The sequence below is a fragment of the Gammaproteobacteria bacterium genome, assembly GCA_016199745.1.
Lineage (GTDB): Bacteria > Pseudomonadota > Gammaproteobacteria > Acidiferrobacterales > Sulfurifustaceae > JACQFZ01.
Genome location: JACQFZ010000047.1, coordinates 1 through 52,093, shown reverse-complemented (window position 1 = coordinate 52,093; position 52,093 = coordinate 1). Strand labels below are relative to the sequence as shown.

Below are 52,093 nucleotides of genomic sequence, written 5' to 3'. Positions count from 1 at the left end.
AACAAGAACGCGTTGCGACGACGGCGGCGCCCCTGTCGGATCCACCGTTCTAGGAAAATACCTCGTGCCGGTTTCTGTTTCCGACGAATTCGCTCAGGCGCTTGCCAGCATTTAGGCGCGGATTTGGACCGCCACTAACAGTAACTTCACCGAGACCAACCGCCTGCTTCTCGGCTTTTTGGAACATGCCTTCCAAATGAAAGTAATAAAGCAGATCGTTTTGGATGTCAGCTCGCTCGTCGGGATCCAGAAAGCCCTGTTCCTGATTGTCCCTTGTAATATCCACCTGCATGCTCTGAATCTGGCACTCGATCGCCGATCGAATGCCGGTGAGCTGTGAGGAAGTGAGCATTCTTAAATCGGTCATGTGGTGACGGTGCTAATAGAGCAAGCGGGTAATCGAAGACGAGCCCAGCATCGCCGATATAATTCGCTACGCGCCGGCGACCGACGATCTGCCAGGCACGCTAACCCGTAGTTCGTGAACACCCGCAGCACCGGCTCGAATGGGTTGGGACTTGCTCGTTTTTTTGCGGGGGAGGGCACAGGACTGCGTGAATCGTCTTTCAACCCAACTGAAGCAATCATCTCAGCCGGCAAGCAATCTGTGGTAACTCTCTGCGTTCATGAGCAACAATGTCGGCATAGTTAAAAATGGTATATAGATCTTGATAAAGATTTAAGTCCTGTTCCAACTGTTTCCTGGCGTCGGTAGTTAAATCATCCTCTTTCAGACTTCGCTCGATGTATCTTGCTTTATGAGCCAGTGCCGATTCGATAAATGAAACGTCCTTGTATTGCAGTACGTGAATATCGTCTGCGTTGGGTTGAATCTTTGATTTGATTCCGGCCGCGGTGACTTCTCCCAACCCAAACGCTTGTTTTTCTGCCTGTTGAAAGAAATGTTGCAGATAGTCGTAGTACATAAGGTCACCTTCCATTTCGCCCCGTTCATGGACATCCAAGAAACCGTCTTCTCGATCGTCCCTTTCGATTGCGGTTTCCATGGCCCAAATCTGGAATTCGATCGCTGATCGAATTCCAGTGATTTGCGCGGACGTTAATATTCTTAGATCTGACATACCGGTGCCAAATACGGAATCAAGCCACGTAGTAAACCTACAAACTCTTCATATTTCATATCGTAGGCAGGTTGAAAAGCATAGTGATAAAGCCTACCACCAGGATACGGTTTCGCATTCTTTGCAATGATAATGCCGTCGGGAATTGGAACATTTTTATCAAGGATGTACCAACAGCCCTTCTTTCCTAGTTTGCGCCTGTCATTAAATTCGTTGAATAACGAAATTCCGCCCGACATCCCAAGTACGTAAAGCTCACCTTCTTGTTTATAGGTAATTACATCTATTGCCTTTGGAACCATCAAGCCAGTGACTTTATTTAGCTGCTTCCTTGGACGACTGTCTTCGCGAATCCTTAGAAGGTCAATAGTAGTATCACCATCTGTGTACCCCTGGCGAAGCAGCAAATCGACGTCGAGGTGCCTTAGATAAGTTACTGTGGGATCGGTAGCGCGCCTTAGTCCCAGCAACTTGACGGCTTCCTCTCTGGTCATGGTGTCCGGCAAAATGTTCATTCCTCAAATCCTCCTATGATGTCCTTGTCGTTAGCTCTTAGTATTCGTCGCCGTATTAAACCCCACCGCAATCGGCGACAAAATTTTCCCGTCTTCGTCGTACGGGGTGTAACGCATCTCGATCGCGGTGAAGCTGACCCCGAAGTGCTCGATCGGTCGGCGGCGGTCGGTGGTATAGCCGCCAAGTTTGTACTTGTTGATCAGCGCGTGTTTCAGTACGAATTCCCCGAAGACATCGGCGCCGGCGCCGGTTCCGGTCTTGGTGAGTCGGAGGATGAAATCCTTCCCGGTGCCGCAACACGCTTCCAAAAATAACTGGGGCGTTGCGCTGTCCATGGTTTTGCTGAACTCGAGGTCGGTGGTGATAGTGTTGGTGCTCTCACGATCTCCCCGGGTCGACGTCGCCGAGGTGATCTTGCGCGATGTACCCCAATTCCATTGAATAACATCGATCCATCCGGAATGCCCTTTATCGGATGTTTCGCCTTTTACGCCGGGTACGAAGATGAACACAGACATGAATGGACTCCCTTCCAAAGGTGTGTCGTTATATATAAATAACTAAGCGGCAGAAGATTTCGTGATGAAAACTTCCGGCGGCGCCGAATAGGCGTCAGGATGAGCGGCATATGCGCGTTCCTCCGTTTCCTTGTTATCCGTGATCCAACAAACTGCTTTTTTTATCGACACGCTGATTGCGGGATGAGCAGCGGCCGTAACGCCGCGATGCTAGCGCGGCGTTTTCACGAAGTAAACGCCGATTCAGCTCAGTGGCATACCACTCACATCGATTCTCGGCGCCATCATGCAAAATTATAAAAACGCCTTATCCCGTCTCGAATCGACCGGTATCAATGCCGTCCACGAGATCGGTGAGTTGCTGCGTTCGCGGTTGTTAGATCGGTTGTTGTAGCTTCCCCTGAGCGTCCGGCACAGGGTCGTGCGCCGGAACGTCCCGCCATTGGTGCGCCGTAAATGGGTTGGGGTGTCGGTTTCCCGTCACCTACACTTGCAGAGTAGTCATACATCCCACGTAACCGCATATATAAGGTGCGAACCTATTCGTGTGGTATGGATATTGCTCAACTGTATGGTAATTGATGCAAACAATGGAATGGGGGTGCCGTCGTGGTTCCAATGCTGTTCAAGAAGAACGTAGGCTATCGCTCCGTTCTTAAATATCTACGCGCCAGCGACGAGACGTTAACCCATGTATCGGTGCAAGGGCCGCTGCTCCCGTCGTTACGATTATCGCGTGTGATCTAACGGTACGGTGGAGCACAATGATAGGGATCGTCGACCGTATATCCAATCTGACCTCATGGTTGACCCGACTTAGGCGGTACGCCAGTGGTCTTGGACGCCGTTCGGCGTCCTATCAAAACGGGTTTCTTGATACCACGCGAGTGCCAGTACTCGATCAGACCCCGGTACATGCGAGCTTAACCGAGCCGTGCGTGGATGCTCATCGGATGGACCTCTCGCCGGCGGCGCCCGATCCGGAAGCGGAGCGTGTTAGCTTGCTATATCGGCAGGCAACGCCGACCTTAGTGATGAGTTTCGGAATCGCCGCCCTCTTGGGGGCGGTGTTGTGGTACGAAACCCATCCGACCTGGCTCATGGCCTGGATCAGTGCGGTGGTGGTGGTCACGTTACTGCGTATCGTTGTGACGCTCGCGTTCCGGCGTTCGCATTCGCCCGAGCCTAAGCGTTGGGAGAGGATATATACGTTAGGGGCGGTCATCGGCGGTAGTACCTGGGGTTTGGCCGGGTGGCTACCCGAGTACACGCCGTCGCTCGTGCATCAATTGTTTATCGTACTGACGCTGGCCGGTATCACTGCTGCCACTATTGTCTCTACCGGGGCATCCTACCGGGCCTATCTCTCTTTTCTGATCCCCGCGCTGATGCCACTGACGGTGTGGGAAATTCAAAGCGATCAGTACGCCAGTATCAGTGTTGCGGTGTTGGTGGCGTTATTCGGATCGACGCTGGCACTGACAGCGTTTAGCTACCATCGCAATCTACTGCAATCGCTGCGCATGCGCCGCGAGAACATTTTGTTGGACGCCGAGATACGGCTAACCGCGCGTGTGTTCGACGACACGCTGCAGGGCACGTTGATCACCGACGTCGACGGGCGCATCACCAAGATAAATCCGGCAGCGACAGCAATCACTGGTTATAGCGTCGCCGAGGCCACAGGAACTCCGTTGCGCCGCTGGCTTTCCGACCAAAATGCGGCTGCCTTTCACGACGCGGTTATGGCTACCGTGCGCACGACCGAGAAATGGGAAGGCGAGGCCTGGTACCGCCGTAAGAATGGCGAGGCGTTTCCGGTGTGGCAGACCATCACGACAGTACACGATCGGCACGGTACAGCGGTTGGGCGCATCGTTGTCTTCGGCGACATCAGCGAGCGCAAGCGCGAAGAGGACCAGATCCGTCGCATCGCCTACCAGGATCCGCTAACGAAGTTGCCGAATCGGCGCGTGTTCGAGGATCGTCTCGACCACGCTGTGAAACGCACCAAGCGTCGCGGTGCCCGCTTTGCGATTTTGTTCGTCGATCTCTACCATTTCCGCGCCATCAACGACTCGCTCGGCTATCACGCCGGCGATCAGTTGTTGCGCACCGTGGCACAACGTTTACAAAATCGCGTGCGCACTGAAGATACGGTGGCGCGACTGGAGGGCGATAAGTTCGGCCTGATCCTCGAGGACATCGCCGCGCCTGGCGACGCGGAAACGGTAGCGCAAGATGTGATCGCTCTGCTCAATGCCCCGCTGGCGCTCGCGGACGAAACACTGATCCCGGCCAGCTGTATCGGTATCGGTGTTTATCCGGAAGATGGTTTGGATGTCGAGACACTGATCGAGAATGTGGACACGGCACTCAATCTGGCGACCAAGCAGAGCGAGAACAGCTACAAGCGTTACTCGACGACGATGACACGCGCCGCCTCCGAGCGGCTGTCGATGGAGTGGGCGTTGCGCCGTGCGATCGAACACGACGAGTTGGTACTGCACTATCAACCGTTCTATTCGCTGAAACGCGGCGCCGTCGTCGGTATGGAGGCATTGGTGCGTTGGCAGCATCCCGAGCGCGGACTGGTCCCGCCCAATCTCTTCATTCCGCTCGCCGAGGAGACCCGATTGATTCTGCCGCTCTCGCGCTGGGTCATGCACCGCGCTGCGTGCGATTGGCACGAGCTGAACAACGGTCATGTGCCGCCGCTGCAATTGAGCGTCAACATCTCGGCGCAGCAACTGGCGCAGCCCGACTTCGTTTCCACGATTGCCGAAGTTCTACAAAGCAGCGGTATGCCGCCTGCTCAGCTGAAGGTGGAAATCACCGAATCGGTTTTGGTGGCGGATCCCGATTCGGCAGCAACGGTTCTGCAAAATCTGAAGGCGCTTGGCGTGCATATCGCGATCGACGACTTCGGTACCGGCTATTCCTCGCTCAGCTACTTAGCGAACCTGCCGATCGACACTATCAAGATCGACCGTGCGTTCATCCGCAATCTCGATACCAACACCGCCAACGCCGCTATGGTCCAGGCGATTCTGCAAATGTCTCAGGCACTTAAGCTGGACGTCGTGGCGGAAGGTATCGAGACCGAGGCCGAGGCTTCGATGTTGCGCAGCCTCGGCGGCGATATTTTCCAGGGATACCTCTTCTGCCGGCCGGTTCCGAAGGAATCGTTTGCGGAAAAAACCGGTGGCGGTTCATCCTATTATGGTGACGTGCCTAAAGTCGTACGTCGCAGCTAGCTAACCCCGAAACATTACTATACTGAACTAAAAATACTCGCCACTTACTTCCGAACATGGAGGTTCTAAAATGATAACGCGTGTTATTGTCCTCATTGCGGCTCTGCTGTTGGCCGCGGTCGCGCAGGCCGAGCTGCGGATCGCCGCTGTCGGCCCCATGAGCGGGAACGACGCCTCCTTCGGAGAGCGTATACGTCGTGGAACGGAAGCAGCGGTAGCCGATATCAACGCCAGTGGCGGCCTACTCGGTCAAAAGCTGGTCGTCGAAGTTGGGGACGATTTCTGTGACGCTCAGAAGGCCGTCACTGTCGCGCGACAAATGGCGGACAAGAAGGTAATACTCGTCGTCGGCCACGATTGTTCCGATGCCTCAATCGCTGCCTCCGATGTGTATCACTCGCATGGCATCGTGCAAATTTCCCCAAGCTCAACTAATCCGACGTTCACCGAACGTGGGCTCGACAATGTCTTCCGCGCGTGTGGCCGTGATGACGAACAAGGTACGATTAGTGGGCGCTACATTGCCCGTTATTACCGCGACGTGAATGTTGCGATCCTGCACGACAATGCCACGTATGGAAAAGGTTTGGCGGAGGCGACCCGCAAAGCTATGAACAAGCTCGGCAAGCCCGAGTCACTCTACGAAGCGATCATTCCCGGAGAGAAAGATTATTCCGCGATTGTAGAAAAAATGAAGCAGAAGAATATCGGCCTGATTTACTACGGTGGTTACCATCCGGAGGCTGGATTGATCGTGCGCCAAGCGCGTGCGCTCGGACTCAAGGCAACGCTCATGGGCGCCGATGCGCTGATTACTCGCGATTATTGGACCATCGTCGGTGACGCAGGCGAAGGGACTCTCATGACTTACAGTCTCGAGCCCTGGCGTAATCCACAGAATAAATCGATTGTGGACAAATTCCTTAAACAAGGTTTCAAACCGGACGGCTATGCACTTCACGCCTACGCGGCGGTGCAGGCGTGGGCGCAGGCGGTGAAACGTAGCGGCACTATGCAGACCTCGGAAGTTGCTAAGGCGCTAAAGAGTGGTAATCGTTTCAATACCGTGCTTGGCCGGATTGCCTTCGACTCCAAGGGTGATGTCACGGAGCCGGGATTCGTCGTGTACCGATGGAGCAGGGGGGACTACGACTATGCCAAGAACTGAACCTAAATACGGCGGGTCGCTCCCCTTGAAGGGAAGGGACCCGCAGTTGCAGTAACGATTCAGTTCTTCGTTGGACCAACCCATCCTTTTTTGTAGAGCAGTTGCGCCGACGGAGTGGTTGCCCTAGGAATGTAATCCTTAACGGTATAAGCGAAGTTAAGTCCGGTCCGTTTGGCACTAGCCGCCTTCAGCGGAGCGACCCGATGGGCCGTGGTGTCGCTCTTCAATAGATACGCATCCCCGGGCACCAAAGAAACGCGAGTTACGTTGGGACCGTGCAGATCGGCAAGTGAGTTCGAATTAGCCACGAGCTCCACTTCGCCGCCGTGTTCGGGAGGTGGTGCCTCGAAAATGAGCGCCAGCGAAATGGGATAGTCGTCATAGTGGGCGCCGAAAGTATCTCCCATCTTATGAAGATCGTTCAGCACGAAGCGATCAAGATCCGACAATGGTAGCACTTCCTGGTTGGTGAGAAAGCTCAAAAACCGCAATAGTTCTTCGTTCGCATAAAGCAACGGGATGATCGTCGATAGTTCTTGAATGGAATCGCCCGACAGCGTTCGCATATTGCGCGGACTGTCGTTCATGCACTCCATTTCGAAATCTCGACGGATCGCTAGGTCTCGAAGTCGTTGTATTTCTTTTTGCAACAACTCAAAACCGATCGATTTCATGAATCCGGGAAGCTTGACGTAGTGATGCTTCAGGTAATGTTCCCGGTAGGTCAAGGCTGACACACCATCGAATAGATATCGATTGGTATCAAAAAAAAGTTGTGTTACCGCCCCTAGGCCCAATGATGCGCGCGTGTGTTTGTTTAGGACTTCAACAGCTTTTTCATTTGTCAGCATAATTCTGCTCCTTCAGTTTTGCGGCCTGGCCTTGACGAACGTTACTTATGCGTCAGGGCCGAGTTCTTCGCGTTTAAAATACGCTGATCACTTGTTTTCGAATTCATGCCCTCGATTTGTATCACGACTGTTCCCACCAGCATCAAAATACATCCCGCTATTTCCTGCTTCGTCATGGTTTCGTTTAACAGCAAACTACCGAATAGGATGGCAAATACCGCCTCTAGTCCTAATATCAGAGCGACATGAACCGACGGCGCTGTCTTTTGGGCACGCATTTGTACAAGAAATGCGAATCCCGTCGCGCCGACTCCCGTATACAAAAGCGTCGCCCACGTGGAGAGTGTTAATTTGGAAAATATAATTGAATGATTGCTGAAGATGACGGACGCTACGAAGCAACTAACGGCTACCGTCGCGACTTGAATCACGGTGAGGCAAATCGGACTGTGTCTCTTCGAGTAATAACCAGTAAAAGTAATTTGCAGTGCAAACGCCACCGCGCAACCGAACACCCAAAGATCGCCCGTATTAATCGTCCGTTGATTGTTCAGCGACAAGAGTGCGAGACCGATAACACTTAGCGCGATTGATACGATCTGCTTGCTGGTGACTTTTTCACGAAACAATGTGATGGCGAAAATTGGTACGAAGACAACGCTCACGCCGGTGATGAATCCGACCTTTCCGGTGGTCGTATGCAGAAGTCCGATGGTTTGAAGGACAAAACCGGCACTGAGCGTTATACCGATAACAACACCCCCGAGTAATGTCGGGTAGTCAATTTTTTTTAGTTCTTTTCCGTAAATAATCGACAATATCGCCGCGCCGATGGTAAATCGAAGTGCGAGGAATCCCAACGGCGATACGTCATCCAACGCCAGTTGGGTCGGTACAAACGTCGACCCCCATATCAGCGCGACGACAAACAGCGAGAAATACGCTTTACAGTGGTTCAGTGAGTTCTGCATAGATGTCGTGACGACGTTCCGTGTTTCCAGCATTCAGCCAAGTACTAAAGGTACTGTCTCGTGTTACATCGCAAGTCGCGCAGTGAAACGATCCACCAAAAGTATTGAAATGTCTAAAGGGCACCAAGATGGGTTTCAAACCGAGTCTCTTGATAAGAGCGATCATCGGTTTGTCTTGCGCTTCAACTAATACCCGCTCTTCATCCAAACTCAAGACGTTCATGTTGATCCACTTGCTGGTCATGTAGAGGGGATGGGCATCTGGAATTACCGGTTGCGGTGCGTGCACCAAGTCCCACCCCTGGAAAAGCGTCTTGCTGAGTTCGCTGGTGAGACGAGCCGGAACACGCTCTGGATTGATAAGCATCAATCCGGGACGAAGCGGCATCATAGTGGCGTCGATGTGCATCGGATGTGCATCGGAAAATTTCAAAACGTGCATCCGAAAACCGTCGCCAATCGCGGCTTGTAACCAGCGGATTCCGCTGAGATTGGTTACGTGACTTCGCTGACAAATGATGTCCTTCCCAAAACGCATAAAGTCGGCGGCGTCGAACGTTGGCTCGACCTCGGTAATGACACTGCGAAACTCGGAATCGGAAGCTTGCCAATTTTTTGTGTAAAAGTCCTCTGCCAGCGTTGGTGTGGGCGGACGTATCCAGCGTGCGCCTTTTGCCGCGTATTCGCTAAGAAGACGGCGATAGGGTTCGCTTTCGCGTTGACGCGAGCGCCACGACATCGGAGCTTCAATGATTCGGTCGCCAACCGTTAAAAGTTTGTCTCGGGGCATCGCTGCATACATTCCTCCTTTTGTTTGCCACGCTGGCGTCGTAATCGGGTTTAAGAACAAATCAACGGGATTGTCCGGCCGTCGAACGACGACTCCTTCTTGTTCCAAAACATGTACGAGCCCGTCCAGCTCCTTTTCCGCAGCTTCCACTTGAACTCGAGGAAATGGTCTTCCGGCGTTTTTTCGAAAGAATTGCCACTGTGTTTCGGGCATAGTCGCCTGGATCATGACTTCAGGCTCATCAGGTACGACAGCGCCTTCAATTCTGCCAACGATAACTTCTTTCAGTTGGCTCCATTCATCAAAAGAACAGACAGATAAAGCGTTGGTTAACCTTGGTTTGGACTCTAAGAAAGGATCGGTAAAGTGAAGCGGGTTAAAAAGTGTTTGGCCCTGAACATCCCGTATTATTGAGGCAGAGGGTTTAATTCTTGCCATTTCATTCTCCTCCTTGGACCGATTGTTCTGTTAACCCCTGGTGGCGAAGTGACAATAGATCATGGCACATTCACTAAAACGCAGCGAGTCGGTGTTATGCAGAGTCCTTGGTAGATGCCTATTTTTGCCCCAGGGTAGGTATCGCCAGCACACGTGTTTTTTCGCTACTGTGAAGTCAAACGAAAGAGCAATGAGGTTGAGCGGCGATTTATCCCCCGGATTATCTCGTCCGTCCGCCATTCCCGCCCGAGCGGGTTATTACGACAAAACTGGCGTCAACTTGACTAACCCCGGTGGACTGCCGAAATTAACGCTTGGCAGCGGTACTCCGCCCAGGAAGTGTTTCCGGATGCTGATGCAATAAAACCAAAAGTCCGGCAGATTTGCTGCATCCTCACTAATGATTACAACTGAGCGGAGACCGTCCGCAATCATCTTTCGAACAGGGAGGTTCCATGTGACCACGCGCATCGCTGTTTTTATTGCCGCTCTGTTGTTTGCCACCAGTGTAAAGGCCGATTTGCGCGTCGCGGCGGTCGGTCCCATGACCGGAGAAGGTGCTTCCGCGGGCGAGCAAATACGGCGAGGTGTGGAAGTCGCGGTGGCGGATATCAATGCCAGCGGTGGCTTGCTCGGCCACAAGCTGGTTGTAGAGATTGGCGACGATACATGCGATCCCGAGAAAGCGGTCGCGATCGCGCAACAGATGGTCGATAAATCGGTGGCCCTCGTCGTTGGTCACGATTGTTCCGAAACCTCAATTGCTGCCTCCGACGTATACCACAGGTATGGCGTTGTGCAGATTTCCCCGAGTTCCACCAATCCTAGATACACCGAACGCGGACTCGACAACGTGTTTCGCGTGTGCGGTCGTGACGACCAGCAAGGTGCGACCAGCGGACGTTACATCGCTCACTACTTTAGAAACGAGAACGTTGCGATCCTGCACGACAACACTACCTACGGTAAAGATCTAGCGAACGAGACCCGCAAAGCTATGAACCGGCTCGGTAAGGTAGAGGCGCTGTACGAAGCGATCGTGCCCGGAGAAAAAGATTATTCGGCGATTGCTCAAAAGTTGAAGCAGGCGAATATCGGTTTTGTCTACTTTGGCGGCTACTATGACGAGGCCGGACTTATCCTGCGCGCGATGCGCGCGCTCGGGATCACCGCCATATTTATGTCCGGCGATGGGTTGAACACCAAGGATTTCTGGTCCGTCGCCGGTACAGCAGGTGAAGGCGTCCTGATGACTTTTGGCCCCGAACCGGCGCGTAATCCAGACAATAAACCGATCGTCGATAAATTCCTTAAACAAGGCTACAAACCAATTGGTTATACGCTCCATGCCTATGCCGTAATACAGGCCTGGGCCCAGGCGGTCGAACGTCGCGGGACCACGCAAGTCTCGGACGTGGTCAAGGTCCTCAAGAGCGGCGAGCATTTCGACACCGTGCTAGGCCGGATTGCCTTTGATACCAAGGGCGATATCTCCGCACCGGGTTTCGTCGTTTACCAATGGAGCAATGGCAAATTCGACTACGCGAAAGAAACGCATGTAATGACGATTTACAGCTTGCCCATCATTGTGGGGCTCATTATTTTTAAGCTGGTGTTGTTTATCTATGCCGTTCGATCGCGGGTCAAAAACGCCAGAACTTGGTTGTTTCTCTGCTCGCTGGCTGCATTGGCTCTGTTCAATATCTCCGAGATTTTTCTTCTAAATTACTTTTCCTCATTAGGTATCGATCGCGCGTTGGAGGTATCTGGTTATGCCTACCTCGGAACGACCATTGTCGCTGTCGCTTTTCTGCTGCACTTGTCCTTGCAATTTGCACTGGAACGGCAAACGACATCGCCAATTCTTTGCGCGATTGTTTACTCGCCGGCCTTGTTGCTGGAATGTCTTTTGTTGTTCACCGATAGGGTAGTTGCCGGTTTCCAGCCGTTTCAGTTCGCCATCATTCACGTTCCCGGGCCGTGGTACTTCCTTTTTGAAACGTATCTCACGGTTTATTTGGCGGCCGCGCTGGTCAATTTGCTGATCGCGGCGACCAACACGAAACTTCTGCCGATTGCGCGGATTCGAAATCGACTATGGTTGACGGCGCTGACACCGATGGCGCTGCTGATGATTTACGTTATCGTATCGCGATACTTTCATTGGCCGCAGATTTCGGAGCACGCGTATATCCCCGTTGCCGAGTCATTTTTCCTGTTGGTCGCCACTTACGCTACCTACCAATATCGGCTTTTCGATATCGAGTTTTATATCCCGGGGTCGAAAGTACGCGAACGCAAGACCCACTTCTACCGACGCATTCAAACGACGATCGCGGAACTTAGTACGATGCCGTCGATGGAAGCGGTGCTGTTTCGCGTCTCGAAACTTCTGCATTGCCCGGTGGCGCTGCTAGGCAATGGGCGGCCGACCTACGCCGTTGCCGACGGCGATGATACGGATGTGTTAACACTATTTCCGGCTGACACGCTCAACCGGATCGACCGCATCATCGTCGCCGATGAGATTCAATACACCCTGCCGGTGCTCCATCGGTGTATGCGACAGTATCAGGTGGCAGCGATCGTGCCGTTCTATCCGAATGCGAAAGCGGCCGCGAGCTGGATGCTGTTCGGTAACGCCTTCAGTGCAACCGTTCATACACCACTCGACTTCCGCCAGGTGGAACGGCTGTTCGACAGCCTCGGTGAATTCTTCGTCGACCGGCTTGCCTTGTTAAGGACGGAGTTGAGCAAAGCGCAGCAAACGGTCGCTGAGCACGCCGGCGTGCAACATCGAATTCAGGCGCTGGAGAGGGCGCTGGATAGAGAGCACGATACTGCCAAAACCTTGCGTAAATATAATCTTAATTTAATGATGGAATGCCATCGGCTCCGCGAGGAGATGGTGGCCCGAGACGGCAATAAGACCGCCCGCGTGATCCAGCTGCTGCCAAAAATCATATCGCTGGAAGTCAGCAAGACACTCGCGCAGCTCACCGTGGAGTTTGAAAAGCGCAAGATCTTGGATGCACTGGCGCGTGCCGGCGGTAATCGATCCGAGGCCGCGAGACGGCTGGGATTGAGGCCGAATACGCTTCATTACAAGATGAAGCGTTACGGGCTTATCGACGATGGTCAAAGCGAATAAAGCACTTGCTCACTATGGTTCGTGTGTGTTCCCTATAACGGTACTCGGCGATATCGAGGCGACCGGATTGTTTTCTGTTAGCGTGACTGGTCTTTAAGCTCGCGTTTCATTCACTCAACAAACACGCGTGTGTTGTTCAGCGCCGAGTGGACTTGTCTATCAAAATTCGTGAGCCTCGCTCGCGACCGAAGGATAAGCGACCGTGTCGTAACCGATGATATTGACTGCCTCAGTTGGGCCATGCGCGGTTTGGTGCCGGATTATCATTATCGTTCTTTAGGTAGCATGCTCTTCAGTTCTTTTTTTATCCACTCCACGAACACGCGCGTGCGCGACGGCAGTAGCCGCGCATGCGGGTAAATGACGCTAAGTGGTATCGGCGGTGTCTCGAATTCCTCCAGCACGATACGTAAGCGTTTTTGCGCGACGTACGGTGCGACCTGATACGACAGAAACATACCGAAGCCGGCGCCTTCGGCGCAGGCGGCGATCGCCGGCGTCGATTGGTTGAAATCGAGATTACCGCTGACCGGCACCGTGAGCTTACGCGGACCGTCTTGAAACGCCCATGATTGGCCGGCGACACCGGCAAAGCAGACGCAGTTGGCGCGCGCCAGTTCCTTTGGATGTTTCGGTGTGCCGTGCTTGCGCAAGTACGACGGGCTGGCAACGACGACGCGCCGAATCTCGCTGATCTGCTGGGCGACCAACGACGAATCGACTAGGGGGCCGATGCGGATGCCGACGTCGATTTGTTGTTCCAATAGATTTACCACGTGATCGAGCAAGATCAGGCTGCAGCGCAGCTTGTCGTAACGCTGCACGAAGCGCGTTACCGCCGGCGCAACATATATCTGCCCGAACAACACCGGCGCCGTAATCCGCAGCATGCCGCTCGGTTCGGTTCGATCGCTCGTTAGCGCCTCCTCGGTTTCGGTCACTTCCGCCAGGATGCTGCGGCAGCGCCCGAGGTAGGTTTTGCCTTCGGCGGTCAGCGACAAGCGCCGGGTAGTGCGGTTGAGTAGGCGTACGCACAGGTGCTCCTCCAGCGCCGCCAGCGTTCGCACCACCGCCGGTAACGACGAATTCAACGACCGTGCCGCCGCCGTCAGGCTGCCGTCATCGACGATGCGCACGAAGGTTTGCATGGCGCGGAGCTTGTCCATGCGCCTATGATTGCTCCGAAAAATGGAGCAGTCAAATTCAATGTGCCGTCTTTATCATTGGCGGCGAGGCGCCCAAAATTCATCCGGCCAACTAACCGCAATGACTACCGAGGCCATGATGACAAATACCGCTATCGTCCGACCCGCACGTCCTATAAAGCTCTACCGCTTCCGTCTATCTGGGCACGCCCATCGCGCCGAGCTGATGCTGTCGTTGCTCGGCTTGCCGTTTGAGTCGATCGACGTTGATCTCGTTACCAAGGCACAAAAGAGCGATGCATTTCTCAAGCTCAATGTCTTCGGCCAAGTGCCGGTGATCGATGACAGCGGTGTCGTCGTTGCCGACTCAAACGCGATCTTGGTCTACCTCGCCGGCAAGTATGACGATGGCCGTTGGTTACCGCGTGACCCGCTGGGCGCTGCCAACGTGCAGCGCTGGTTATCGGTGGCCGCTGGTTTGGTCGCGTTTGGGCCGGCGGCGGCCCGTGCCATGATTTTGTTCGGTCGTAAGTACAACGCCGACGAAGTTATCGGCCGCGCGCAGGCGTTGTTCGAGGTGATGGAGCAGGTGCTCGGTGAATCGCGCTTTCTCGTCGGCCGCGCACCCACTATCGCAGACATCGCCAACTACACATACATCGCCCATGCGTCCGAAGGCAACGTGTCGCTTGCGCCGTATGCGCACCTGCGCGCATGGCTTGCGCGGATCGAAGCATTGCCGGGCTTTGTGCCGATGATCGCCTCGAAGGCGGGATTGGTGGCTTGAAACGCTAACTCGCGGAATTGCGCCCATGTCGATGCCCGGATGGCCGCACGATGATTCGCCGTTTCATCGTGGCGAGCAGGAAGTGCAGGCGCGCGTTGGCGTGCGCGCCAAGGTCGAGTCAGCCGGTCGCCGAGTGGTGCGCGCCTTTATGCCTGAGCAACATCGCGAATTTTTTTCGCAATTACCGTTTGTTGTCGTTGGCGCAGTCGCTGCCGACGGCCGTCCGTGGGCGTCGATGTTGGTGGGTGAGCCCGGATTCATGAACTCACCGGATCCCGCTTTACTGCGTATTGACGCGCCGCCGTTTGCGGAAGATCCGATTATGCCGGGGTTAAAACTGGCGGCCGACGTCGGTGTGCTCGGTATCGAGCTGCATACACGCCGGCGCAATCGCATGAACGGTCGCATCGTCGGTCGCGATGCGTATGGTATGACGATTCAGGTAGCGCAAAGTTTCGGCAACTGTCCGAAGTACATCCAGCAACGGGCGTACCGCCGACTCGTAAGTGAATCGACAACGACGCCGCAGTCGTTGCAGGTGTTGCCTCGGCTGGACAGTGCGGCGGCGTCGCTCATTCGTGCGGCCGATACTTTTTTTATCGCAACGCATTATGCCGCGGCTGATGCGCGACCCTCGTACGGCGCTGATGTTTCGCATCGTGGCGGCAAGCCGGGTTTCGTGCGCGTCGATGATGCGGCGACGCTGACGTGGCCGGAGTTCGTCGGCAACTTCCTGTTCAACACGCTTGGCAATTTAACGGTCAATCCACGCGCGGGGCTGCTGTTTCCGGATTTCACCAACGGCGATCTGCTGTTGTTATCGGGCCGCGGTGAAATTATTTGGGACGGCGACGAGCTCCAGGCATTTGCCGGTGCCGAGCGATTGCTGCGCTATCGCATTGAACGGATTGTGCGGTTGCCGGCGGCGTTGCCGTTACGTTGGCAGTTGCAAGAGTACTCGCCGTTTCTGGCGAATACGGGTGCGTGGTGATGGGTTACCGCGCGGTTTCGGCGCGATGCCTTTCGGCAGCTCTAACGAACGGACTGCGGGCGGCGGCGTTGGCGAGTCCGCTATTGATGTCCTTCAGTGGGCTCGTTGGATCGGCGGTCACCAGCTCGACGACGAATTGATTGCCGCCGAGACTTTTGGCGCGAAGCAGCGCGCGGTCAGCGCGACCGACCAACATGCTGCTCATATCGCCGCGCGAATACGGCGTGACGCCGGCGGAGAACGACGGTACCGGTAACGATTTGACGCCGACCAGGCAATGGGTCTGGCCGGCTCGGCGGATGGCGTTGTGTAGTACCGTGGTAGCGCCGTCGACGTTAGTGTTGGGCAATAGCACGGCAAACTTTTCGCCGCCGAAGCGTGCCACATGGTCATGCCGCCGCAAGGCGGTGAAGACATGGGTAACGTAAGCGCGCAGTATCTCGTCGCCGGTAACCTGACCATACGTCGCGTTCACCGTTTTAACGCCATCGACGTCGAGCATCACCAGCGTCAGCGGCGTACCGTAACGTTCGGCGCGGCCGATCTCGTCGATCAATCGGCGGAGGAAGGCGCGGCGGTTGGGTAGACCGGTGAGCGCATCGACAAGGACCGGCGCTCGCGCGTCGATTTTTTCCGGTGTCGATGCTGTCCGTACTTTCAGAAGTCGCGTGTCGCTGGTCGCGCGTTCGATTTTGCTGTGTAACGAGCGTTGACCTTTGAGCACCTCGTCGATTCCGTCGAGCAGAATCCGCCGCAGCGTTTCCACTTCCTGCGAGGAGTCGGCCTGCTTGAGCGCATCCAACTGAATTTGCAGCAGTGCACCGAACTCGCGATTTTGTATCAGCGCATCGCTCAAGTTGCGCAGGATGGTTTCCTGGAGCTTAAGTGCATCGTCGCGACCTTGATCGACGCTGACCGGTGGTGGGATCGAATTCTCGTTCTTCCGTGCCGCAAGGGTGGGGATGTCTTTTATGGGCTCGGGTCTGGTGGACGGCGGAACCCCAGCGCGCGGCGTTTTTTGGTTCACGTTAAAGCGGCGACCTTTGTTGTTATATAAGGTATGAGTGACGGGTGATGAACGTTACTCCGCACAACTCTCATCCAATCCAATCCTTGGAGCGGGGACTCTAACCTGCGATCTTTTAAATGACAACCGATTGGGAGGGCAAGTAGGTTATTGCCAGGTAAGGGAAGTGAGGACGGAAGAACGGTTACTGACTTTGCCCGCCCACTCCGCGGCGGGAGGGGCGGGATGCCGCCGATATTCGTCAGCTAATCTTCGAGCGTAAAGCCGACCTTTAAGGTGACCTGCCAGTGCGCCACTTTTCCTTTGGCGACTTCACCGCGAGTGTCGATAACTTCGAACCAACGGATATTACGCACTGTTTCCGAGGCTTTGCTGATCGCTCGACTGACCGCGTCCTCGACGCTGGTGGCTGAAGTACCGGTCAGTTCAATATGCTTGTAAATGTGGTCGGTCATCTGCGTTCTCCTGGGTTGCCTAAAATCCTTCGTGCGTTCAACTGTGTCGAACCATACCGACCAGGACATACCGGAGCAAGCAAGCTAATCGGCGGTGTACATGGCGGCATACACGCGGTCGAAAGACTCACCGTTTTTGACCCGCGCCAGCAATTTAAAAACCCCTTTATGACCCACCTTGTTTATCCACTGCCGTACTTCCTGCTTGGCGCCGGCGTAGTGCTGCGTGAGCTGGTCATCATCGCCGTCGAAGAACTGCCAGCCGTAACGCAATTGGGTGATGGCGGTTAACCGGCGGGTATCGAGAAAATCGTAGCGGCTTCGGTAATCCACTTGCATCGCTGCGCCTTCGTCGAACCATACGGGTATCTCGAAGGTCCGCGCCCAATAACCGACGTGCGCGAAAACCTCGGCGTGAACGAATTCATGAGCGATGACATCCACGTTGTGTCCGTGTGGGCCGATGACGATGTAGGATCGACCCGGCGGAAGATGGGTAGTGGCATATTCATTCGCCGTGAACTTGGTGAGTGTCAGCATGTGGTGGCCGGCAATGACCACCGGCGTTGCCGATTGCGGGCCGTAGGCGGCGACGACGCGCGCCTGGGCCTGCTTGATGAGCGACAGCAATTCGTTGCGTTCAGCGCGCGTGGTCTCGGGCGCGACGTAAACGTTCGCGTCGATCGGGACGAAGTCGGTGTAAGCGACGAGTGCGCACGCCAGCACGTCGTGTTTGTACGCCGCTAACGCCGTTGTCGATACGAGCAAGAAAAGCGCAACGATGCCGATTAATTTTTTACGTGTGTTGCTGGCCATGGCTCCGACGGGCTCGGCGTTAACGCCGGTAATTTCGCTAGCCGCATGATACCAACGACCGCCAGTGAAATAAGAACGGCACCGAACCATTGCATCGCCAGCAGATGCTCGTCGAGAAAGAGGTAAGCCGCACCCACACCGAAGATAGGAATCAGATTGAGAAATAAACCGGCGACACTCGCGGAGGTTCTCCGTAGGCCGACGATATAAAACCAAAATGCCAGCGCATAATAGAAGATACCGGCGAGGCCGGCCCAGGCCCAGGCGGCCAGACTAACCGTCGCCAACGGTGCGCTTCCGTCGCCGATCAACTCCAACGGCCAGATGACGAGTGCCCAGATCCAGGCAAACGTTTGTTGCAAAGCCACGATCGCCAGCGGATCGATCGACGTCTCCGTGCGGCGCGTGAGCACGGTATAAAGTGAACAACAGAGAACGCCGGCGAGCACCAGCAAGTTGCCCACCATCGAGCTACCGGTGCTGACGGCAGAACCGACGCCCGACACTAAGCACACACCGGCAATAGCAACGGCGGCCAGTACCAGGAGCGAAGCGGATATACGCTCGCGCAGTATCAACCACGCCATGCCGAGAATCAGAATTGGCTCCGCGGCCCACAACAGTGTCGACAGACTTGCGCTCGTCAGTTTCAGGCCGAACAAACCGAAGGTATAAGCGATGCCAGGATTGAGCAGCCCGATTAAACCGAGTTGCCATACCTCTTTGCCGTGCGGCAAGCGTAAGCGCCGGATTCTTACCATGGTCCACAGAAAAACGACGCTGACGGTGAGTTGTACGACTAACAGTGTCAACGCCGGCACGTGCGTTAATGCACCTTTGGTCATCACGGTGGCTAAGCCCCAGCAAGCGGCGGCAGCCGTCAGCGGCAGCGCGTGCTGCCAGTAGGAAGGCAATTTCTGCATTTTTTTGGCTCCGGACTCGGCAAAGATTTTCTTTAGGGCTACCATTCAAGGGCAGCGTTCCGAGTTGATATTAAGCAGTGCCGGCACGGAGCCCCTAACCATATTTTCTGTGTCTGCGCATTAGAAAATCTTAACGGAGTCAGCATGCGTCGACCCTTGCCATCCCTAAATGCGTTGCGTGCGTTCGAAGCTGTGGCGCGTCATCTGAGCATGCAGCGCGCGGCTAAAGAGTTGCACGTGACGGCGGCCGCCGTGAGTCAACAAATTAAATCGTTGGAGTCATATCTCGGCCGCAAATTATTGCGCCGACAGAACGGTACCTACGCCTTGACGGAAAACGCGCTCGCCGGGTTTCGCGATTTGCAGGAGGCGTTCGATCGGCTGGCGACGGCGGTCGATGCCATGAAGCGCGGCGCGCGTACGTTGCTCACTGTCAGCGTCGAGCCGTCGCTGGCGGCGACTTGGTTAGTGCCGCGATTGCATCGGCTGAAGGCACAGCATCCCGGTCTCGATGTGTTGTTGCAGGCGTCCAGCGAGTTGGCCGATTTCGCGCGCGATCCGGTCGATGTCGCGCTGCGCTACGGTATCGGCAAGTACCCGGGCTTAGCGTCCGAGCGTTTTTTCGGCGAGGAGGTGTTCCCGGTCTGTAGCCCGCAACTGTTGCGCGGTAAGCATGCGTTGAAGAAGCCGGCCGATCTGCGTCATCATCGGTTGTTACATTTGCAGTGGACTCCGCAGTGCGGTCAGTGGCCGGATTGGGCGGCCTGGTTGAAGGCGGCGGCCGTGAACGGCGTCGATGTCGAAAAGGGCTTACGCTTTACTGAACACGCAATGGCATTGCAAGCAGCAGCCGAGGGGCAGGGCGTTGCGTTGGGGAGTACCGCGCTGGTGGCGGATTATCTGGCAACCAAGCGTCTGGTTAAACCCTTCGCCATCAGCATGGCCACGCGTTTCGGCTACCATTTCGTTTGTACCGAAGAACGGGCGCAGGAACCGAATATCGTGGTTTTCCGCGATTGGGTCATGCAAGAAGCGCGACAATGAGCCGTCGCTCACGATTTGCCCGGCTTGCAGAACAGCAGAGGTAGCTTTTCGTGAGTTTCTGCCGCATGTCGTGACCAACGTTTAATTTCCATATGAAAGGTTTAAACCACCGGCTTTAGCTGCTAAATCGATGAACGTCACCGTTGCTACCGCTGGCACGCATGGCTCCCTCCCCCTCAGGGGGAGGGTTGGGGTGGGGGTGGGTTTTCGTTCTGTCCGACAACGGTGCCCGAAACCCATCCCCCTCCCAACCTCCCCCTTGAAGGGGGAGGAGCAAAATGAAACGGGTCGTTTTAGTCGACGCGTATCCGGACTTTCAGTCCGTCACATGAACCCACCGGCTTTAGCCGGTGGTTGTTGAGTGGCGGGCATGTCGTTTCGGAGTAAGGCCGGTGGCTGGTCGCTGGTGCGTCCCGTTCTAAAAAGGCGCTTAATGTCTCTTTTGGGCACTAAAACGCCGCTGCGGCTGACCTCATTCTTGCCGTTTTTTCCGAGAATTTTAGGGAGACTGGTTGCGACTCCGTTCCCTGGCAAACCCATGTCGCATACGGACAAATCACCGGGATTGATTAGGACGATGCTCTGTCAGCAACGAATAGGTCGTCGGGTTTATATCGGTTAACGGTCACCCTACAGACGGATAAGCTCCGTCTCCATTCCGTGGAGGAAGTTAGTACAGCTCGCAGGCAGCTCGTCAGCGCCTGAGGACATTGCTGCTCTAACGCCGAGCGACGAATTCCTATCCTTAAAAAGTATTCCGCAGACTTTAACTTTTACCAGTAGCACTCTTGATTAACGGGGCACGTGAAATGACGACACTAGACGAATTGAAAGCGCAACGAGCAGCATCTTTGAAGGCAACGGAAAGCGGCCCGCCGGCACGGACGTCGAACCAATTCTTTGGTGTCGGCCCCATTACCAACATGACGCGCGACGAAGTCGAACGTCGTGCCATGCGCTTTCAGTTCGAGGCTTGGTTAGAAAAGAACTACCGCAAGGTCGACGACCGCGGCCAGCCGATGGGCCCGATCACGCCGGGCGAGATGGAGCGCAGCATGCATCGCGGCTATCCAGCCGACAAAGTCGTTGTCGACATGATGCGCGAGATCCATCGCTACTTCGGTTTCCCGAAGAAGAACAACATGGCGGTCGGCTTGGGCGGCGGTCACAACGGTTTCACCGTTGCCGTCATGCACTTGATGAACCCGAACGACCCGTCGCAGCACATCTTCGTCGATACGCCGAAGGTCGAGACTAGCGCCGCCGACGCCGGCGGTTTCTTCCGTCAGTCGTGGGGCACACAGATCCTCGAGCTGCAAAAGTTCGCGCCGAAGGGCGACGTCGAGCGCGTGCACTTCACCGGCACCGAAGGCAACGTCCCGACCGCCGATGAATTAGTAAAGATGGGCATCAAGCTGTTCGTCGGTGTCGGTCACGAGACCACGGGTGCGACCACCTACAGCGAAGCCGACGTGCGCAATCTGCTCGCCTGGCTCGACAAGAATCCGAAGGACCATCACGCGTTGATCGACGGCACCTCGCTGCTCGGTGCGATGCCGTGGCCGGAAGACTTGGTGCAGCAGGTCCTGAGCAAGGCCTGCTTCTTCATGCCGTTCCAAAAAGCGGTCGGCGGTATCGCCGGTTATTTCACCGCCACGTTCACGCCGGAAGCATTGGCGATGATCGAGAACAACGTGCAGACCCCGGGTTGGGCGATCCCGCGCCATCTGAAGTTGTCGGCGCCGAAGAACGCGAAGCTGCCGTTGACCGGCGACCGTTCGACTTCGCTCGGACCGATTTACGACGCGCAGAACGACAAGATGCTCGGCGGCATCATCAATACCTTTAGTAATACCGCCTTCGCCGAGACCACGTTCGGCCTGCTGAGCATGGAACAACGCGTCGGTAGCGCCAAAGAAATGAACAAGCAGTCGGTGATCAATCGCCAGACCGTGGCCGATTGGGTCAGCAAGCATCCGCTGTTCGAGCTCGGCGTCAAAGACGAGACCCGTCGCGGCACCGCCGTCACCTTGCTCAAGGTGGTCGACGCCAGCGTTAAGGATCCGGCGGTGCACGCCAAGATCATCGCCAAGTCGAAGCAGTTCCTGAGCTACGAAGGCCTGACCCATCCGAACGGCGACTACGAGCCGGGCCTCGACACCGCGCGTTACATCAACGCGTTCCCGAACACCCCGGGCGACTACCGCGCCTGGATCGGCGGCGCGCGTCCGCAGAGCGACATCGTCGCGCTGCTCGACAATCTCGAGTACGCCTACCACCGCGCCAAGATCGTCGTGCTCGAAGAAGCGCTCGCCGCCCAAGGCGTGAAGTTCGAGGCCGGCAAGAAGAGTGGCGAGAAGACCCGCAAGGACGATCCGAGCAAGGCCTATAAAGTCCTGATCGCCGACCTCGTCGCTATGAAATTCGGCCGCGACGGCAAGCCCGACGCGAGCGAAGTGCGTGCGCACATCGAATCGCTCGGCGGCGTATTCCACAACGGCCCGGCGTCGACCGCCGGCAAGCTGGAAGCGGGCACGATTCACTTCTTTTATCAGCCGGACTTGAGCCGCGAAGACGAAATCCTGGCGCAGACCGACAAAGGCCAGTACGACGCGCTGATCGCTGCCGCGACCTTCATTCCGAAGGTGGCGGTGTTCAACGAAGGCGGTGTCCGTATCGGTGCCGGCACCGGCAACATGGGTAGCGATTCGTGGGGTGGCGGCAACGGCAAGGTCGGCAAAGCGCCGCTCATGAACACGCCGAGCTTCAACAGCCGTGCGACCGCGCAGATGGCATTCAAGGCGTTGCTGCGGGTGATGCCGGATCTGAACGTCGACGAGTTGCATCGTCGTGTCGTCGAAGGCAACTTCGATACCGGCAAGAACCTCAAGGAGTACCCGACCGAGAAGCTCGAAGGCAAGCGTATGGCAGTGCTCGGCTACGGCAACATCGGCCGCGAAATGGCGCGCATCGCCAAGGCGTTCGGTATGCACGTGGTCGTGCACGCGCGGCCGAAGTACAAAGACTGGATCGAGTCGGAAGGCAATGAATTCGCCGCCACCGCCGAAGACGCCGCTAAGGGTGCGGATGTCATCAGCCCGCACGTCGGTCTCGGTGCACTCGATGCCGCCAGCGGCCGTTACGCTAACCAAGGGTTGCTGAACGATAAACTCTTAAGCGCACTCAACGATGGCGCCATCATCGTCAACTACGACCGCGGTGAGTTGGTCGACGGTGAAGCGTTGGCAAAGGCGTTGGCCAGCGGCAAAGTTCGTTACGTCTGCGTCGACGCCGACATGTTCGTCGATGGCAGCGGCAAGGTTACCGGCCCGATCGTGCCGTATCGCGAGCTCGAAAAGCGTTTTCCCGGCAAGCTCGAGCTGTTGCCGCATGCCGCCGCCGACACCGAGCACGTCTCGCGCGTGCAAGGTGCGAAGCAAGCGGTCGATCAGATCGTGCGCGCGATTCGCTTCAGAGAAGTCGTAAATCTGAAAGGTGATGTGCCGGCGGGTTACACCGATGTCGGCAGCCATACCGTGCCGGGTGTCGGCAAGGTCAGCGCTAATCGCATGAGCAGCGTTGCCGGCGATAAGGAACTGGCGAAGAAACTGCGCGCGTTGAGCGAAAACCTGACCGCCTTCTGGAGCGCGATCGATTCGACCGAAGACCCGGCGCGTCGTGCCGAGCTCATCGAGCGGCACGCGGCGAAGTTCGTGTCCGAATCCAACCGTTACATCACGTTGATCGGCCAGCTTGGCTTGAAGGGACCGTATAATTAACAAGAAGACGTAGCTTTACTCCTCCTCGCGGAGGAGGCATGCCTGAAGGGCCGGAGGGTAACAACTCTCCGGCCCTTTTTTATGTGGCAGCAAGTAACGGACGATGAGTTGATGTGGAGGACGAGGCGATTAGCTGCACTAAGATTTACTCACCGCCCACTGCGTGCTGCCGAACTACTGGCACTTAAAATTTTTATCGTCTTTTACGTATTAGCCCGCCACTTCCAAAGTTCATACGCTGATGGGATTGCAGAAGATGTATTGCCCGCCTGGCTCTATTTTCGTTAGGAAATTTATTTACTGCGACGGCTTTCGCTGTCGTTTTTAATCGTGAATGAAATCTTCATTTTTGAAGATGCATAAATTTACACATTTACACAAAAGTACAACGCGACATATATACCAGAAAGATGTCGTGGTGCATCAAGCAAGTTTCCACCACTTTAGTGAAGTAGCGCGTGTGATCGGCGTCGCACGGATACGAATTAGAAACATCGTGACGACCCACCTTAGTTGCACGGAAGTATCTCCGCAGGGCAGGAAAATCCATACACGGACGGTAGCGAGTCGTGCCATCACGACTCGGAAGCTGTTCGCATTCACGATCGGATAACGCAATTTACGCGAGGAACGCGAGTGTTTTGCGCGACTTGATTCCGCATGTCGGTCAGTCGCGCGCTAACTGATAACAGCGAGCCTCGGCGTACCACTCCATGACCCATGGAGCGAGCCTCGATAATAATTGAAACGATCAGGGGAGTACCGATGACGAGCATTATCAATAGCAGCACGCTGGGGCTGTTCAATACTTCACTCGAGCTCGGATCGTCGGCCGCGGGTCGAACAGGCCAATCTGATCGCGTCACCGTCAACGAGAACACCGGCAACCTGATCGTTCAGCAGCAAGATGAGTATCTCGCCTCGGTCGGGCTCGATACGGCATTGGTCCGAACTTACAACTCCCAAGGGCTGGTCGACGGCGACAACAACGACAACTGGCGGCTCAACGTCGCGTCGCTGAGTTACGTTCCGCCGACCGCCAACGCCAGCGGTTCCAAAGTCACGAAACGTTTCGGCGATGGCGCCGAGATCGACTACCTCTATAACGGCACGGCCTACGTCAGCACGGCGGGCGGCGGCGCGAGCGACACGCTGACGTACAGCACGACAACGACGCAGTGGACCTGGACCGACGGCAGCAGCCGCGTCAGCGAAATCTACAACAGCGCCGGCAAGCTGCAGTCGATGAAGGACACCGACGGCAACACCACGGCCTATTCGTACAACGTCTCTTCCGGTTACGTCACCCAAATCGACGACGCCGCGGCCAACCAGACGTTATTCATCGATTACGATACCAACACCGGTAAGCTGGCCAACATCACCAAACTGCGCGTCGTCGTCAGCGGCGTCACGCAGACGCTCACGAGCTATCGTTACGACACCGCCAACCGTCTCGACCAAGTGACAGTCGACCTGACGCCGGACAATACTGCCGACGCCAAGACCTACGTCACGGGTTATACCTACGACGGCACCAGCACTCGCATCGCGACGATCACCGCCGGCGACAGCAGCACCGTCAGCTTCAAGTACGCGCTCATCAACGGCCAATACCGGGTGACGTCGACCACCGACGGCGAAGGCAAAACGACGAAGCTGACGTACACGCAGATGACGACCGGGACCGGGGCGACCACGAGCGCCACCGCCAACAGTACCGCGCTCTCGGCCGCCGGTTCCAGCTTTAACCTAATCAATTCGGCGCTGACCACGCCGACGGCGGGCTGGGCCACTGCCGCCTTACGCGAGTCCCTCGCCACCGCCCCCGACAATGTGCAAGTCACCTTCGACCAAAACGGCAACGGCATGGCCGTGTGGGCCCAAGGCAGCGATCTCTACGTCAGCCTCTACAACAAGAACAGCGACGCCTGGAGCACGACACCCACGACGCCGCTGAGAGGCACGCTCGTCGGCCAAGCCTGGTTCCCGCATCTCAGCATGAGCGCCAACGGTAATGCGCTCGTTACCTGGATGCAGGACTACAACCTCTACGCCTGCCGCTACATCAACGGCGCGTGGGACGCGAGCCCGAGTCTCATCGAGAACACCACCGGCCAGGCCTTCTACCCGGTCGGCGCCATTAACGACAACGGCCGTGCGTTGGTCGTCTTCAGCCAGAACGATGGTGTGCGCTACAACCTGGTCGCCAACGTCTTCAACGGCAGCGCCTGGCAGAGTGCGGTAGTCAATCTCGATGACCGTGGGCTGGCCAATGACAACGGCATCGCGATCGGCAGTTCCTCCAACTGGACCGTCGCGATCGACGCGCAAGGCAATGCGACCGTGTCGTGGTTGCAAAAAACCGGCAGCGAGACGGTCAACAGTCTCTATACCGCACGCTATACCGCCGTCGGTACGAGTTGGTCGAATGCGAGTGGCACCACGTTCGAAACCAGCACCACATCCGCTGTTAACGGCGCCACTATCGGTGTCGACGGCAGCGGCAACATGCTGGTGGTATGGAAGCAGGGCACTGCGATTTATTCCAAGGCCTACACCAAGAACACCGATACCTGGAGTACGACGGCCACCACCGTGGTCGCGGCCAACGTCTATACCAGTCCACAGTTGAGCATGAGCAGCAACGGCAACGCGTTGCTCACCTGGACCAACGACGGCGACGCCAGTCTGTTCGCGCGCCGCTATGCCGGCGGCGTCTGGCAGGGCAGCACCAACGAAGCACTCGAAAGCTTGTCCGGTGCGGTATGGCGTCGGCAGGCGAGTATCAATGACAACGGTCAAGCGGCAGTCGCGTTCGTCCAGACCGACGCCACCGGCGTTAACAGCGTTTACGTCAATCGTTACAGCGGTGGCGCCTGGCAGGGCGCGACCGCGATCGAAACGAATGCCAACTCGGCGGTTGATGCTGTCGGTACGGTCAGCGTAGCGATCGATGCGCTCGGCGACGTCAACGCCCTATGGTTGCAAAAGCAAAACAGTACCGACACCAGCCTCAGTGTCTACAGCAACCGCTACAACAACGACGCGGTACCGTACTACACCATCGTCAGCGGCGACACCTGGTCGACGATTGCCACCAAGCTCTACGGCGACAGCCGCGTGGCCAGCGCGTTGCAGACCGCCATGGGTAACCCGCCGCTGACCGCCGGCAATCGGTTGACGAATTTACCGGCGACGCTGAACACCGGCACGACCGCGGCGTACTACACCGTGCAAGCCGGCGACACCTGGGCGTCGATCGCGCAGACCGTGTACGGCGATGCCCGTGCTGCCAGCGCGCTGCAAACCGCCATGGGCGGGACCCTGACGGTCAGCCGGCAATTGACCGTGCCGACGAGCTTGAGTTACACCCAAACCGTCAGTGCGCAGGCGCAAACCGATGTCACCGATCCGCTCGGGTTGATGACGAGCTACGTGACCGACACCCAGGGCCGACTCAAGCAGCTCTTGAGTCCGGCCGCGAGCGACGGCACGCGCCTCAGCACCAGCTATCAATACACCAACGACGATCTCACACAGATCACCCACGCGCGCGGCAACATCACGACCCTGCAGTACGACGCCAACGGCAACTGCACGCTCACGCGTGATGCCGAAGGCAATACCGTTGTCCGCACGTACGACACGACCACGAACGCGCTGCTGACCGAAACCTTCTATCTGACGCCCGATCCTGATGGCGCCGGTGCGGGTACGCCCGGCAGTCCGCTGACGACGCACTACGTCTACGATTTCGAAAACCATCTGCGTTTCGCCATCTCCGCCGACGGTCGCGTCGCCGAAACGCGTTACAACACCAATGGCACCCGTGCCCGCCAGATCGCCTACACCGCCGGACGCTACAGCGGCGGCACCTTTGCCGAAGCCGATCTGACGACTTGGGCCGGTCTGCAAACCAAGACCGCGGTCGAATTGATGGTGTACGCCTACAGCGTCGGTCAATTGGCGAGCGTCACCACCTACGGCCAGATCGACGGCACGACCGGCGACGGCGTCGCCAGCAGCGCGTCGATCACGCGCTATGTTTACGACCAGCGCGGCCGCCTGTTGAAGAGCATCGATGCGCGCGGCGAGGCGACGGCCACCGACGCCAACGACTACGTGACCGCCTTTATTTACGATGGTCTCGGCCGCATCACCAGCAGCACCCAATGGATCGCGAAGAACGGCGCCGCCGACGTTACGCGCACAACGCTCACGACGTATGACGACGCCAATCGCAAGACGACGGTGACGCTCGACAACGGCACCGGGCTCGCGACCGTGAGTGCCTACGACCGCGCCGGCCGCCTGCTCAGCACGACGCAATCGCAAGGTACGACTCCCGTCCAACCGTTCGGTGTGACGAGCTATCAGTACGACACCGCCGGTCGTCTGCGCATCACGACCGATCCGCTCGGCAATAAGACGCACCTGCTTTACGACGAAGCCGGCAGGCTGGTCGGCACCGTCGATGCCACCGGCAGCTTGATCGAGACGGTCTACGACGCCAACGGCAACGCCGTCAAGACCATCGCCTACGCCAATCGTCCGACGGCGGCGCTCACCGACGTCGGCGGCAACCCGCTGACGATCACGATGACGTCGCTGCGGCCGACGCTCGACACCACCAAAGATCGCGTCACCCGTTACCTCTACGACAACGCCAACCGCTTGGTCTACACGATCACGCCGGAAGACACCGACGCCACCAAAGGCTACGTCGCCAAGACGTTGTACGACGGTGCCTCGCGCGTCACCGGCACGATCCGTTACGCCAACACTCTCACGATCCCAACGACGCCGACACTGACCAACGTCACGCCCACCGGCGACGCCACCAACGATCGCACCACGCGGTTCTTTTACGACAACGACGGCAAGTCGATCGGCACCCTCGACGCCGAAGGCTACCTGACCGAATCCAAGTACGACGCCGCCGGCCAGCTGATCGACAGCGTGCGTTATGCCAACGTCGCCGGCGCCAGCCTGCGTGCTGCCGGCACCTTCGCCCAGATCAAGACCGACGTCACCACGACCGTCAATACTAACGATCAACACGCGTACACCTTCTACAACGCCCGCGGCCAAGTCATCGCCACCCTCGACGCCGAGAATTATTTAACCGAGTACGCCTACGACGTCGCCGGCAACCAAACCCAAACGACGCGTTACTACGCCAAGGCCAAGACCTATACGGGCATCGAAGCCATCGTCGACCTGCGCCCGACAGCGGACGCCAACGACCAAGTCACCGTCACCGAGTACAACGGCGCCAACCAAGTCACCAAGGTCACCGTCAAGCACGGCACCGACACCGTCGGCACCAGCATGGCCTACACCTACGACAGCGCCGGCAACCTCATCAAGACCGAACGCGCCTGGAACACCACCGAAGTCCGCACGACCCAAGCGCGTTACGACGCCAAAGGCCGTGTCCTCCAAGAACTCACTGCGGAAGGCAGCGTCAAATTGGCGGCGTTGCCGGCAGCGGCAACGCAGGTCGACAAAGATGCGGTCTGGAGCAGTTACAGCCTCACCTACACCTATGACCTCGACGGCCGCCGCACCTCGGTGGTCGATCAAAACGGCAACAAGACGCTCTTTTACTACGACGAAGTGGGGCACCTGCGCTACACCGTCAATGCCTTGGGCGAAGTCAGCCAAAGCATTTACAACGCCTTCGGCCAAGTCATCGACACGATCCGCTACACCAAGCGGCTAGCGAGCCTGACCGGTCTCACCGGTGGTGTGCTCAACAGCACCGTCATTACCGCTATCACTCCGGTGCTGCAAACCACCGGCGACAACGCCGACAGCCATCAACAAACCAACTACACGTTGCGCGGCGCTATCCGCCAGGCGCTCAACGCCCCTGACAACAGCAGCTTCACCGACACCACGACCTACAGCTACAACGCGTTTGGTGAGTTAAAAAATACGCAAGCCCAACTGACGTCGACGATCACGCGCAGCGATACCTATCTTTACGATCGCCGCGGTCTGCTCAAACAGACCAACGAAGATGACGTCGGTGCCGCGAAACTAAATCGCCAGACCTCGTCGACGTATGACGCCTTCGGCCGTGTGGCCACGACCACCGACGCCCGCGGCGTCGTGCGCAACTATGCGTACGATCGTCTCGGCCGCGAGATCACCACCACCGTCGACTCGGCCGTACTCAATCTCATCACCAGCACCACGTATGACGTCTTCAGCCGCGTCCTGACCCAGACCGACGCCCTCAACAACAAGACCACCTACAGCTACGACGACCTGAACCGGTCGTTCACGATCACCACGCAAGAAGGCGTTAAGACCATCACCCGGCAGGACCGTCACGGCGAGACCGTGCAGCTGGAACTCCAAGAAGCCAACGGCAGCCGCGTCACCCTCACGAGTTACCAGTACGACGTCAACGGCAAGTTGTTAAGCGAGACGATCGATCCCAAGACGATCGTCAATGCCAACGACAACCCGAACGGGTTGGCGCTGGCGACCAACTACACCTACGACGCCGCCGGCCGCAACCTCACGATCCGCGACGCGGCCAACGTCACCACCAAGTTCAGCTACGACAACGCCAATCGTGTGTTGACGTGCATCGTCGACCCAAAAACGATCGTCACCACCAACGACAACGCCAACGGCCTCAACCTCACCACGAGTTACAGCTACGACGGCCAAAGTCGAACCGTCAACGTCACCGGCGCCAACGGCATCGTGACGCAGACCACCTACGATGCCAAAGGCCAGGTCAAGTCGGTCACGGTGGATCCGAAGACGATCCTGACGACGAACGACAATACGAACGGCCTCAACCTCCGCGCCGACTACACCTACGACCTCGCCGGTCGCACCCTGACCGTGGTCGAAGGCGCCGGTAGCACAACGACGCGCACCACCCAATACAGCTACGACAACCTCGGCCGCCGCACCCAGCAGATTGTCGACCCTGGCACCAGCAAACTCGCGATCACCACCGACTACGTCTACGATACCAACGACAACCTCGCCGCCACGATCGAGGCCTCCGGCAAGACCGAGGCCCGCACCACACGCTACGTCTACGACAAGGCCAACCGCCTGACCTACACCGTCGACGCCACCGGCGCGGTGACCAAGACCGACTACGATAAGAACGGCAACGTCATCGCCACCACCCGGTACGCGACCGCGATCAGTCTCTCGGGTCTCGGCAACGTCCTCGCCGCCGTCACCGTCACGACCAACGCCAAAGACGAAACCACGCGCACGGTCTACGACACCGACAACCGCGCGGTCTACCAGATCGATGCGTTGAACCAAGTCACGCGCAACTTCTACGATGCCGCCGGCCGCGTCATCCGTCAGACCACGTATGCCGCGCCGATCACCGTACCGGCGACCCTAAACCCGGCGACTCTAGTCACAGCCGTTGCCGCCATCGCCAACAGCGCCAACGATCAAACGGCGCGCACGGTGTACGACACCGCCGGCCGCGCCCGCTACGCGATCGATGCGCTCGGCGGCGTGACCGAGAACCGTTACGACGCCGCGGGCCGCGTGATCGACACCTACCGCTATCCCAACACAATCAACGCCGACAGCATCGCGACGTTGCGCGACGTCGACGTCGCGCTGCATGCGACCTGGAGTTCGAATTTTAACTCGACGGCGATTAGCACTGGCCTAGTGATCGATACAACGGTGACCAATGTCGCGACGGTTGCCGGCCAACGCTTAGTTGCGCAGTCGCAAGTGGCAGCGACGACGTCATCCACCGGCTTCCGTCAACAAACCACGCAAGCGTTCCAAGCGGGACAGATCTACCGCTTTGAGCTCACTACCGATGTCACGCTGACCACCCGCAGTGTCACGGTTGGTCTCTCGAGCACCAACACGGGTGCTGCCTACCGCCGCCACGCGATCCAGATCAAAGGCGACAAGATCAACACGAATAACCAGAACGCCGCCGGCGCCAACTTTACGGACCTCGGCACCATTAAGGCCAACACCACCTACGTCGCTGAAATCGAAACCAGCGCCACTGGCACGACGTTGTACTTCTACGAGAAGGGCACCGATCGCGATCTCGGTATCAAGAACCTCCAAACTGGCTCCGATTGGGGACAAGTACGGATTGAAGGTTGGGTCTATTCCGGCAGCGATGTCGTCGCCGGCAATTCGCCGATTTATATCGACAACCTCAGCACCTCGACGATGACGACCGACGCCACCGTCGGCGCGCAACGCAACCGTGCCGTCTACGACAGCGCCGGCCGCCAGACCTTTGCCATCGACGCCGAAAAATACGTCACGCAAAACTTCTACGACGCCTTGGGCCACGCCGTTAAGACCACGAGTTATGCGAAGGCGATGCAAGGCACGCTCACGGCCGGCACCGCGCCGACCATCGGCGGGACCACCGGCGCCTACGTCACCACCGACAGTAGCAACGATCGCACCACGCGCGCGGTCTACGATAGTGCTGGCCGTGCGGTGTACAGCGTCGATGGCGACGGCTACGTCACGCAAAACCAATACAACAGTCTCAACCAGCTGACGAAGACGATCGACTACGCCGCGTCGATCAGCCTGACCGATGCCGAAGCGACGGCCACCGGCGTCGCCGGCAAACTACCGTCACCGATCCCGACCACCGCGATCCAAACCAATTACACCTACGACGCCGCCGGTCGTGTGACCGACGTGCAAGATGGGGAGGGCAGTACCACCCACACCGTTTATAACGCGCTCGGTCAAGCGACCGACGTGACGCGCGGCTACGGCAGCGCGCCGAGCACCACGCACTATGTTTATGACGCGGTCGGGCGCGTGATTGACGAGATCGAAGGTTATGGATCGAACGAGTTCGCCGACACGGCCGGGCAGCTCGAGATGGAATCGGGCGCTGCCGCCACGGCCATCTATCCCTACATCACGAGCAACGCGACATACACTTATGCTGCTGGTATCACGCTGCGCGCCGAAGTGAATCTTGGTGCCGTCAGCAACGGCCGCGCCCTGGGTATCGGCCTCGACAATGGCGATTGGGATACATTGGCCGCCGGGTACCGGCGAATGGGTGCTTACTTCCTAGGCACCAGCCTCTATGCCAATCACTACGACAACGGTGGTTTGACCGATGGGCATAACGACCTACTCAACGGCAGCACCCCCGTTGCCGCCAACACGACCTATATCGTCGAAGTCGTTTTAAACAGTGGTAGCACTACGCTCTACGTTTATCAGAAGGGCCTGACCCGCAACGACGCCTGGTCGCAAACGGTCAACACGACCGGTTGGAACAAGGTTCGCCTCCTCGGATTTGATTATGTCGGCCCGGGTGTCGGCGCCTCGCGCGATGCGTTCGACAATATAAGCATCACTAATGCTGGCGCTTCACTTTTCGTCGAGGACTTCAGCAAACCGACGACCCAGCTCGCGTTTACCAACAATGCGAGCGGTGCTGTGTGGCAATCCGTCCGTGCCGTTGGTTCGGACACGCGTTACACCTACGACAGCTTCGGCAATCGCGCGAGCACCATCGACCCGCGCGGCATTGAACTTGCCGAGAGCGACAGCGCCTGGGCCTTGGCCGAACGTCAGCGTTTGGGTTATACCGACACGGGCACTGCCGCCGGCAACGCCCTGCGCGCCAGCGTATTGAACACGACGCAAAAGAACACCCTGCGCGGTCTTTATACGACGAGCTATCAGTACGACAAGCTCAATCGCCAGACCCAAGAAACCGACGCCTTGAGCAACATCACGTCGACCAAGTACGACGCGTTCGACAACAAAGTTAAAGTCACCGATCCGCGTAGCAACAACGGTTACTTCTATTACGATCAGAACAACCGCCTGACCCGCCAAGTCGATCCATTGGGCTATGTCACCGACACTGCCTACAACGCCTTCGGCGATAAGCTCAGCCTCACGCAATACGCCACCGCCACCAGCAGCACCAGCTGGAGCGAGACCAGCATGCCGGCGACGCCGACCGCCGACAGCAACCGTGACATGACCACGCAGTTCCAATACGACCTGCGCGGCCAAGTGAAGCAGACGACGGATGCGGAAGGATTCGCCGAGAGTTACACCTACAACGCCTTCAGCGAGCGCGCCAGTCTGGTGGCCAAATCGTCGACCAGCAGCAAAGTCGCCGGCGGTACCACCAATTATCTGTACAACAAGCGCGGCCTGCTGAAAGAAGAGCAGCTGCCCATTAACTCGGTCGATGCCACCGGTGCCGCGAAGCAAGTCAAGAATACGTATGACTACGACGCCTTCGGCAACCGTACGACCACGACCGAGGCCGTCGGCCTGCCGGAAGTGCGAACCACGACGTATACCTATAATAAGCGCGGTCAGCTCAAGACCAAGGCGCTCGCCAGTGTCAGCGTTTACAAGAGCGACTGGACCACGGCCACCGTCACGCCGACTGAGACCTACGACTACGATGACCGTGGCAACCGTATCGCCGTTACCGACGCCGTCGGTGGCAAAACCGTCACTTATTACGACGCCCTCGATCGCAAGATCGCCGCGGTTAATGCCGCCGGTACTTTGATGACCTGGACACTCGACGCCGCCGGCAACAGCGTCGCCATTCGCACCTATGGCGATCAACTGACGCTGCCGGTTGGCACCAGCACGGTACCGACGCCGATCAACACCACGAACTACCGCGAAACGCGCTATCGGTTCGACGCCAACAACCATCAGATCGAAAGCCGGATGCGCAGCGCCACCGTTGGCAGCCGCAACCCGGCCACCGGCAACTACGAGATCGGCGTCGCCGACATCGTGACGACCCAAGTCTATGACGGCAACGGTAACGTCATCCGCAGCGTCGACGCCAACGGCAACACCAGTTATTTCTACTACGACAAGCTCAGCCAGAAGACTCTCACGGTCGACCCGGCGAACTACGTCACGCGCTTCGAGTACGACGCTGCCGGCAATCTGATGCGGCAGACGCAATACGCCGCCAAGCTCAGCCTCATGCTCACCCCGGCCAGTCCGAGCGATCCGACGACCATCATCAATAACGTCAATCCGCCGGCGACGCCGAATCCGGACAATCGCGTCACCGAGTACGACCGCAACAAGATGGGGCGCGTGACGCAGCAACGCACGCTCAGCGTGGGTTACGTGGACGTCGACAGCGGCACCGGCGCGACCACGACGCGCAACGCCAGCGCCGCCACGAGTTATATCTACAACGGCCTCGGTCAGGCGATTCAGCAAACCAACGCCAACAGCAACGTCTCGAATGTCACGTACGACAGCGCGGGTCGCAAGACCCAGGAGCAGGGCGCGAGCTTCAGCGATCACACCGGCACCAGCGTCCGCGCCAGCACGCTCTACACCTACGACGGCCTCGGCAACGTCGTCTTGAAGCGCGCGCAAGGAAATACCAGTACCGGCGGCGATGAGGTCACGCGTTATTTCTACAACGCCAACGGCTGGTTCACGAGCCAGATCGTCGATCCGAAGACGATCGCTACGGCCAATGACAATCCGAACGGCCTCGACATCACGACGACGTACAAGCGGGATGCCAACGGCAATATCACGTCGCAGGGCATCGTGCGTAAAGACGCCGATGGCACCAGCATCACCGACACGACGCAGTTCGCCTATGACAAGCTGAATCGTCAGATCAATCAGTCGGTGCAGGCGTCGAACGAAATCAGCGCCACGACCCAGCAAACGCATTACAACACCTACGGCGAGATCGACAAGAAAGGCACGAACGGTACGTGGACCACGTTCTCGGAGTACAACGATCAAGGCAAAGTCTGGCGTACCAATACCGACAACGGCATCACCACGGTGCACCTCTACGACAAGAACGGCAACGCCACGTTGAAGATCTTGTCGTCCAGCGTTGATCTTGCGACGTACTCGCTCAATGGCATCCTGAACACGCTCACGCCGGATCAGAAATCACAGACCATCAGCGTCTACGACGCGCGCAATCAAGTGGTCGATACGTACGAAGAGGCGATGGTCAACGCGCGCGACAAGGTCGCATCGCAGCAGCTCATCACCAAGTCCACGGTCGACGGCAGCGGCGGCGTGGTCAATGTCGGGCCGATGTCGGCGCCGAGCACCAAGACGTCGAGCGATCCGATTACGAATGGCGCTGCGATGATTGCGGCCGGCGGTATTGGCTCAGCGAGTTGGACGTTTTCCGCCTCGCGGTACGTCACTGTTACTAAAGGCTGGGCCTTTCCAGGTTATGTTAATCCGCTGCTCACAGTAAACATGCCGAGCAATCTGAGCGAGTACGGTGGCGGCAACGTACAGGTGCGCATCATTACCAGCTATCCGCGCGTCAATTCCCTGGGCGGCTATCGCGTTTCTGATCCGCACTTCTTCACGCGTGATGTCGTCATGACGTTACCGAGCGGCAGCAGTACCCTTACGTTCTCGCCGACGGATTTCGTCGACAGCTCGTATTACATAACGACGGTGACGGGAGGTGCGCAGAATTTTCTCGCCGTCGACATGGATGGGAGCAGCCCGACAAACTGCTACCTGCCCAACATTTCCATCAGCATTGAAAAGGTTACGCCCGCCGGAAATGTTTTGGTTGGCAATGCGTCGGTTAACAATACCTTGGTGAGTGTTGGTCTGGGAGCCATGGCTCCGTTGTCGGTGGCGCTACCCGCGGGCAACGCGTATACCAAACGCATTAATTTCGAGGGCCAATCTCAGAGTGCTACGCATTTAACGTTGTTTTACCGCACTGCTGGCAGCAACAGCGGCTGGTTGAGCTATCAAGTACCGCAGATGACGATAAATGGTCAGCCCCAACCTGGTTGGTTTGTCTACGACTGGAGTGGTCTGGCCGGCGGCAATTACGAAATGCGCTATGTCACGTACGACGATGGCGGCACTGTGTATAACAGTCAGACATTGTCGAACAACGTTTCAGGTACTGTTGATTTCACCAGCTCTACGCCCGCGGCACTGACGCAGACCGCGCGTAAAATCGGTGGCGGTGGTCTCGCCTTCCTCGACATCGGGGGCTTTTTAAATGTTACCGAGCAAGGTAACAATGCTACGCAAGCGACGATTCGTTTCCGCCCCGTGGGAAGTTCCTACGGTGCTACGTACACGATGACAAAGGTCGTGAATGGTTGGTTCATGATCAATCCCACGAGCAGTGGTTTGACCGCGGGCGTGAGCTACGACTACACCATCGTCGCTAAAGATGGCGCTGGCAATACAATCAACACCGCTCAAGGCAGCTTCACTGCCGGTAGCCCGAATTCCGTCGGCGTGCTCACACCACTCTCACAGCAGGCGGAAATCGTCCACATTGCCAACCAGTCTGCGAGTGCGACGAGCGCACGCTTGCTGTACAAGGCGAATGGCACCAGCACGTGGAGCAGTCCGGTGACCTTGACGCCGGAAGGGGCGGGCTCGTTCTATTGGGATGCGACCAGCCTCGTGCCCGATTCGCTGCAGAGCTACGTGTTCGACTACGAATACCAGATCTTCGATAACAGCGGACGGATGATCAACCGCGCCAGCGGCCAAGTGCGTCTCGGCGCCAACGGAGCGATGTTGAGCCACACAAACCTGCACTTGCCGACCAAGGTGACGTTCAATCCGCCACAGACCAACGCCACCAGCATGCGGTTGTACTACCGCAGCACCGGCACGACGGCCTACAACCCGTATGTCGCGCTGACCAAAGACACGAACGGTTTCTACACCTTCGACGCCACCGGCATCACGCCGGCGAGCGGCACGGCCGACTTCGACTACTACTACGAGCTCTACGACAGTACCGGCGCGCAGCTCAAAACGCCGATCGGCGACGCGTTGCAGGTGAGCGGCAAGATCACGATCGGCAGCCCGAGCGATAGCACGCAGGTCAAGATGGTGATCCTCGGCAGCAACAACCTCAACAACGTCGTGCAGCATCACCTCGACTACAACGCCTTCGGCGAGATCAAGAACGACGTCGACGGCCGTGGTGCGGCGCTCATGGGTAGCGATGGTACCTGGGCGACGGCCGAGCGTAAGCGCCTGGGCTACGTCGATGGAACCGGCAACGCGTTGACGGTCGTGGCGCTGACCACGGCGCAGAAGCAAACGCTGGCGGCGATTTACACCACGAGCTTCACCTACAACACCATGGGCAAGCTCGTCAGCAAGGTCGATCCGCAAACCAGCATCACGCTCGCCAACGGCTTCGTCCAACGTCTGCGCCCGACCACCAACTACTACTACGATCGCGTCGGCAATGTGATTCGCGTCGACGATCCCAACCTGGTCTCGGGCGTCGTCTCTGGTCGCAATACCCAGACCTGGGTCACGAGCGGCAGCGACGGTAGCTATCAAGTGGCCAAAGAGTTTCACGCCGACGGCGGCACGAAACGGTATACCTACGACGTCTTTGGCAATTTGCGTATCAGCACCGACGAAGACAATCGTGCGACCACGAACTTCTACGACAAAGCCAATCGCCTGATCGAAGTCGACCATGCGCTCAAGGACGGCACCGGCAAGTCGATCAATATCGACAAATACGAGTACGACGCCGAAGGCCATCGCATCGCCAGCACCAACGGCATGGGCAGCGCGTATCGTACGAAGACGTATTACGACAGCTTCGGGCGCGTGCGCAAATACATCAGCGCCGAAGGCCGCACCACGACCTACGACTATGTTTGGGACAACACCATCAAGAGCCCGAGCGGCGCGACCGTCGGCGGCTACGTCGCAACGACCACCGATAACGTCGGCCGGACCTTGATCGACAAGACCGATACCTTCGGCAACTTGGTGTACCACAAAGACCTCGGCGGCCATACGTTCAACTACACCTACAACAAAGCCGGCTGGCTCACCAGCCAGACCGGCGATACCGATCTCACCAAGACTGGCACCGAGCAAAGCATCACGTACAGCTACTACGCCAACGGTCGCTTGAAAGGGACCACCGACAACACGTTCGGCACGTACTCCATTTACGAATACGACGTGGCCGGCAATCGCACGTTCGAAGGCTATGCCACGATGCAAGGCGGGGTGCCGGTGTATCGCCAGCTGTTCGATATCAAATACGACGAGCGCAACCGGATGGTCGACGTCAAAGACTCGCTGACGCACATCCTGTACGAGTACGACGCCAACGGTAATCGCCGGCGAGTGCAAAGTCATTACCAAGACGGCGTCGCCCAGACCGTCGGGTATCAGGACTACTGGTACACCTATGACACGATGAACCGTTTCACCACGACCATGGGCACGCTCGTCGGCGGACGCGGTAGCAACGCGGCCGACACCGCGAGCCACTACATCAGCCGTGGTACCGACGGCACCCTCATTAGCTACGACAACGCCGGCCAGCGCCTGCACGTGACCGATGCTAGCGGCCAGATAGAAGACTACGTCTACAACGACGACGGCTTTCTGACGGACGTGACGATCAACACCGTGCTGGCCTCGCGCCGGGTCAACGACGCCATTGGCCGCGTCAAGCAGTACGTTGAGTACAACGATGACGGCACCGTGTCTAAGTCGACCACCAACACCTACAACAAAGACAACGACCTCACTCAGGTCAACGACGATCTCACGAGCAAAGGAACCAACTACTCCTATCTCGACAGCGGCAACAAACTGAACGCCGAGCAGCAGTCGTCGACCACCTATGGCGGTAGCGACACGCAGACGACCAACACTTATACCTACGAGTATTGGGACTCGGCCAAGCAAAGCACCATCAAGAGCCAGGCCTCCAACTCGGCGGTGCAGTCGTGGGCACCGGGGTATTCGCATTTCGTGTACGACGTCAACGGCCACATTACCCAAGTGCGCGACGAGGAGAACGTCCTCACGAAGCGTTACCTGCAATACCTCAACGACGCCGACGGACGCGTGCTGATCCGCAACGAAATCGACAACACCGTGGGCGGCTCGCCCGCGGCCACGGGCGGCAACATTCACCGCTATCGCAATTACTACTACGCCAACGGCCGCGGCATCGGCGACATCGGCAACGATCCGAAAGATCCGACGGCGCGCTCGCGCATGGACTATGCCCAGTCGCTGGCGTACGTCGATTCCGGCAAGCCGAAGGATTTCCGTCCGGTCAACTCGGCCGACTTCGACCAGAACTACCAGCCGATCAATCCGAGCTACCCGGCGAGCGCGCCCGATACGTATGTCGTTCGTCAGAACGACACGCTGCAGTCGATCGCGCTCGCGCTTTGGGGCGACGCCAGCATGTGGTACATGATCGCCGACGCCAACGGCATCAAGGACACCACCGTCCCGCTATCGCTGAATGCGCGCTTGGTGATTCCGAACAAGGTCACCAACATTCACAACACCAGCCAGACGTATAAGGTCTATCGTCCGGGCGAGGTACTGGGCGATACCAGCCCGACGTTGCCGAAACCGATCATGCCGCCGCCACCGCCGCGGCCGGAGCGGCAGAGCAGTGATGGCGGTTGCGGTGGGTTCGGTTCGTTCCTGGTGGCCGTCGTTATCATCGTCGTGGCCGCAACCACGCAGCAATGGTGGATCACGCAGGCGGAAGGTGTCCTTGGCTCCGGTGTCGCTGCCGAAGTAGTAGGCGCCGCCGCCGCCGGGGCCACCGCCAACCTGGCTGGCCAAGCCACCGGCGTGGCGCTTGGCGTGCAAAACAATATTTCGTGGGAACAGGTTGGTATCAGCGCGTTGAGCGCCGGCGCTACCGCGGGGATTGGTTCATCAACCGGACTCAACAACGCCCTCGGCGAACTGGGCGACTTCGGCGCCAAACTTGCCAAAGGCGTCATTCAGTCCACTGTGACCCAAGGTCTTGCGGTCGCCACCGGATTGCAAAAGGAATTCAACTGGCGCGACGTCGCCGCCTCCGCCGTTAGCGCGGGTGTCGGGTACAGCATGCGCAATAATCCGCTCGGCAATTTCGGATCTTCGCTGGCGAGTAGTGCGGCGCAGCAATGGGTGAAGAACGGCAAGGTCGATTGGGCCAGTGCGACAATGGATGCGGCCGGGCAGACGCTGGGTAGCTCGTTGGCGCAGCAGCTAATGAGTGAGTCGAACGGCAGTGTCGCCAGATCGAGGTCGGCCGGGCTTACTCCAAGAGCGGCACAGAACTTGTTCGACGCGCAAGCGAACAACGAGAAGATCGTATGGAGTTGGCCTTACGACAACTGTCTTGACCGTGCCGTGGTCGGGGAGAACTTCTCGAAGGAAACCTACGGCATCTCACCCTATGCCGTGCACGTGATGGCGCCTAAAGGCGAACATCTTTCGACGACCAATCGCTTCCATGACAACGATCCCGTCGAGTTCGATTGGCACGTCGCGCAGGCGGTGCTGGTGCAAGATGCCGACGTCGGCCCACCGGCGCCTTACGTGATCGATCCGTCCACGCAGCGGGGATTGGCACCGTTGTCGCAGTTCGTCAACGGACTGAACAACGACAACGCGTTCGTGACGATTGGTCCGATGGATCAGTATCCCAGCGTGCCTGCGGAATACGTGCAGCCAACGCCGTTGCCTTCCCTTGAAAAAGCGCGGGAGAAAATGTGGCGATATGAGTTGTCCGCGGGCCAGAATGAAGAACAAGGCAACGCTTTAATGCGCATAACCGATTATCCACCGACACCGGGTCCACAATCGAACGTCGATGACGCCATCTTCAGGCAGGTGGTTGCGTCGCTGCAAAGTACCTCAGCGCCCGCGACACCGAGTGCGTTGCAGAACATCTTGGCGGGTGACGACGCGACGGTCGCCGCATCGGCCATTCGCGCCTCTCGTGGCCCGGGCTATTTAGAACGGTTCAATACTATTTCGGGTAACGACAGTTTGCCCGGCGCCGAGAAACTCTATCGCTTCGGTTACGCACTGCTCGGAAATGATTCTCCTCGCCTCATCGAGCAAAACTACGGCCCGACCCTGGACGACATTTTTGAAAATCCCGCCCTTGATGGGCTCCAACGACCGGCGTTCGATCCGCTCGATCCGTTTAACTACGGTCCGCTCAAGTTTGGTCTGACGTCGCGCTGGGAATCTGTTGTTGCCGGTAGGGTACCTGAGCTCGTCGAAGGTGCCTATTCGCTTAATAGGGCAAATCGCGCGGTGATTTATCCGAGAAAACTGGCCGAGTATGCCTTGAATCCAGAGCATCCTGTTGGCGGTAATAAGGCTAAAGTTTTTGAATCGACCCTCGGATTCACCCGAAATAACGCGGACGATTTAATGGATCAGCTTCGGCAAGGTGTAGTGAACAACACGCCAATTCCTGGGAAGGTAGACCGATTTGGCTCACGCTTTACGGTTGACATTCCGGTCGTCGGACCGGCAGGTAACGGTACTGTTCGAAGCGGGTGGATCTATAAACCTGGCTCCAATGTGCCAGAGCTCACTACGATCTACGTCAAGTGAGGATTGCGATGAACTTTAAGATAAACGATACGGTCCGGTTGCTCACCGATATTCCTGGTGAAGGTCTTGCCAAGGGCGCATTAGGAGTTGTGGTCGCGGAATTCTCGGAGCCTGAGGAGGCTTATGAGATCGAGTTTTCCGACGCGGACGGAGAGACAGTTGCGCAAATCGCTCTGCTGCCAACGCAAATTGGGCTAGTGCGCTAATGTTGCGAACAATGCCTGCGATGAATTGAGGGTGTGGCTTGATGACTGAGCGATTTTCCCATCCGACCGCGGAGCAGCAATATCCCTGGCTCGGGACGTTGCTCGATACCTATCACGCGATCAACGAGGTGATCACTGCTCATATTGCCAAGCTTCAACGAAGCGGCATGACGCTCGCCTGTCATCGCGGTTGTCATGCCTGCTGTCTCAACAATCCGGACGTGCCTTTCACGGAATTAGAATTGAAGGGCATCCTGTGGTACGTGTCGGAGGTGCTTGACGGCGAATTGAAACAGCGTCTCAAGCAGCAACTCCGCGATTACCGATCCACGACCGCTTGCCCCTTTCTTGTCGACCGCGCCTGTTCCATCTACCCGGTGCGTCCGTTTATTTGCCGGCAGTTTCACGTGCAAACCAGGCCCTGCGATATCGGCGAAGATATATTTGGCGGTCGACTGCAGGATATCGTGCCTCCGCCGACGGATGTCGAACCGATCGCGATGCGTCTGATCGAATACAGTCGGCGCAATCAGAGGATAGAAAAGACCCAAGCACCTGAGACGACGTCAATCTTCGACGCTGTCTCGCAGATTCAAGCGCCTTGTTCTGTGCGAGAGTACGATTGGATACGTGTCGCGGACGATATGGACCGATTCGATGGACAGGGGGCTATGGGCTCGAGCTCAGCAAGGTAAGAATTTTGCCGGCGACGTGTACCCTGTTTAATTAGATTGGAACTGGATTCGTGCAGCTAGTTTAGCGAAACCAAGGGCGCGGAGAAGTAACCGAGGGGCCGGAGATATTTTCTCCGACCCTTTTTTTTGTTCCAGATTTTTCAAACGATTTAAATTGAACCTAAAGCGCTGCAGCGGGAGACGTACGTATACGCAGAAGACAATGGAGGTGAGCCAGATCCCGCTGATTATTACTTTCGCTTTTTTCTAATTTTTTTCGACACGATGCACCACTGAACGAATAAATCGAAATTAATCGTTTATGCCTTAATCTAGGAGTAGTTAATGAACAATATAACGAACAAAGCGGTAAAAAAGAGATCGCCAGGGAGTATGTTGCACGTCACCACATTTACCACTGCGTTACTCATGACATATGGAGTGTTGGCGAACGCCCAAGCAGAAACGGAAGCTCCGGTTGCGACCGTCGCCGATCATGTCGGCGGTTCGGTTGAGATGCAGTCGGAAATCGATGCGATCATGATCCAAAATCAGGGAGCACGACAACTCAGTGAGGATACTGTCGAGCTTAAGCCCGGTGTAAGCGTTACGGTGGTCCCGAAAGAAAAGTTGGAAAAGCAGAACCAAGGGGCGGGGCAGCTAACCACGCAAGCACAAACAGCGGCGACGCCGTCATGTGGCTATGGCGTGTTATGTTTATTTCAACATACGTCAGGGGATAATTTTGGTTACCGAATGAATCTGTATAAATGTGGCGAATTTGTCTATCTGTGGGATCACAAAATGGGAAACGGTACGCAATGGAATAATCAGGTTTCCGCAATCATCAACAATCAAACAACCGGAACGACGTCGCACTTCTGGGATTGGGAGAACAACGGTTGGTCTGATGTCCAACAGAATACCGCCTACACTTACTGGCCCGACCTAACCAAAATTTCACGGCGTGAATTAGCACCTACCCGTGATATGAACGATGTCATCGACGCTATCTGGGTGTGCGGTTGATAGTCGATCCAGTACGGACAGGAGCGTGAGTTGAAAGGATAGGGTGCGCATTGCGCACCCTATCTGTCTAAATAACTCTGTCATTACCACCATCCACCGGCAACTGCGCGCCGGTGGTCTTCGCGAACAACGGGCCGCACAGCTCGGCGACGTCGCGGCTGGTCACTTCAACCCCGAGCACGTTGTTTTTCTTATAAGCCTCGACGCTTAGCCCGTAACGATGGCGCAGGTTATGGCCACATGATGTTTTACGCGTTATCGGTGGAGCGTCAACACGGCGTCGACGTTGACTTACCCGGTGGAGCACCGGCCGATGGTGGCGGTTCGAATGGTTAGCTGACGACGCGTGCCAGCCCCGGGCGCGCGTTTAGCGGCTAAAAACTAGCGGTAAATCGCCATTGCGAGAGAACGCTTGCGCGAGAACCGATCACTGGTATTATTACCAGTATCCCGTTTTGAGTGAGCGTCATGGATTCGCTGACCCATCGCCAGACAGAAATTTACGACTTTATTCGCCGCCACATGGCCGAGCACGGTCGACCGCCGACACGGCCGGAGATCTGTCTCGCTTTTGGTTTCGGCTCGCAGAACGCCGCCGACGACCACCTGAAGGCGCTAGCGCGCAAGGGCGTCATCGAGCTGATACCCGGGGCGGCGCGCGGCATTCGTCTGAAGCAAGCCGGCCTCGCCATCATCGGCCGCGTCGCCGCCGGTCAGCCGATTCTGGCGGAGGAGAACATCGAAGCGCGCGTCAACGTCGATATGACGTTGTTCAAACCGGCGGCCGACTATCTGCTGCGTGTCCGCGGCCAAAGCATGCGCGACGCCGGCATCCTCGATGGCGATCTACTGGCGGTGTACCGCACACCCGAGGCGCGCAATGGCCAGATCGTGATCGCCCGCGTCGACAACGACGTCACCGTCAAACGTTTCCAACGCCGGGGTCATCTGGTGCAGCTGTTGCCGGAGAACCCGGAATTCCAACCCATCGAAGTCGATCTGCGGCGCACGCCGTTTGCCATCGAAGGCATCGGTGTCGGCCTCATTCGCAACGGGAAACTGTCATGAACCTGCAAAACGTATTGCAACGTACGGATGTTTGGCGTGGAGGTGTGGCATCGTCGGCGCGCGGTTTGTCGACTGGGTTTCCGGCGCTCGATGCGCTGATCCCTTCGGGGTGGCCGGAGGCGGCGTTGACCGAAATTATTTATTCGCGGCCGGGCATCGGTGAGTTGCAATTGTTAACGCCGTTACTCGCCCGTTTGTCGCAGCAAGAGCGTTGGCTCGCCTTCATTGCACCGCCGTATATCCCGTATGCGCCGGCATTGCGCGCAGCCGGTATCAATCTCGAGCGCGTGCTGTTGGTGCATCCGCGCACGCGTAAAGATCAACTATGGTCGCTCGAAGTGGCGCTGCGCGAAGGCACGTGCAGCGCCGTGCTCGCCTGGCCTGGGACCCTCGAGTTCTCGCTGTTGCGGCGCCTGCAGCTGGCGGCGGAAGCGGGCGAATCGCTCGGTATTTTATTTCGGCCGCCGACGGCAGAGGTGGAGACATCGCCGGCGGCATTGCGCCTCAAGCTGGCGCCGGCGACGACCGGATTGGATGTCACGGTATTGAAACGCCGCGGCGGTTGGCCGGTCGGGCCTGCACGAATCGAGGTGAGCAATGCTTTGGCTCGGTCTTTATCTGCCACGGTTGGCGCTCGAAATTTTCGCGCGGGCCGATGACCGCGCGCCCTTCGCCATCGTCGACGGGGAGGGACGCAACCGCCGCGTCGTAATGGTCAATGACGCCGGGCGTCGCGCCGGCATCGACAACGGCATGAGTGTCGCCGCGGCGCATACCTTGGCACACGACCTGCAGCTGCAAACGCGCGATATTGTCGCCGAGCGTGCGTTGCTGGAACGGTTGGCGGCGTGGGCATTGCAATTCACATCGATCGTGAGCTTGGTGCCACCGCAGGCGTTGGTGCTCGAGGTCGAGGGCAGTTGCCGGTTGTTTATCAGCATCGAGCGGCTTCTTTATAAAGTGCGGTGCGGTCTGGACGAATTGGGTTTTGCCGCGCAACTGGCGCTGGCGCCGACGCCGTTGGCGGCGACCTGGCTCGCCAGTGCCGGCGCCGGCAGCCGCGTCATTCATGAAGCGGAGCTCGCCAGCGCGCTCGCGCGGCTGCCGTTGAAAGTGCTCGATCTCGCTGCCGAGGAGCGAGCGTTGCTGGCGCGCGTCGGTGTGCTCACGCTCGGCCACGTGCAACGTCTACCGCGTGCCGGATTGCGGCGTCGGCTTGGGCCTATGTTGGTCGATGTGCTCGATCGAGCCCTCGGCCGCACGCCCGATCCGCGGGTCGCGTTTGTGCCGCCGGCGCACTATCACGGTGTGTTGTCGTTACCGGCGCCGGTGTTGGAGGCCGAGCGGCTGCTGTTTGCGTTGCACCGATTGTTGCGCGAGCTCGAAGGTTTCATGTTGGCGCGCAATGCCGGCACGACCGAGCTCAAGCTGATGCTGCGGCACGCACATCGGCCAGCCACTGTCGTCGATCTCAATCTCACGCAACCGACACGCCGCGCGACGCATTTGCAATCGTTGTTTCGAGAATTGCTCGGGCGCACGCCGTTGCCCGAAGCGGTGGAAGAGATCGTGCTCGATAGCGGCGCACTGATGCCGATGGTGTTGCGCAACGACGATTTATTCCGCTCGGCTAAGTCCTCGACCGAGTCGACCGCGGCGTTGATCGATCGACTAAGTGCTCGCCTCGGACGCGAGGCAGTGCGCGGTATCGACGCCGTGGCCGATCATCGGCCCGAGCGCGCTTGGCGTACCGTATCGCCGGGTGCCGCCGACAGTAGCGGCGAATACGGTCAGCGGCCGTTGTGGTTATTGCCGGAACCGCTGGCATTGACGACCAAAGAAGCTAAGCCGTGGCTCGACGGGCCGTTAACGTTGGCGCCCGATCGCGAGCGCATCGAATCGGGTTGGTGGGACGGTGATGACATCACCCGCGATTATTATGTGGCGCATCATCCGGGCGGTGGCCGGTTCTGGGTTTATCGGCAACTCGGCGACGGTGCGTGGTTCTTGCATGGGATATTCGGGTAAGAATGAATCGCGCCCTTTGGGCACGATGATCATCGATGTAATAAATGTAATTGCGGGGTGCTCCGCCAGAACTGCAACCTCTCCTCTAAAACGCCACGTCCCCCTCCCCCCTTGCGGGGGAGGGGACAGGGGAGAGGGGGCTTCGTATCGGCAGCAGTTTTTTATGACTCCCCCTCTCCCCCTGCCCCTCCCCCGCAAGGGGGGAGGGGAGAGCGAAGGCCGGTGTGCGGGGTGGATGTAAAACATGTACGCCGAACTTCACGCCATCTCCAATTTCAGTTTTCTGCGCGGCGCCTCGCGTCCCGAAGAATTAGTGGCGACGGCGCATGTGCTCGGTTATCGCGCGCTCGCGCTTACCGACGAATGCTCGCTCGCCGGCGTCGTACGCGCCCACATCCCTGCGCGCGACCTTGGGTTCCAGTTAATCATCGGCAGCGAATTAAAACTGATCGATGGATTGCGATTAATTTTGCTCGCGCCCGATCGCGTCGCCTACGGCGATTTGTCGGAGCTCATCACGCAGGGTCGTCGCGGCGCTGATAAGGGCGAGTACCGTTTAAGTTGCAACGATGTGATGGCGTTGGCGGCGCGTTGTCTGGCGCTATGGTTAGCGGACGATTCCAGCGAGGTGACGCATGGCGCCTGGCTGCGCGACGTCTTCGCCGATCGCGCTTGGGTGGTTTTCGAGTCGCGACTCGACGGTCGCGATCGCGAACGATTGGAGCAGTTGCGCCGCCTCGGCCGATCGTTGCAGCTGCCGCTGGTAGCCGCCGGCAACGTACAGATGCATCGGCGTGAACGCCGTCCATTGCATGACACGCTTGCCGCCATTCGTCTCGGTGTGCCGTTGGCTAACGTCGGCCACCAGCTCGCGGCCAATGCCGAGCACAGTTTGCGCCGCCAACAACGGCTGGCCGCGCTTTATCCGCCCGAGCTGTTGGCAGAAACGCTGGTTGTCGCCGATCGTTGCCGCTTTTCGCTCACCGAGTTGCGCTACGAATATCCCGAAGAACTAGTGCCGGCCGGCGAAACGCCGACCAGTTGGTTGCGAACGCTCACCGAGCGCGGCATCCGCTGGCGTTGGCCGGCCGGCGAGTCAGTGAAGGTGCGTGGTCTGATCGAGAACGAGCTCAGCATCATCCGCGATCTCAGGTACGAGCCGTTTTTCCTCACCGTCTATGACGTCGTGCACTTCGCTCGTCGTCGCCAGATCCTCTGCCAGGGACGCGGATCGTCGGCCAACTCGGCGGTGTGTTACGTCCTCGGCATTACCGAAGTCGATCCGGCGAAAATGGAAGTATTGTTCGAGCGCTTCCTTTCGCGCGAGCGCAACGAGCCGCCCGATATCGACGTCGACTTCGAGCACGAGCGGCGCGAAGAGGTGATCCAATATGTCTACGAAAAATACGGCCGCGACCGCGCCGCCTTGGCGGCGACGGTAATTTCTTATCGGACACGCAGCGCCATCCGCGACGTCGGCAAGGCACTGGGGTTCGACCTCGAGCAGGTTGATCGACTGGCGAAGAATCTGCAATGGTGGGACGGCCGCAAGCTGGAGCCGGAACGGTTGCTGGAGGCGGGATTCGATCCGAGCAATCCGAAGCTGCAATTGCTCGGCGGCTTGGTGCGCACGCTAGTCGGTTTTCCACGGCATCTATCGCAACACGTCGGCGGCTTTGTGATCGCGCGCGACAAGCTGTCGCGCCTAGTGCCGATCGAAAACGCATCGATGCCGGGGCGCACGGTGATTCAGTGGGACAAGGACGACCTCGACGCGCTCGGTCTGCTCAAGGTCGATTGCCTCGCGCTCGGCATGTTGACGGCGATTCGCAAGAGCTTCGATTTGATCGCGCAGTACAGCGGTCGACGCTGGACCATCGATTCCTTGCCACCAGAAGATCCTAAGGTTTACAAGATGATCAGCAACGCCGATACCGTCGGCGTTTTCCAAATCGAATCGCGCGCGCAAATGTCGATGCTGCCGCGCTTGAGGCCGCAAAAGTTTTACGATTTGGTCGTCGAGGTAGCGATCGTTCGTCCCGGTCCGATCCAGGGCAAGATGGTGCATCCTTATCTGCGCCGGCGGCAGAAGCTCGAGCCGGTCGATTATCCGTCACCGGAAGTCGAAGACGTATTGGGGCGTACGCTGGGTGTACCGATCTTTCAGGAGCAAGTCATCAAGCTCGCGACCGTCGCCGCCGGTTTCACGCCGGGCGAGGCCGATCAGCTGCGTCGGTCGATGGCGACCTTCCGCCACCGCGGCGGCGTCGAAACGTTCGAGCGTAAATTGATCGACGGCATGCGCCAGCGCGGCTACCCAGAAGAGTATGCGCGTCGGATCTTCGACCAAATCTTGGGCTTCGGCGATTACGGTTTTCCGGAATCGCACGCCGCCTCGTTCGCTTTGCTCGTGTATGTCTCGTCTTGGATCAAGCGCTATGAGCCGGCGGCATTTCTGGCGGCGCTGTTGAACAGCCAGCCGATGGGTTTTTATGCGCCGCCGCAGTTGGTGCAAGATGCACGCCGTCACGATGTCGAGGTGCGGCCGGTGGATGTGCGCATCAGCGATTGGGATTGCACCCTCGAACAAACCGACCGTGGCCCGGCGGTACGTTTGGGATTGCGCATGGTGAGCGGCCTATCGCCGGTAGCGGCCGCACGTGTCGTGCAGCGACGGTGCGAGGCCGTGTTTACTCAGGTCGAAGATTTAGCGCGTCGCGCCGATCTCAATCGTCGCGAGCTGAACGCGTTGGCAAATGCCGACGCATTGCGCGGATTGGCGGCGCATCGCCATCACGCTCACTGGGCCGTTGCCGGCGTCGAGGCGTCGTCGCCATTGCTCGAGAAAACGCCGATCACCGAAGCGTTACCGCTGTTACCCGTACCGACCGAAGGCGACAACATCGTTGCCGACTACGACAGTATCGGGCTTACGTTGCGACGCCACCCGCTGGCATTGTTGCGGCCGCGTCTCGCCGCCGACGGTTGGCGCACTGCCGCTGAGTCGCGAGCGGTCGCGCACGGCGATCCTATCCGCATCGCCGGTATCGTCGTCTCGCGCCAACACCCAAGCTCGGCGAAAGGCGTGATCTTCGTCACGATCGAAGACGAAACCGGCCACAGCAATTTGGTCATTTGGAAAAGCGTATCGACGCGCCAACGCCGCGAACTATTGCAGTCGCGCCTGTTCGGTGTTATCGGCACGCTGCAGCGAGAAGGCGAAGTGCAACATGTGGTCGCGCGCCGACTGGTCGACTTGACGTTGCTCTTGGGTAAACTCAAGACGGAGTCGCGGGATTTTCACTAGAGACCATTTCCAATCCCGTTGTATCTAGCTAAAAGGGGATGAAGCGCTGTTGCCTCGGTTTCTCATAGGGATACGACAGGAATTGCGAAAGAAAAAAGCGCGGGGCGCGTGATGTATTCGCAACGCGCCCGCTATGAGGTCGACTAACCGGCCGCGCTCTTTGGCAACGGGCCGGCCTCTACGGTCTCAGCCGGGAGGAAATTTAGGCCGGTAAGCTTGTGAGCGGCTACCAGTTCTTTCAGAAATTCGCCCTTGGCTATCGGTCTGTTGTAGGTATTTGGATACACAAATACCCGATCGTTCGGAATATTCCGCTCAATAAAAACAGGGCGCTGTAGAATGCGGCTTCCATCCACAAGATCCATATAGTGGCTTTTCTCGTAATCCACTACATTGTCTAACCGATGGATCACATTAATTAGATACCACCGATCCGACTGTTCATCCTTAATTTCAATCGGCAGATACTCCGCGTCACCATCCAAAGCCGGCTCAAGAACGGTTTTGGCTTTCTCGTTTAATGCGATGTAGTTACCTGCACCAAAGACCAGCACGAAGTCATTGATAGTCAAGTTCTGGCGTTTTTGATTTGGTTTTAAGCGCCAAGAAAATTGCAAAGGTTTCCAGTTGTCTTTCTTTGATTGGCCCTTGAACTGATGCGAGTCGTCGTCCGGCTTAATTTCATGAGCAAACACTAACTTGCCCAACTTGGTATCGTTGGTAACGGTATCTAGTAGGTAAACTGTCATTGCTCAAGCCCTCTCAGCCTTGCCCATCGAGTCTTGTATGAATCGGAAACGTTCCTTCCGTCAGTTGCTTTGCGATCGTCTGCAATAGGGCAACCATATTCGCTTTCGTTGTTTCCGACCTTTTAGCCATTTCTTCAAGCAGAAATGTAAGGTTTACGTAATAAACATCAGTGTGTATTTTTGAATGAGCATAAGCCGCTGGCATGTCCGGATGCGGGACAAAATTGGTGTTCCGCGGCATGTACACCCCGTTGCATGCATCATCAGTATCAATTCCGTATTGTCGGAGAATTTCTCGCGCCTGTTCGGCCTCTATATCATGCCATGACGCGATATGATGTGCTGCGGTATTCGGCGGTCGACGCATTCCTGCTTTTTTCATGTTTGAGTTGAGTTTTCGCAGGTGTCGCCGCCGTTCGCGAACTCCCACCCGTTCCAAGACAAGCTGCGCGGGGGGTTTTCCTTCTTTTTCTGCGTTTGCAGTACGAATCACTTCTTCGATGTAGGCTTCCTTGAATTCCTCGAAAAGTTCCTCGGCTTTTTTGATGTCCTCGCCGGCCAAACGAAACAACCCCCTTTTGAATGCTTCAACTGATACTTCCCGGTACGTTACACCGTCTACAGTTTTGTCGATGGTCATGAACTCATTCCCTGTTGTTCGGTTTTTTGATTAAGCGACGGAATTTCTATCAGCGTCTAGTGTTGGTCGCAGTGTCAAAAGCAACTGCGATAGGCGCTTGAGCGAGACCTTTATCGTCATACGGTGTATTGTTAGTGGCGGTCCAAATCCGCGCCTAAATGCTGGCAAGCGCCTGAGCGAATTCGTCGGAAACAGAAACCGGCACGAGGTATTTTCCTAGAACGGTGGATCCGACAGGGGCGCCGCCGTCGTCGCAACGCGTTCTTGTT

The 52,093-nt window shown here is 57.5% G+C and carries 29 protein-coding genes; 15 read left to right on the top strand and 14 right to left on the bottom strand.

Annotated elements, in window-relative coordinates:
* Window positions 1-49 precede the first annotated feature (49 nt).
* The 4 genes from HY308_11225 to HY308_11210 form a co-directional block, all read right to left on the bottom strand.
* Window positions 50-367: a hypothetical protein gene (locus tag HY308_11225; protein ID MBI3898855.1), complete on the bottom strand. Its 318-nt coding sequence runs from the start codon at window positions 365-367 to the stop codon at window positions 50-52.
* 217 nt (window positions 368-584) lie between these two features.
* Window positions 585-1,007, bottom strand: a complete 423-nt coding sequence (locus tag HY308_11220; GenBank protein MBI3898854.1) for a hypothetical protein — start codon at window positions 1,005-1,007, stop codon at window positions 585-587.
* Window positions 1,008-1,069: 62 nt separating this feature from the next.
* Window positions 1,070-1,597 (bottom strand): hypothetical protein, encoded by a 528-nt coding sequence (locus tag HY308_11215; GenBank protein MBI3898853.1) that lies wholly within the window; start codon window positions 1,595-1,597, stop codon window positions 1,070-1,072.
* A 30-nt stretch (window positions 1,598-1,627) separates the two neighbouring features.
* Entirely contained in the window at window positions 1,628-2,116 is a 489-nt protein-coding gene (locus HY308_11210; GenBank protein MBI3898852.1) for a type VI secretion system tube protein Hcp, read from the bottom strand.
* A gap of 938 nt (window positions 2,117-3,054) precedes the next feature.
* On the opposite strand from HY308_11210, the gene HY308_11205 reads away from it, so the two are divergent.
* Window positions 3,055-5,373 carry an EAL domain-containing protein gene (locus HY308_11205; GenBank protein MBI3898851.1) on the top strand — a complete coding sequence of 773 codons (2,319 nt, stop codon included), beginning with the start codon at window positions 3,055-3,057 and terminating at the stop codon, window positions 5,371-5,373.
* Window positions 5,374-5,443: 70 nt separating this feature from the next.
* Entirely contained in the window at window positions 5,444-6,541 is a 1,098-nt protein-coding gene (locus HY308_11200; GenBank protein ID MBI3898850.1) for a branched-chain amino acid ABC transporter substrate-binding protein, read from the top strand.
* Between the two features lie 59 nt (window positions 6,542-6,600).
* Here HY308_11200 and HY308_11195 read toward each other — a convergent pair whose 3' ends face one another.
* Genes HY308_11195 through HY308_11185 form a run of 3 tightly spaced genes read right to left on the bottom strand, consistent with a single transcriptional unit; the run spans window position 6,601 to window position 9,381 of the window.
* Window positions 6,601-7,392, bottom strand: coding sequence for a hypothetical protein (locus tag HY308_11195; protein ID MBI3898849.1), 792 nt, complete (start codon window positions 7,390-7,392; stop codon window positions 6,601-6,603).
* 41 nt (window positions 7,393-7,433) lie between these two features.
* Window positions 7,434-8,363 carry a DMT family transporter gene (locus HY308_11190; protein ID MBI3898848.1) on the bottom strand — a complete coding sequence of 310 codons (930 nt, stop codon included), beginning with the start codon at window positions 8,361-8,363 and terminating at the stop codon, window positions 7,434-7,436.
* Window positions 8,338-9,381, bottom strand: coding sequence for an amidinotransferase (locus tag HY308_11185; protein ID MBI3898847.1), 1,044 nt, complete (start codon window positions 9,379-9,381; stop codon window positions 8,338-8,340). The genes HY308_11190 and HY308_11185 overlap by 26 nt, the downstream gene beginning before the upstream one ends.
* Window positions 9,382-9,991: 610 nt before the next feature.
* Between HY308_11185 and HY308_11180 the strand changes: the two genes are divergently transcribed.
* Window positions 9,992-12,742: an ABC transporter substrate-binding protein gene (locus HY308_11180; protein ID MBI3898846.1), complete on the top strand. Its 2,751-nt coding sequence runs from the start codon at window positions 9,992-9,994 to the stop codon at window positions 12,740-12,742.
* 266 nt (window positions 12,743-13,008) lie between these two features.
* Here the strand turns inward: HY308_11180 and HY308_11175 are convergent, their stop codons facing one another.
* Window positions 13,009-13,908, bottom strand: a complete 900-nt coding sequence (locus HY308_11175) for a LysR family transcriptional regulator (protein MBI3898845.1) — start codon at window positions 13,906-13,908, stop codon at window positions 13,009-13,011.
* A gap of 118 nt (window positions 13,909-14,026) precedes the next feature.
* On the opposite strand from HY308_11175, the gene HY308_11170 reads away from it, so the two are divergent.
* Window positions 14,027-14,674, top strand: a complete 648-nt coding sequence (locus tag HY308_11170) for a glutathione S-transferase family protein (GenBank protein MBI3898844.1) — start codon at window positions 14,027-14,029, stop codon at window positions 14,672-14,674.
* Window positions 14,675-14,699: 25 nt separating this feature from the next.
* The gene (locus HY308_11165; protein ID MBI3898843.1) at window positions 14,700-15,665 is read left to right on the top strand and encodes a pyridoxamine 5'-phosphate oxidase family protein; all 966 of its coding nucleotides are present in this window, start codon (window positions 14,700-14,702) and stop codon (window positions 15,663-15,665) included.
* A 4-nt stretch (window positions 15,666-15,669) separates the two neighbouring features.
* On the opposite strand, the gene HY308_11160 is transcribed toward HY308_11165, so the two are convergent.
* From HY308_11160 to HY308_11145, 4 genes are all read right to left on the bottom strand, one after another.
* A complete protein-coding gene (locus HY308_11160) occupies window positions 15,670-16,692 on the bottom strand; it encodes a GGDEF domain-containing protein (GenBank protein ID MBI3898842.1) in 1,023 nt (340 codons plus the stop codon).
* A gap of 245 nt (window positions 16,693-16,937) precedes the next feature.
* Window positions 16,938-17,147 carry a dodecin domain-containing protein gene (locus tag HY308_11155; GenBank protein MBI3898841.1) on the bottom strand — a complete coding sequence of 70 codons (210 nt, stop codon included), beginning with the start codon at window positions 17,145-17,147 and terminating at the stop codon, window positions 16,938-16,940.
* Window positions 17,148-17,231: 84 nt separating this feature from the next.
* The gene (locus HY308_11150) at window positions 17,232-17,963 is read right to left on the bottom strand and encodes a hypothetical protein (GenBank protein ID MBI3898840.1); all 732 of its coding nucleotides are present in this window, start codon (window positions 17,961-17,963) and stop codon (window positions 17,232-17,234) included.
* The gene (locus tag HY308_11145; protein MBI3898839.1) at window positions 17,936-18,886 is read right to left on the bottom strand and encodes a DMT family transporter; all 951 of its coding nucleotides are present in this window, start codon (window positions 18,884-18,886) and stop codon (window positions 17,936-17,938) included. The genes HY308_11150 and HY308_11145 overlap by 28 nt, the downstream gene beginning before the upstream one ends.
* Window positions 18,887-19,030: 144 nt before the next feature.
* On the opposite strand from HY308_11145, the gene gcvA reads away from it, so the two are divergent.
* From gcvA to HY308_11095, 10 genes are all read left to right on the top strand, one after another.
* On the top strand, window positions 19,031-19,930 hold the full coding sequence (gene gcvA / locus HY308_11140) for a transcriptional regulator GcvA (GenBank protein MBI3898838.1): 900 nt from the start codon (window positions 19,031-19,033) through the stop codon (window positions 19,928-19,930).
* A gap of 809 nt (window positions 19,931-20,739) precedes the next feature.
* The gene (locus tag HY308_11135) at window positions 20,740-23,709 is read left to right on the top strand and encodes a phosphoglycerate dehydrogenase (GenBank protein ID MBI3898837.1); all 2,970 of its coding nucleotides are present in this window, start codon (window positions 20,740-20,742) and stop codon (window positions 23,707-23,709) included.
* Window positions 23,710-24,474: 765 nt separating this feature from the next.
* Complete coding sequence (locus HY308_11130; protein MBI3898836.1) at window positions 24,475-42,123, top strand: LysM peptidoglycan-binding domain-containing protein; 17,649 nt, start codon at window positions 24,475-24,477, stop codon at window positions 42,121-42,123.
* Window positions 42,124-42,131: 8 nt separating this feature from the next.
* Complete coding sequence (locus tag HY308_11125; protein ID MBI3898835.1) at window positions 42,132-42,329, top strand: DUF4926 domain-containing protein; 198 nt, start codon at window positions 42,132-42,134, stop codon at window positions 42,327-42,329.
* A gap of 41 nt (window positions 42,330-42,370) precedes the next feature.
* Entirely contained in the window at window positions 42,371-43,024 is a 654-nt protein-coding gene (locus tag HY308_11120) for a YkgJ family cysteine cluster protein (protein ID MBI3898834.1), read from the top strand.
* A 324-nt stretch (window positions 43,025-43,348) separates the two neighbouring features.
* Window positions 43,349-44,032, top strand: coding sequence for a hypothetical protein (locus tag HY308_11115; protein MBI3898833.1), 684 nt, complete (start codon window positions 43,349-43,351; stop codon window positions 44,030-44,032).
* A gap of 468 nt (window positions 44,033-44,500) precedes the next feature.
* Entirely contained in the window at window positions 44,501-45,100 is a 600-nt protein-coding gene (gene lexA, locus HY308_11110) for a transcriptional repressor LexA (protein MBI3898832.1), read from the top strand.
* Complete coding sequence (gene imuA / locus HY308_11105; GenBank protein MBI3898831.1) at window positions 45,097-45,759, top strand: translesion DNA synthesis-associated protein ImuA; 663 nt, start codon at window positions 45,097-45,099, stop codon at window positions 45,757-45,759. Before lexA ends, imuA begins: the two co-directional genes overlap by 4 nt.
* On the top strand, window positions 45,698-47,128 hold the full coding sequence (locus tag HY308_11100) for a DNA polymerase Y family protein (protein ID MBI3898830.1): 1,431 nt from the start codon (window positions 45,698-45,700) through the stop codon (window positions 47,126-47,128). Before imuA ends, HY308_11100 begins: the two co-directional genes overlap by 62 nt.
* Window positions 47,129-47,372: 244 nt before the next feature.
* Window positions 47,373-50,435 (top strand): error-prone DNA polymerase, encoded by a 3,063-nt coding sequence (locus HY308_11095; protein MBI3898829.1) that lies wholly within the window; start codon window positions 47,373-47,375, stop codon window positions 50,433-50,435.
* 143 nt (window positions 50,436-50,578) lie between these two features.
* Here the strand turns inward: HY308_11095 and HY308_11090 are convergent, their stop codons facing one another.
* Both HY308_11090 and HY308_11085 read right to left on the bottom strand, forming a co-directional pair.
* Window positions 50,579-51,184: a hypothetical protein gene (locus HY308_11090; protein MBI3898828.1), complete on the bottom strand. Its 606-nt coding sequence runs from the start codon at window positions 51,182-51,184 to the stop codon at window positions 50,579-50,581.
* Window positions 51,185-51,197: 13 nt separating this feature from the next.
* Entirely contained in the window at window positions 51,198-51,824 is a 627-nt protein-coding gene (locus HY308_11085; GenBank protein ID MBI3898827.1) for an AHH domain-containing protein, read from the bottom strand.
* Window positions 51,825-52,093 lie beyond the last annotated feature (269 nt).

Bases quoted from the DNA above. Each gene is read 5' to 3' on its own strand.
- HY308_11225 (MBI3898855.1), bottom strand. From the start codon at position 367: ATGACCGATTTAAGAATGCTCACTTCCTCACAGCTCACCGGCATTCGA.
- HY308_11220 (MBI3898854.1), bottom strand. From the start codon at position 1,007: ATGGAAACCGCAATCGAAAGGGACGATCGAGAAGACGGTTTCTTGGAT.
- HY308_11215 (MBI3898853.1), bottom strand. From the start codon at position 1,597: ATGAACATTTTGCCGGACACCATGACCAGAGAGGAAGCCGTCAAGTTG.
- HY308_11210 (MBI3898852.1), bottom strand. From the start codon at position 2,116: ATGTCTGTGTTCATCTTCGTACCCGGCGTAAAAGGCGAAACATCCGAT.
- HY308_11200 (MBI3898850.1), top strand. From the start codon at position 5,444: ATGATAACGCGTGTTATTGTCCTCATTGCGGCTCTGCTGTTGGCCGCG.
- HY308_11195 (MBI3898849.1), bottom strand. From the start codon at position 7,392: ATGCTGACAAATGAAAAAGCTGTTGAAGTCCTAAACAAACACACGCGC.
- HY308_11190 (MBI3898848.1), bottom strand. From the start codon at position 8,363: ATGCAGAACTCACTGAACCACTGTAAAGCGTATTTCTCGCTGTTTGTC.
- HY308_11185 (MBI3898847.1), bottom strand. From the start codon at position 9,381: ATGATCCAGGCGACTATGCCCGAAACACAGTGGCAATTCTTTCGAAAA.
- HY308_11180 (MBI3898846.1), top strand. From the start codon at position 9,992: ATGATTACAACTGAGCGGAGACCGTCCGCAATCATCTTTCGAACAGGG.
- HY308_11175 (MBI3898845.1), bottom strand. From the start codon at position 13,908: ATGGACAAGCTCCGCGCCATGCAAACCTTCGTGCGCATCGTCGATGAC.
- HY308_11170 (MBI3898844.1), top strand. From the start codon at position 14,027: ATGACAAATACCGCTATCGTCCGACCCGCACGTCCTATAAAGCTCTAC.
- HY308_11165 (MBI3898843.1), top strand. From the start codon at position 14,700: ATGTCGATGCCCGGATGGCCGCACGATGATTCGCCGTTTCATCGTGGC.
- HY308_11155 (MBI3898841.1), bottom strand. From the start codon at position 17,147: ATGACCGACCACATTTACAAGCATATTGAACTGACCGGTACTTCAGCC.
- HY308_11150 (MBI3898840.1), bottom strand. From the start codon at position 17,963: ATGGCCAGCAACACACGTAAAAAATTAATCGGCATCGTTGCGCTTTTC.
- HY308_11145 (MBI3898839.1), bottom strand. From the start codon at position 18,886: ATGCAGAAATTGCCTTCCTACTGGCAGCACGCGCTGCCGCTGACGGCT.
- gcvA (MBI3898838.1), top strand. From the start codon at position 19,031: ATGCGTCGACCCTTGCCATCCCTAAATGCGTTGCGTGCGTTCGAAGCT.
- HY308_11135 (MBI3898837.1), top strand. From the start codon at position 20,740: ATGACGACACTAGACGAATTGAAAGCGCAACGAGCAGCATCTTTGAAG.
- HY308_11130 (MBI3898836.1), top strand. From the start codon at position 24,475: ATGACGAGCATTATCAATAGCAGCACGCTGGGGCTGTTCAATACTTCA.
- HY308_11125 (MBI3898835.1), top strand. From the start codon at position 42,132: ATGAACTTTAAGATAAACGATACGGTCCGGTTGCTCACCGATATTCCT.
- HY308_11120 (MBI3898834.1), top strand. From the start codon at position 42,371: ATGACTGAGCGATTTTCCCATCCGACCGCGGAGCAGCAATATCCCTGG.
- HY308_11115 (MBI3898833.1), top strand. From the start codon at position 43,349: ATGAACAATATAACGAACAAAGCGGTAAAAAAGAGATCGCCAGGGAGT.
- lexA (MBI3898832.1), top strand. From the start codon at position 44,501: ATGGATTCGCTGACCCATCGCCAGACAGAAATTTACGACTTTATTCGC.
- imuA (MBI3898831.1), top strand. From the start codon at position 45,097: ATGAACCTGCAAAACGTATTGCAACGTACGGATGTTTGGCGTGGAGGT.
- HY308_11100 (MBI3898830.1), top strand. From the start codon at position 45,698: ATGCTTTGGCTCGGTCTTTATCTGCCACGGTTGGCGCTCGAAATTTTC.
- HY308_11095 (MBI3898829.1), top strand. From the start codon at position 47,373: ATGTACGCCGAACTTCACGCCATCTCCAATTTCAGTTTTCTGCGCGGC.
- HY308_11090 (MBI3898828.1), bottom strand. From the start codon at position 51,184: ATGACAGTTTACCTACTAGATACCGTTACCAACGATACCAAGTTGGGC.
- HY308_11085 (MBI3898827.1), bottom strand. From the start codon at position 51,824: ATGACCATCGACAAAACTGTAGACGGTGTAACGTACCGGGAAGTATCA.